Source organism: Pyrinomonas methylaliphatogenes (assembly GCF_000820845.2).
Lineage (GTDB): Bacteria > Acidobacteriota > Blastocatellia > Pyrinomonadales > Pyrinomonadaceae > Pyrinomonas > Pyrinomonas methylaliphatogenes.
On record NZ_CBXV010000009.1, the window covers coordinates 1 to 55,952 of the forward strand.

The 55,952-nt window shown below is 58.7% G+C and carries 39 protein-coding genes; 19 read left to right on the forward strand and 20 right to left on the reverse strand.

The features are described 5' to 3' along the window. Positions 1–240: 240 nt before the first annotated feature. The 3 genes from PYK22_RS15815 to PYK22_RS15825 form a co-directional block, all read right to left on the reverse strand. Positions 241–2,637, reverse strand: coding sequence for a glycoside hydrolase family 3 N-terminal domain-containing protein (locus PYK22_RS15815; protein WP_041979371.1), 2,397 nt, complete (start codon positions 2,635–2,637; stop codon positions 241–243). 129 nt (positions 2,638–2,766) lie between these two features. After that, positions 2,767–5,160: a glycoside hydrolase family 3 N-terminal domain-containing protein gene (locus PYK22_RS15820; protein ID WP_083437940.1), complete on the reverse strand. Its 2,394-nt coding sequence runs from the start codon at positions 5,158–5,160 to the stop codon at positions 2,767–2,769. A 149-nt stretch (positions 5,161–5,309) separates the two neighbouring features. After that, positions 5,310–7,889, reverse strand: coding sequence for a beta-mannosidase (locus PYK22_RS15825; protein WP_083437941.1), 2,580 nt, complete (start codon positions 7,887–7,889; stop codon positions 5,310–5,312). A gap of 62 nt (positions 7,890–7,951) precedes the next feature. Between PYK22_RS15825 and PYK22_RS15830 the strand changes: the two genes are divergently transcribed. After that, a complete protein-coding gene (locus tag PYK22_RS15830) occupies positions 7,952–9,118 on the forward strand; it encodes a glycoside hydrolase family 5 protein (RefSeq protein ID WP_083437942.1) in 1,167 nt (388 codons plus the stop codon). 3 nt (positions 9,119–9,121) lie between these two features. Here the strand turns inward: PYK22_RS15830 and PYK22_RS15835 are convergent, their stop codons facing one another. From PYK22_RS15835 to PYK22_RS17075, 8 genes are all read right to left on the reverse strand, one after another. Next, positions 9,122–11,458 carry a hybrid sensor histidine kinase/response regulator gene (locus PYK22_RS15835; protein ID WP_157770934.1) on the reverse strand — a complete coding sequence of 779 codons (2,337 nt, stop codon included), beginning with the start codon at positions 11,456–11,458 and terminating at the stop codon, positions 9,122–9,124. A 30-nt stretch (positions 11,459–11,488) separates the two neighbouring features. After that, positions 11,489–12,349 carry an FhaA domain-containing protein gene (locus PYK22_RS15840; protein ID WP_041979373.1) on the reverse strand — a complete coding sequence of 287 codons (861 nt, stop codon included), beginning with the start codon at positions 12,347–12,349 and terminating at the stop codon, positions 11,489–11,491. Positions 12,350–12,365: 16 nt separating this feature from the next. Then, positions 12,366–13,835 (reverse strand): serine/threonine protein kinase, encoded by a 1,470-nt coding sequence (locus PYK22_RS15845; protein WP_041979375.1) that lies wholly within the window; start codon positions 13,833–13,835, stop codon positions 12,366–12,368. A 12-nt stretch (positions 13,836–13,847) separates the two neighbouring features. Then, entirely contained in the window at positions 13,848–15,290 is a 1,443-nt protein-coding gene (locus PYK22_RS17065; RefSeq protein ID WP_060635794.1) for a Stp1/IreP family PP2C-type Ser/Thr phosphatase, read from the reverse strand. After that, positions 15,287–16,972 carry an FtsW/RodA/SpoVE family cell cycle protein gene (locus tag PYK22_RS15855; protein WP_157770935.1) on the reverse strand — a complete coding sequence of 562 codons (1,686 nt, stop codon included), beginning with the start codon at positions 16,970–16,972 and terminating at the stop codon, positions 15,287–15,289. Before PYK22_RS15855 ends, PYK22_RS17065 begins: the two co-directional genes overlap by 4 nt. Positions 16,973–17,034: 62 nt before the next feature. Next, positions 17,035–18,903 carry a penicillin-binding transpeptidase domain-containing protein gene (locus tag PYK22_RS15860; protein WP_041979380.1) on the reverse strand — a complete coding sequence of 623 codons (1,869 nt, stop codon included), beginning with the start codon at positions 18,901–18,903 and terminating at the stop codon, positions 17,035–17,037. A 51-nt stretch (positions 18,904–18,954) separates the two neighbouring features. After that, positions 18,955–19,791: an FHA domain-containing protein gene (locus PYK22_RS17070; protein WP_060635796.1), complete on the reverse strand. Its 837-nt coding sequence runs from the start codon at positions 19,789–19,791 to the stop codon at positions 18,955–18,957. Positions 19,792–19,906: 115 nt separating this feature from the next. Next, positions 19,907–20,734 (reverse strand): TrmH family RNA methyltransferase, encoded by an 828-nt coding sequence (locus PYK22_RS17075; protein WP_162199873.1) that lies wholly within the window; start codon positions 20,732–20,734, stop codon positions 19,907–19,909. 225 nt (positions 20,735–20,959) lie between these two features. Between PYK22_RS17075 and PYK22_RS15875 the strand changes: the two genes are divergently transcribed. After that, the gene (locus PYK22_RS15875) at positions 20,960–22,642 is read left to right on the forward strand and encodes a M20/M25/M40 family metallo-hydrolase (RefSeq protein WP_041979382.1); all 1,683 of its coding nucleotides are present in this window, start codon (positions 20,960–20,962) and stop codon (positions 22,640–22,642) included. 236 nt (positions 22,643–22,878) lie between these two features. On the opposite strand, the gene thrB is transcribed toward PYK22_RS15875, so the two are convergent. The 9 genes from thrB to PYK22_RS15930 all read right to left on the reverse strand — a co-directional run bounded on the left by thrB (position 22,879) and on the right by PYK22_RS15930 (position 33,743). Further along, the gene (gene thrB, locus PYK22_RS15880) at positions 22,879–23,871 is read right to left on the reverse strand and encodes a homoserine kinase (protein ID WP_060635799.1); all 993 of its coding nucleotides are present in this window, start codon (positions 23,869–23,871) and stop codon (positions 22,879–22,881) included. A 29-nt stretch (positions 23,872–23,900) separates the two neighbouring features. Further along, positions 23,901–24,839, reverse strand: a complete 939-nt coding sequence (gene proC / locus PYK22_RS15885; RefSeq protein WP_083437943.1) for a pyrroline-5-carboxylate reductase — start codon at positions 24,837–24,839, stop codon at positions 23,901–23,903. Positions 24,840–24,846: 7 nt separating this feature from the next. Further along, positions 24,847–26,190: a threonine synthase gene (thrC, locus tag PYK22_RS15890; RefSeq protein WP_083437944.1), complete on the reverse strand. Its 1,344-nt coding sequence runs from the start codon at positions 26,188–26,190 to the stop codon at positions 24,847–24,849. Positions 26,191–26,374: 184 nt separating this feature from the next. Continuing rightward, entirely contained in the window at positions 26,375–27,835 is a 1,461-nt protein-coding gene (locus PYK22_RS15900) for an aspartate kinase (protein ID WP_041979448.1), read from the reverse strand. Between the two features lie 523 nt (positions 27,836–28,358). Then, a complete protein-coding gene (locus PYK22_RS17080; protein WP_060635801.1) occupies positions 28,359–30,050 on the reverse strand; it encodes a hypothetical protein in 1,692 nt (563 codons plus the stop codon). A 115-nt stretch (positions 30,051–30,165) separates the two neighbouring features. Continuing rightward, positions 30,166–30,921, reverse strand: coding sequence for a class I SAM-dependent methyltransferase (locus PYK22_RS15915; RefSeq protein ID WP_041979391.1), 756 nt, complete (start codon positions 30,919–30,921; stop codon positions 30,166–30,168). Beyond that, positions 30,918–31,769: a glycosyltransferase family 2 protein gene (locus tag PYK22_RS15920; protein WP_060635803.1), complete on the reverse strand. Its 852-nt coding sequence runs from the start codon at positions 31,767–31,769 to the stop codon at positions 30,918–30,920. The genes PYK22_RS15915 and PYK22_RS15920 overlap by 4 nt, the downstream gene beginning before the upstream one ends. Continuing rightward, entirely contained in the window at positions 31,753–32,715 is a 963-nt protein-coding gene (locus tag PYK22_RS15925) for an NAD-dependent epimerase/dehydratase family protein (RefSeq protein WP_041979393.1), read from the reverse strand. Before PYK22_RS15925 ends, PYK22_RS15920 begins: the two co-directional genes overlap by 17 nt. A gap of 173 nt (positions 32,716–32,888) precedes the next feature. Next, a complete protein-coding gene (locus tag PYK22_RS15930) occupies positions 32,889–33,743 on the reverse strand; it encodes an aldolase/citrate lyase family protein (protein ID WP_083437945.1) in 855 nt (284 codons plus the stop codon). Between the two features lie 874 nt (positions 33,744–34,617). Between PYK22_RS15930 and cas6 (PYK22_RS15935) the strand changes: the two genes are divergently transcribed. The 17 genes from cas6 (PYK22_RS15935) to cas2 all read left to right on the forward strand — a co-directional run bounded on the left by cas6 (PYK22_RS15935) (position 34,618) and on the right by cas2 (position 55,541). Further along, complete coding sequence (cas6, locus tag PYK22_RS15935; RefSeq protein WP_041979396.1) at positions 34,618–35,379, forward strand: CRISPR-associated endoribonuclease Cas6; 762 nt, start codon at positions 34,618–34,620, stop codon at positions 35,377–35,379. 727 nt (positions 35,380–36,106) lie between these two features. Further along, positions 36,107–36,346, forward strand: a complete 240-nt coding sequence (locus tag PYK22_RS17820; RefSeq protein WP_162199874.1) for a hypothetical protein — start codon at positions 36,107–36,109, stop codon at positions 36,344–36,346. Further along, positions 36,321–37,550 (forward strand): type III-B CRISPR module RAMP protein Cmr1, encoded by a 1,230-nt coding sequence (gene cmr1, locus PYK22_RS15945; RefSeq protein ID WP_157770936.1) that lies wholly within the window; start codon positions 36,321–36,323, stop codon positions 37,548–37,550. Before PYK22_RS17820 ends, cmr1 begins: the two co-directional genes overlap by 26 nt. Continuing rightward, on the forward strand, positions 37,544–40,444 hold the full coding sequence (gene cas10 / locus PYK22_RS15950) for a type III-B CRISPR-associated protein Cas10/Cmr2 (RefSeq protein ID WP_041979401.1): 2,901 nt from the start codon (positions 37,544–37,546) through the stop codon (positions 40,442–40,444). Before cmr1 ends, cas10 begins: the two co-directional genes overlap by 7 nt. After that, positions 40,441–41,577, forward strand: coding sequence for a type III-B CRISPR module-associated protein Cmr3 (gene cmr3 / locus PYK22_RS15955; RefSeq protein ID WP_041979403.1), 1,137 nt, complete (start codon positions 40,441–40,443; stop codon positions 41,575–41,577). The genes cas10 and cmr3 overlap by 4 nt, the downstream gene beginning before the upstream one ends. 11 nt (positions 41,578–41,588) lie before the next feature. Continuing rightward, positions 41,589–42,590, forward strand: coding sequence for a type III-B CRISPR module RAMP protein Cmr4 (cmr4, locus tag PYK22_RS15960; protein WP_041979404.1), 1,002 nt, complete (start codon positions 41,589–41,591; stop codon positions 42,588–42,590). Further along, positions 42,587–43,021 (forward strand): type III-B CRISPR module-associated protein Cmr5, encoded by a 435-nt coding sequence (gene cmr5 / locus PYK22_RS15965; RefSeq protein ID WP_041979407.1) that lies wholly within the window; start codon positions 42,587–42,589, stop codon positions 43,019–43,021. Before cmr4 ends, cmr5 begins: the two co-directional genes overlap by 4 nt. 67 nt (positions 43,022–43,088) lie before the next feature. Beyond that, positions 43,089–43,859, forward strand: a complete 771-nt coding sequence (gene cmr6, locus PYK22_RS15970) for a type III-B CRISPR module RAMP protein Cmr6 (protein ID WP_060635805.1) — start codon at positions 43,089–43,091, stop codon at positions 43,857–43,859. 306 nt (positions 43,860–44,165) lie between these two features. Continuing rightward, positions 44,166–45,683 (forward strand): TIGR02221 family CRISPR-associated protein, encoded by a 1,518-nt coding sequence (csx2, locus tag PYK22_RS15980; protein WP_041979412.1) that lies wholly within the window; start codon positions 44,166–44,168, stop codon positions 45,681–45,683. Between the two features lie 200 nt (positions 45,684–45,883). Continuing rightward, positions 45,884–46,618: a CRISPR-associated endoribonuclease Cas6 gene (cas6, locus tag PYK22_RS17085; RefSeq protein WP_060635807.1), complete on the forward strand. Its 735-nt coding sequence runs from the start codon at positions 45,884–45,886 to the stop codon at positions 46,616–46,618. 3 nt (positions 46,619–46,621) lie between these two features. Further along, complete coding sequence (locus PYK22_RS15990) at positions 46,622–48,604, forward strand: TM1802 family CRISPR-associated protein (RefSeq protein ID WP_041979414.1); 1,983 nt, start codon at positions 46,622–46,624, stop codon at positions 48,602–48,604. Between the two features lie 16 nt (positions 48,605–48,620). Then, the gene (gene cas7b, locus PYK22_RS15995) at positions 48,621–49,640 is read left to right on the forward strand and encodes a type I-B CRISPR-associated protein Cas7/Csh2 (protein ID WP_041979462.1); all 1,020 of its coding nucleotides are present in this window, start codon (positions 48,621–48,623) and stop codon (positions 49,638–49,640) included. A gap of 16 nt (positions 49,641–49,656) precedes the next feature. Further along, positions 49,657–50,421: a type I-B CRISPR-associated protein Cas5b gene (cas5b, locus tag PYK22_RS16000; RefSeq protein ID WP_041979417.1), complete on the forward strand. Its 765-nt coding sequence runs from the start codon at positions 49,657–49,659 to the stop codon at positions 50,419–50,421. Further along, a complete protein-coding gene (locus PYK22_RS16005; RefSeq protein WP_041979419.1) occupies positions 50,409–52,931 on the forward strand; it encodes a CRISPR-associated helicase/endonuclease Cas3 in 2,523 nt (840 codons plus the stop codon). The genes cas5b and PYK22_RS16005 overlap by 13 nt, the downstream gene beginning before the upstream one ends. 25 nt (positions 52,932–52,956) lie before the next feature. Continuing rightward, a complete protein-coding gene (cas4, locus tag PYK22_RS16010) occupies positions 52,957–53,472 on the forward strand; it encodes a CRISPR-associated protein Cas4 (protein ID WP_041979420.1) in 516 nt (171 codons plus the stop codon). Between the two features lie 181 nt (positions 53,473–53,653). Next, positions 53,654–54,985 carry a type I-B CRISPR-associated endonuclease Cas1b gene (gene cas1b, locus PYK22_RS16015; protein WP_060635814.1) on the forward strand — a complete coding sequence of 444 codons (1,332 nt, stop codon included), beginning with the start codon at positions 53,654–53,656 and terminating at the stop codon, positions 54,983–54,985. 292 nt (positions 54,986–55,277) lie between these two features. Beyond that, a complete protein-coding gene (cas2, locus tag PYK22_RS16020) occupies positions 55,278–55,541 on the forward strand; it encodes a CRISPR-associated endonuclease Cas2 (RefSeq protein WP_041979422.1) in 264 nt (87 codons plus the stop codon). The last annotated feature ends 411 nt before the right edge of the window (positions 55,542–55,952 follow it).

Genomic DNA, 55,952 nt, shown 5'->3' on the forward strand with positions numbered 1-55,952 from the left:
GTCTAGGGGCGGTCGCTGGCTTTTGAAGTCAAAAGCGGCTCCCCGCGCGCGTTCAACGCCCATGCCGACAGCCGCCAGCGCCGCCCCGGTCCGCTTCAACATCTCGCGCCGCGTCATCCTGCCTTCCATCTTCCGCTCGGGTTACGCCGTCCGCCGCGGCTAAACTGAAGTTATGGCCAACACTTCAGCTCGCGAGTGAACTGAAGTTATGGCTAACACTTCAGCTCGCGAGCGCGCCGCTCATTTGGCGACGACTTCCAGCACAGCGCGCAAGAGTTTTTCGTCGCTGGAACTCGGCCCGACCATGATATCGAACTTTCCGGGCTCGACCACGCGGCGCATCTCCTCGTCGAGAAAAGAGAGCTTCTCAGGCGTCAGGGTAAATTGCACGGTGCGCGTTTCGCCCGGTTTCAGGTTGATGCGCGCGAAATCCTTGAGCTCTTTGACGGGGCGCGTCACGGAGCTGACCTGATCGCGTATGTAAAGCTGCACGACTTCATCGCCAGCGCGCGCGCCCGTGTTGGTCACCTCGACCGAGACGGTGACCGGTTCGTCGGGCCTGATCCGATCTTTCGATAGCCGCAGATTGCCGTATTTGAACGTCGTATAGCTCAAACCGTGACCGAACGGAAAGAGCGGTTCTTTGCTCGTGAAAAGATATCCGCGTTTGGCCGAAGGTTTGTGGTAGTAGTAGACGGGAAGCTGGCCCACCGAACGCGGTATCGTGACGGGCAATCTGCCCGCCGGATTGTAATCGCCGAAGAGCACATCGGCGACCGCCGTGCCCGTCTCTTGACCCAAGTACCAGCCTTCGAAGATCGCAGGGACGTGTTCAGCGATGTAATTGATCGTGAGCGGTCGGCCATTGATCAAAAAGACGATGACGGGTTTGCCCGTTTCGACCACCGCTTTGACCAGATCGTTCTGGCGGCCCACAAGATCGAGGCTATCGCGATCGCCGAGATGATTCTCCGACCAACCTTCGCGCGACGTTTCGACGTTGTCGCCAACGACGAGGAGGACGACATCGGCTGCTTTAGCGACTTCAACCGCTTCGGCGATCTTGCGCGCGTCTTCTGCCGGATCGCTCAGACGCACATCGTCGTTCCACCAGTTCGGCTCGCCGCCTCTTTGCGGCACGCCGGCTGTTATCTTGCAGCCTTCGGCATAGAGCACCTTGATCGAGTCGCCGACCTTCCGTTTAATGCCGTCGAGGATGCTGATCCTGTAAGCGGGATAGCTGCTGTAACCGCCGAGTTCGACGCGCGCCGCGTTCGGTCCGATGACGGCGAGCGTTTTGATCTTGTTGCGGTCGAGCGGGACGAGCCCCCCTTCGTTCTTCAGCAGGATGATGGCTTCGTGCGCAGCGCGCAGGGCCAAGGCCCGATGCTCCGGGCTTTCGCTGATGCGTTCCGCCTCGTCAGGGTCAACATACGGGTTCTCGAAGAGTCCGAGGCGGAACTTGGCTTCGAGGATGCGTGCGACGGCGCGATCGATGAGTTCGACCGGGATCGCTCCGCTCTTCACCTGTTGGACCAGCGTGCTGTAAGTTTGAACGAAGGGGAGTTCTATATCTACGCCGGCTGTCAAAGCCTTGCGCGCCGCTTCCGCCGGATCGGCGGCGACGTGGTGGCGCGTGATGAGTTCGTTGATGCCGAAATAGTCCGAGACGACGAACCCCTTAAACCCCCACTCGCCGCGCAGGATCTTGCCGAGCAGCCACCGGTTGGCGTGCGATGGGATGCCGTCGATCTCGTTGTACGAAGCCATGACGCTCATCGCCCCGGCCTCAGTGACGGCTGCTTGAAAAGGATAGAAGAACTGCTCGCGCAGGATGCGCTCAGAGTAATTGGCCGGAGCGATGTTCGTCCCGCCTTCCGGTTGCCCGTGTGCGGCGAAATGCTTGAGCGTCGCGATGACGTGTTGGCGATCTATATTCGGCCCTTCGCCCTGAAAACCGCGCACGGCGGCCACGCCCATGCGCGCGACCAAGTATGGATCTTCGCTGTAAGTCTCCTCGATCCTCCCCCAGCGCGGTTCGCGCCCCAGATCGAGCACCGGCGTGAGCACTTGATGTATGCCGCGCGAGCGCGCTTCGCGGGCGGCGACTGTGAAGACTTCGCGTACCAGATCGACATCCCATGTGCTCGCGAGCGCGATCGCTTGCGGGAAACTGGTCGCGTCGGGCACAGCCAGTCCATGCAGCGCCTCTTCGTGAAAGATGGCCGGGATGCCCAGCCGGTTATGCTCGATGATGTATCGTTGGAGTTGGTTGGTGAAGACGGCTTGTTCGCGCGGGCTCTTCCTCTTGGTTGGCCCGCTCTGATTGGGTAGATCCGGCTCCATCCCGATCGGGCCGCTGATCTCCCCGATGCCGTAGCGGAGAAGCTGCTGCAAGCGCTCGCTCGGAGCGAACTCTCCGCGCGCGTTCATGAAATCTTGTGAACTGGTGGCGACCCAGAGAGATTGCAACTGGGCCACTTTCTCTTCAAGCGTCATGCGCGATAGCAGATCCTTCACCCTGCGTTCGATGGGAAGTTGCGGATTGCGATAATCCATCTGCTCCTGCGCTTCGATCGCGGGCAGATGAAGGGTCGTGATGATCAAACAGAGAAGCATCGCGATTCGTCTTCGCATCTTTCTCGCTCCGGACTCGATTCGTGATTTTGGATGATGATCAACAAGGCCACGCCGCGAGTGGCTCTCCGACGTGGCCCTTTTCCCTTGAACTACACAAAGCGCGATCATTTGGCGAAACTCGAGCGGTCACTCCAGAGTGAATTTGCCGGTCAACCCGCCCACCATGACCTCGAAATCGCCCGGTTCGACTACCGGCTTGCCGTCGAGCCCGATGAACGCTAGATCATCGCGCCGTAGCCTGAAGGTGAGCGTTTTGCTCTGGCCCGGTTCGAGATGGATCTTGGCGAAACGCTTCAGGCGCTTTCCGGGCGGAGTCAAGCTTGCGACGAGATCGCGCACGTAAAGTTGGACCACCTCTTGACCGGCGCGCTTGCCTGAATTGGTGACGGTGACGCTCACTTCGAGCTCTTCATCGCCGCGAAGGCGCGCCCGGCTCAGCCGCAGATCGCTATAAGAGAAGGTCGTGTAGCTCAGCCCGTGACCGAATTCGAACTGCGGTTTGAAGGGCACGTTGCCGAAGCTCGTCGCTTCGGTCTCGAAAGCTTTGCGATCGTAGGTAACGAGCGCGTTGGGCGCGCTCGGATAAGTGAAGGGAAGTTTCCCACATGGATTGAAATCGCCGAAGAGCACATCGGCAATCGCTTGCCCGCCTTCGTTGCTCGGATTATAAGCCATGACGATCGCTTGCATTTTGTCGGCGATGCGACTGATGACGCGCGGGCGACCTTCGACTAGAACGAGCACGATGGGTTTGCCCGTCGCCGCAAGCGCTTCAGCGAGTCTCAATTGCGGCTCGCCGAGCGTTAGATCGGTGATGTTGCCAGGGGTTTCAGCATACGATCCTTCGCCGAGACAGAGGATGACCGCATCGACGTCGCGCGCCGCGCGCGCCGCCGCCGCGATGTCAACCTCGACATCTATGTCGGTCGGCGTCGCGTTCGATGGCCCACCTTGGGCGCGCACGATCTTCGTGCCGGGAACGTAGACGACGTTCGATCTTCCCACTTTGGCCTCGATCGCTTGGCGGATCGTCAATTTGTCCTTCGGATAGAGCGATTCTTCTGATCCTTGCCAAACGTAGGTCCATCCGTTGTTGAGCGGGATGAGCGAATCGGCGGTCGGCCCGGTCACTAGCACCTTCGCGCTCTTCGACAGCGGAAGCAAATCCTTTTCGTTCTTCAGCAACGTGATAGATTCGCGCGCGGCCTGCAGGCTGAGCTGTTGGGCCTCGCGCGATCCGAGCTGATTGCGAAGCGACGGATCGGGGAAAGGATTGTCGAACAGTCCGAGATCGAATTTGACGCGCAGGATTCTGCGTACCGCTTCGTCGATGCGCGATTCCGGCACCGCTCCCTCTTGCACGAGTTGCAACAGCAGATCGCTGAAGCTGTAATCGCTCGGCACCATGCTCATGTCGATGCCGGCCATCACCGCCATGCGCGTCGCTTCCTTCTCGTTGGCCGCCACGCGCCATTGCGAGACGAGCTTCTTGATGTCCTCCCAGTCGGAGACGACGAAGCCTTGAAAACCGAGTTCGCCGCGCAGAACCTCGGTCAGCAGATGCCGATTGATGTGGCCCGGGATGCCGTTGACCTCGGCGGAATTGATCATCACCGTGTGCGCCCCGGCCTGCACAGCGGCGGCGAAACTCGGGAGGAAGTATTCGCGCAGGTAATGCTCGGGGATCCACGCTGGCGTGCGGTCGCGCCCGCTGAGCGGGAAGCTGTAACCGACATAATGCTTCATGCAGGCGGCGACGTGCTGCGGCGACGAGATGTCATCGCCTTCCATCCCGCGAACATAAGCGGCGCCCATGACTTTAGCTAGATACGGATCTTCGCCGAATGTTTCGTAAAAGCGCGGCCAGAGCGGTTGACGCCCAATGTCGAGCACGGGCGAAAAGCTCCACGGGATGCCGGCGGCGCGCGTTTCGCGGGCGGCGACTGCCGCAAGCCGCCTCATCAGCTCGGGATTCCACGTGGCGGCCATGCCGATCTCTTGCGGGAAGAGCGTCGCGCCTTGAACGTAATTTGCCCCGTGAATGGAATCTATGCCATAGATGACCGGAATGCCGAGGCGCGTGCGTTTTGTGGCGACCTCTTGAATCTGGCGTATGATCTCGTGCCACTTTTCGATGGGCAACGCTTGGTCGCGCACGTTGAGGATCGAGCCGACGCCGTATTCTACAATCGCCTTTTCGAGTTTGGCCGGATCGATGCGCAGATCTTGATCCCTGCCCGTCGTCACCATGCCGATCTCGAGCTGCGTCATCTGCCCGATCTTTTCGCGCAGCGTCATGCGTTTGAGCAGCTCTTCGACGCGCTGCGCGTTATCGCGTTTGGGTTGCGGCGCGCGCGCGATCCTTTGGAAGAAAACCTCGCTATCGAGCAGGTCTTCGGCGACCGGGTCGGCGGCTTGTCTCGCTCTAGCCGTCGAGTGGCGCGTGTTAACTGATGGGAAGAGCGTGGATTGGAGACAGAGCAAGAGGATCAGGGCGAAAGATAGTTTTCGTCTGTTCATGATCGAGACAGCGTGCAACGGATTACGATTCGAATTGGAAGAGCGCCGACAAATTTATTACATCCGGCGCGGGAGTTCAAGACTTTTTTCTAGAAACAAACAAAGCCGCGCAACCTCGCGCGGCTTCGATCGTTCGAGAGTACCGCAGCTCAGAAGGCCTCGACCAGCGACCGCACTCGAAGCCGATGCCGAACGTCTTCGAGTTGGACCGCCTGCGACGGGCGAAAGATGACTTCGACGGGCTTGCCCGGAAGCAGATTGAAGTAGTTATCCGAAAACCTGCCTTCGACGCCATCGAGCGAAAGGTAGACGGCGCGCGCCAGTTTATCGGTCGAGAGTTTTATCTTAAACCCATCGCGCGCCATTTCGGTCTCGACCGTTATGTTCGGTCGGGGCAGCGCGAGCTCTTTCGGCTTGCTGAAGAAGAGTTGGTTCTCCGAGAGCGCCTTGCCGTTAGCGATGAGCTCGCATTCGACGAAGACGCGCTTGGGATCATGGCCTTGCAGCAAATCGCTCTTGGCGACGGTCAAGTAAACTTTGCTCGCAAGCGGCGCAATCGTCACGTCTTGGCGCATCTCGCGCAGCGAATTGCCGTCAAAATCGAGCAGTCTGACGAGAAGTTGACCCTGGACGGGCGTCGTCCGATCCGAGACGATGTAGATGGCGATCTGCCCTTGCTCCTCGTGCGGGCTGACGAGGACCGGCGAGTAGAAGCGTCGCGCGTAGTAGTGAAGCGCCTTCCAGCGTCCGAAGTAGTCTATGCTGGACCAGGAAGCGACGGGCCAGCAATCATCTATTTGCCAGTAAAGCGAACCCATGTTGCGCGGGCGTATGCGGCGCAGATGTTCGGCTCCGATCTTGATCCCTTCGGCTTGCAGCACTTGGCTAACGTAGAGGAAGGAGTCGAAATCTTTCGGCGGCGGGTAATCGCGCAGCATGTACTCGCGGATCAACTGGTTCCCGCGCGGGTGCTTCTGGTGGGCCATCATGACGGGCGATTCGATGTTGCGATCTTCGGAGAGCGTGTAGGCGCGGACCGTCTCGATCTGCGGGAAGGATTGAAAGCCGTACTCGCTCATGAAGCGCGGGAACTGTTTTTCGTATTCGGAGAACGGCGCCGCCGCGTGCCACACGGCCCAGTAGTGGACGTCGCCCATGCGTTGCGAATCGGGATCGTCTTCGAGATTGGAACTCGGCGAGCTGGGCCAGTAGGGACGCGATGGGTCGAGCTTGGCGCAAACTTCGGGCAGGATACCGTGAAAGATCTTCAGGTAATCGTCCCAAAGCTTGGCGGGCAACTTCTCTTTCCATCCCCAATGTTGCCACGCCGTTTCGACTTCGTTGTTGCCGCACCACAGGACGATGCTCGGATGGTTCCTCAGCCTTTTGACTTGATCGATGGCTTCTTGACGCACGTTCTCAAGGAAGGCTTGGTCGCCCGGATACATGCTGCAGGCGAACATGAAATCCTGCCAGAGCATGATCCCCATCTCGTCACACAGCTCGTAAAAGTCATCGCTCTCATAGATCCCCCCGCCCCACACGCGCAGCATGTTCATGTTGGCGTCGCGCACGGACTCGATCAGATGCCGGTAGCGTTCGCGCGTGATGCGCGTCGGGAAGCTATCGGCTGGGATCCAGTTGCCGCCTCGGGCGAAGATGGGGACGCCGTTGATGACGAACTCAAAACTTTTGCCCCACTGGTCCGGCTTTTGTCTTAGTTCGAGCGTGCGAATTCCCGTGCGCGTTTGCGCGCGATCGAGGAGGCGATCGCCGGAAAGCAGGCGGACGCGAAACGTGTAGAGGTTTTGCGGCCCCATCCCGTTGGGCCACCACAGGGCCGGTCTGCTGATCGTAAAATCGAGCTTCGCGAGATTGGACCCGGCGTGAAGCGAGATCTTCTGGCGCGCGGCGATTGCCTTGCTCGTCAAATCGTCGAGGATGATCGTCGCTTCCATGTCCGTATCGGCGACGATCTCGATCTCCGCCGCCAATCGAGCGAGATCGCGATCGAGCCCTTTCAACGGCAGATAGAGATTGGCGATGCGCGCGCCATCCCACGCTTCCAAGCGGACGGGACGCCAGATGCCGCTCGTCACAAAGCGCGGGCCCCAATCCCAGCCGTACTGGTACGGTGCCTTGCGCGTGAAGGGGCTGGTCTTCTCGCCCTGATCGTTGACGGCGGGAAGCTGGTAGTTCATCTTCGCCATGATCGGCAAGACTTCGTTGATGGGCGAGCGGAAGAGCACGTGCAACGTGTTCGGCCCGGGCTTGAGCGCTCTTTTCACATCGACGCGCCACGTGCGGAACATGTTGTCCGCTTCGAGTATCTTCTCGCCGTTGAGCGTCACGGTCGCATATGTGTCTAGCCCTTCGAAGACGAGTTCAACGTGCTGACGGGCGAGCGTTTCGGGCGCCACGTCGAAGGTGGTTTGATACTCCCAATCGGTTTTGCCGATCCACTGAAGCTTGCGTTCGTTGTCGCGGTAGAAAGGATCGTCGATCAGTTTATTGGCGAGCAGATCCGTGTGAACGCAACCTGGAACGGTCGCCGGATGCCAGACGCCTTTTCCGGCTTCGCGAAACTGCCAGCCGCTGTGGATGGTGAACGTCAATTTCTCGGCGCCCGGCGCAGTCCGGACGAAAGCGTAGCAGGCTAGGCTCAAGACGATGGCGAGCGTCGTCACGTTGGGGCGAAGCGGGTTAGTTTTAGCGGGTTTTGAACTCATGGTCCTGTTCCTCGGGCGTTGGGTATTGATTTCGGCTTAGTTTGTTGCTAATAGAAACCAGTATGACGGACAAAAGAGCCTTCCCAACCTGTGCCGCAATAACATTGGCGATTTTCGCCTCTCTGTCAACCCTTTTGTTCGGCGCCGAAGCGAACGCGCAAAATGGCGTGAGCGCCGCGCGCTTCGCCCGCCTGCGCCATGGGATCAACTTGAGCCATTGGTTCGCCCAATCGCTCATCGGCAGCTACAAGCGCGAATATCTCGCTTCGCACACGACCGCCGAGGACATCAAGCTCATCAAGGCGATGGGCTTCGATCACGTCAGGCTCTCGATCGAACCCGCGCCGCTTTGGAACGAGAGGGAGCCGGAGAGGCTCAATGCCGAATATTTGAGCTATTTGGACGCGGCCGTGCGGATGATACTCGATCGCGATCTGGACGTCATCTTGGACATCCATCCGGCGGACGAATTCAAGATCAAGCTGCGGACGGACGATCGGCATGTGGCGGCCTTTGCGAAGTTCTGGGGAGCGTTGGCGCGACATTTTGCGCATACTGATCCGGAGCGCGTCTTCTTCGAAGTGCTCAACGAACCGATGGTCGAAGATGGCTACCGTTGGATGGGTATTCAGGCGAAGCTCGTCGCCGCCATCCGCGAGAGCGCGCCGCGCCATACGATCATCGTTTGCGGGCATCGCTGGTCCGGTCCGAACGAACTGCTCTTCTTGGAGCCGCTGGCGGATAGAAACGTCATCTACAATTTCCACTTCTACGAGCCGATGGTCTTCACTCATCAAGGCGCGACGTGGGCCGGGCCTAATCTGCCGCTTCTGCGAAACGTGCCGTATCCTTCGACGCCCGAAGCGGTAGCGCCGCTTCTCGCCTCGCTCACGGATGCGGCGGCGCGCGCAGCGCTGCGCGCTTATGGCGAGGAGCGGTGGAACGCCGCGCGCATCGAAGCGCAGATCGCGAAGATCGCTGACTGGGCCAGAAAGCACGGCGTGCGCGTCACGTGCAACGAGTTCGGCGTTTATCGTCGATTTGCGCCGCCGGAGGCGCGCGCCGCCTGGCTGCGCGACGTGCGAATGTCGCTCGAAAAGTACGACATCGGCTGGACGATGTGGGACTATCAGGGCGGCTTCTCGGTCGTCAATAAAAGCGGCGGGCGCGCCGTGCCCGATGAGTTGACTCTCGCCGCCTTGGGGTTGGCGGGGGCTGGGGCGCGTTGATCTTCACACGCTCGGCGTCCCGGTCCGGCCCGCGAGGCTGGCGACGACGGCGATCAGCTCGGAGGGATCGACCGGCTTCGGGATATGGGCTTGGAATCCGGCGAGCAAAGCGCGTTTGCGATCTTCCGAACCGGCGTAAGCGGTCAATGCTGCGGCTGGGATGTTTCCGCCACGTTCGCGTGGGAGCGCGCGCACCTTGCGTATCAACGCATATCCATCTTCGCGCGGCATGCCGATATCCGAGATGATCACGTCCGGAGTCGCGCTTTCGATCGCCGCCAGAGCTTCCTGCGCCGAAGAGACGGCGATCACCTCGGCGCCGTGCCGTTCGAGCGCGACGGCGAGCAACTGACGCGCGTCCGCCTCATCTTCGACGACGAGCACGCGAAGCCCGTCGAGCGCTGGCGTGACGACCGAAGATGGGCCGCTAGGCGCGTATCTCGTCTCTTTATCGCTCGCCTCGCGGTGCATGATCATGATCGGCAGTTGGACCGTAAAGGTCGCGCCTTGTCCTTCGCCGGGGCTGTCAACGCGCACCGTCCCGCCGTGCAATTCGACCAAGTGGCGGACGATCGCTAAACCCAATCCGAGTCCGCCATGCGCTCTCGCCGTCGTCGCATCGGCTTGACGGAAGCGGTCGAAGACGAAAGGCAAAAAATCAGGTTTGATCCCTTGTCCGGTATCGCTGACGGCGATTTCGACGTGGGAATCGACGCGTTCGAGGCGAACTTGAATGCTTCCGCCTTTGGGCGTGAATTTGATGGCGTTCGAGAGCAGATTCCAGAGAACCTGCTGAAGGCGCGCCGGGTCACCTAAAACCGGGCCAGCGAGCGGATCGAGCACCACTTGGAGTCGAAGCGCTTTGGCTTCAGCGGCTGGACGCACTGAGGCGATCGTCGCTTCGATGACCGAGGCGAGATCGACGGGGCGTGCATCGAGTCGCAGTTTGCCCGTGATGATGCGCGAGATGTCCATCAGATCTTCGATCAGTTGGGATTGGGCGCGGGCGTTGCGTTCGATCGTTTCGAGCGCTTCCCTCGTCGTCGCCTCATCGAGCGCGCCGGTCAAAAGCATGCGCGACCAGCCGAGGATGGCGGTCAACGGCGTCCGCAGTTCGTGCGAAAGGGTCGCCAGAAATTCATCTTTCAATCTGTTGGCGGTGCGCAGCTCTTCTTCGATCCGTTTGATCTCGGTGATATCTTGGCAGATGATGATGGCGGTCGCCGGATGGCCGTGCATGCTGGGCAGTATATCGGCGTAGATCAGGAGCGAGCGTTTGCCATATGGCGTGTGCCAATCCATCTGGAATCCTTCCAATCGCTCGCCGCGCGCGACCCGCGCGCCCGGTAGTTCATCTGCGGGGATGCGTTGCCCTCGCGCATCGGTGCATGGATATCGAAGGTAGTGCGCGTCGGCGTGACCATCTCTAGAGATATTGTTGCCGCTCATCTCGTCGGCGGCGCGATTGGCGAAGAGGACGCGCGCCGAATTCGGTTCGACGAGCAGGATGGGGATGGGAGCGAGGTTGAGCAGGTATTCGAGCCATCTGCGCTGATTGGCCAGCGCCTCTTCTACTCTCTTCCGCTCGGTGATATCGCGGGCGATCTTCGAAATGCCGATGATGCGACCCTTCTCGTCTTTGACCGGCGAGACGGTGAGCGAGACGTTGACGAGCGCGCCGTCTTTGCGCAAGCGCGCGGTCTCGTAATGCTCTATGTGCTCGCCGCGTTTGATGCGGAGCGTGAACTCCGCCGCCTCGTCTTTCCGATCCAGCGGAAGCAGTCGCGTGATGTGCTGGCCGACGATCTCGTTCGCCGCATAGCCGTACAGCCTTTCGGCGCTCGAATTCCAACTGACGATCGTCCCATCGAGATCGATGCTGATGATCGCATCGTCGGAGCTTTCGATGATCGAGGCTAGCTGAAAGAGCTTCGCTTCCGCGCGTTTGCGCTCGGTTATATCTTGAAAGGCGATGATCGCGCCGGCGACCCGTCCCTCTTTGACGATCGGGGTTGAGGAACAGAGGACGGGAAATAGGCTGCCATCCTTACGCGCGAAAGCGTCTTCGTGATTATGCAATGTCTTGCCCGAGCGCATGACTTCGAGGAGCGGGCAATCCTCTTCGGCGATGGGGCTGCCATCAGCGCGTTTGTAGTGTATGAGCTCGTGCGCGCACTTCCCGATGAGTTCATCTCTGGACCAGCCGAGCATCCGCTCAGCCGCCGGGTTGATGAAGACGATCTTCCCCGTAGCGTCCGTCGCGTAAAGCCCTTCCGCCGTGTGGTTGATGATCGCGCTGATGAGATCTAGCTGTTGCAGATTTTCGCAATCGAGATTCATGATCGACCTGCGCCGATGCGCCACTTGAATTTACGGCTCTTGGCGGTGAGCCTCGAAGTCTTTCGGTTTGATGATCAAGGTGAAGCTGCAGATCTCGATCTTCTCATCGGGCGATATGGCCGTCGGCTCTTCGCGCGGGATCTCGCGCCCGTTGACGAGGGTCGGATTACGCCCTTTCGCCGTGAGCCAGAAGCGCCCTTGATCGTCGCGCGACAGGATGGCATGTAAGCGACTCACTTCCGGATCGCCCGTGATCGGCAGATCGACCGCGATGGAGCGCGATCCGCGTCCGATGCTGATCTCCGCCTTGGTGATCGGGACGATCGCTTGACGTATGCCGTTTCGCCAGATCTCGATCGAATAGAGCTCGATCGGGCGTGGGCGCACGATGGTGGTCTCGCTCTCTGAGCTGCCGAGGTCGCTCTGAAAGCTTTCAGTCTGTGCGATTTGTTGACGCGGCAGAACGGTCGTCCTGCCAGCTTCGGTCTCGTCCCAGATCGGTTGCACGCGGAATTCGCCCTTGTTGAGCGTCCCGTCGACGCGCAGTTCCACGACGAACGAGCGAGTCGCGAGCTGCGTTCGTCCGCTCAATTCCCGTGCGCGTTCGGCTAGGATGTGACGCAAGCCCTGTTCGAGTCCGCGCCGTTTATCTCCGCGCCACTCCTTGTCGTCTTCGTTGCTCAGATAGACGATGTACTCGCGCGGCAGATAGGTCGGGCCGCCCGGAGGCGTGAACATCTCGCGCTGCATCACCGCCTCAACTTCGCGCGCGATGCGGATGAGGAACTCTTCCCAAATGCGCTGCGGGCGTTTCCGTTCATCCAACTCCGCCAACGAATCATCCAGATCCGCGCCGTCGATCCAACGTCGAATAGATTCGAGCAAGCCCATGATTTTCCCTCCCAACTCATTTCGGCTGGAGATAATTGCCGTTGACCCATCCGCGATCCGCCGATGTCGGGTCCTCTTTCGGGCGACCGTGCTGGAGGATGATCACTTCGACCCAATTGTTCTTCGCATCGAGCACGCGCACGAGCGATCCGCGTTCGGCAAGTCCGACGCGCGGATAGCTCGCGCCTGGACCAGAACGCAGATTGATGTCGGTCGTCGCGACGAGCTCTTGTCCGATGGACGACCTGCTTTCGGCTCCGGCGGCGAGGCGCGCTTGCCGCCATTGACTCACGTAGCTGTGCGTCGCGAAGAGCAGAGCGACGAACAAAGCGGAGAAGAGCAAGCTAATGGTCCAGTTGAGAACGCGCCGCCGAAGATTCCGTCCGATCGGTTGAAGATCTGTCTCATCGACCTGCGCTCCCGCCAGTGCCTGCACCCTTTGTGGGCGCGAGCTTGTCTGCGCGGCTACGGGGACGACGATGCGCGACGGATGAGCGTATCGTTTGAGCTCCTTTTCTCCTTCATCCAAAGCGGGAGCGGCAATGACCGTCCGCTCATCGGCAAGCAATCTCGTCGGCGCGTTCTCATCGGCCATTCGAACGGCAGCCTGTAGTTCTTGCCAAAATTCGGTGACCGATTGATAGCGCTCCCCGGGATCGGTTTGCGTCGCGCGTTCGAGGACGCGCAACACGTCTGCGGCCCACGCTTCATCGGCGATGTTTTCGGGGAGTTTGGTGATCGGGCGGCGCGAGAATTCGCGCGGGGCGCGGCCTGTTATCAGCATGAAGGTCGTCTTCGCCAGCGAGTAGACATCGGCTGCCGGAGTCAGATGATCGCGGTTCGCGCGCGCGAGCGCATCGAGAAGCGTCGTCTCGCCGTTCGGATTATGTTCCGGCGCCGCGTAGATCTCCGTTCCGACCTTCGTGATGGCGCCCTCTTGCATCTCTATGAGCTTGATCTTCGCGACGCCGAAGTCGGCGATCTTCACCGTTCGTCGGTCTTCGGTCAACAGCAGGTTGTGCGGTTTGATGTCGCGATGGATGACGCCGCGGGAATGCGCGTGGGCTAAGCCGCGGCAGATCTGTTCGAGATAGAAGAGCGCGTCTTCGATCGGGAGCGGGCGCTTGTTGCAAAGCTTGGCGAGATCGCCGCCGGGCAGATATTCCAAGACGAGATAGTGGAAGAGATGGCCTTCGAGATCGAGCGCCACCCCGTGGCCCAGACGGCTGATGATGTTCGGATGGCGGACGCGATCGAGCGCTTCCGCTTCGTTTCGGAAATTCTCGATCAGCGTCCGTTCGAGTTCGGGATCGGGCTCGCCTTGCAGATGGGTGTTCAACGCTTTGATGACGACCTTGGGCGGAAGATCGCCATTCGTGCGGACCACGCGCGCGACGAAGATCTCGGCATAGCTTCCACGCCCTAAGCATTCTAGGATGTCGAAGCGATCATCGAGCCGACAATTTTCCAGCTTCAGTTCGCTCATCTTCCCATCCCCTCATGGCGAGGCGGTCGGCGCTTCAAAGCGGTCTAACTCGTTCGCTCTCTGTAGAGCCTGCTCGATGGCGCGCGAAGCTTCTTCGATCGCTTTCGAATCGCGCGAGCGAAGGGCCGCGGCGGCGGTCAATAGACGCGCTTCTATCTCCAGCGAATGATCGCGCGCGCCCCTCCTTTCTTCAAGAAGCGCGATCGCGCGGCGGAAAGCCTCCATGGCTTGGGCTTGATCGCCGGAGAGCAGCGCCGCGCGTCCGAAAAGATAGAGGAACTCAGGATCGTTAGATGCGAGCGGCTGCCCATCGGTCGCTTGGGTCATGCGCGCGAGCGCCGCGCGCGGCGCGCGATCGACTTCGCGCGTCAGGCGCTCATATTCGACCGCCGCGGCATCCCCGGGCGCTGCATCAGGCGTCGGATTGGCCCACCGATCGTATCTCATTCCGGCATAAAAGGCAGCGGCGGCCATCGAGCCTAGAACGAGCAACAAGATCATCGAGCGCGCCGCCTTGCTCAATGCGCCGATCCTTTTCCTCTCGATACGAAGTTCGCTCGCCTGAAGGTTAGCGCGCGCTCCTTCTGTTTCGCCCCGGTCGTCGGCGAGGGGGACGGCGATGGTGCTGATGCGCGGGCGTTGATCGGGTCGCGCAAGCTCTTCTGTGCGCCCCGGATGATCGATTGTTCGCCCCGGGCGAGCGCGCCTTTCGCCGAAGCGCACGATGACGGCTGTGAGATTATCTTCCGCGCCGCGTTCATAGCAGAGTCGCTTCAGCTCATCGCAGGTCGTTTGAAGATCGCCAGCGCGCGCGAGCAGTTCGTGAAGTTCGTCGTCCGAAATGTGGCGCGTGATGCCATCCGAGCAGAGCAGGAAAGTCGTCCCCTCTTCGACTTCGATGGTTTTGGTATCGACTTCGACGAGCGTCTCGGCGCCGAGCGCGCGGTTGATCACGTTACGAGCAGGATGGGCGGCGGCCTCTTCAGCCGTCATCCGTCCGGCGCGCACTTCGTCTTCGACGATGGTGTGATCTTCGGTCTCGCGCCGAAGCTCACCCTTCGGCGTGAGGCGGTAGAGGCGTGAATCGCCGACATGCCCGATCGTCGCGCGCTGATCGTCGAGATGAAGGGCGACGATGGTCGTCGCCATCATGTCGATCTTCGAGTTCTCCGCCGAGAGGCGGTAGATGCGATCGTTCGCGCGCTGGATGGCGATCTCCATCAGATCTTCCGCGTCTTCATCGGGGCGTTTGTCGCGGAAGGCTTCGACGACCGTTTCGACCGCGATGCGCGAAGCGACTTCGCCCGATTGTGCGCCGCCGACTCCATCGGCGACGGCGAAGATGCGGTGCGCCATGTCGATGAGGAAGCTATCTTCGTTGACCGGACGCTTTTCGCTCAGGCCGCGATCGGTGATCGCGGCTGCCTCTAGGCGCATTGTCGCCTCTCTCTTCATTGGACCGCCTCCAACACGGAAGGCTTTTCGCGCTTGACGAGGCGAGGCAGCGTCGCCGCTTCGCGCGCGTTGCGGTGCGAAAAGGCCATCAACATGCCGAGCATAGCGAAACTCGTGATCAAGCTGAAGCCGCCGTGGCTAACGAAAGGCAGCGTGATCCCGGTCATCGGCAGCGCGCGCGTGATCCCGCCGATGTTGACGATCGCTTGCAGCCCGATGAAGGCGGTCAATCCGGCGGCGCTGAGCTTGGTGAACATGTCGCGCGCTTCAGCCGCCGTCCTGATCCCGGCGCTGACCAACACGAAGAGCAGGAGCAGGACGATGGCCCCGCCGATCAAGCCCAATTCTTCGCCGATCGCGGCGTAAATGTAGTCCGAATCGGCTACTGGGATCACTTCCGGGAAGCCCAAACCGAGGCCGCGTCCCGTCGCGCGCCCCGATGCGATGCCGAATAACGCTTGTGAGGGTTGGAAGGCGAGCCGGTCAAACCAAACGTCAACGTTCACCGCGCGCCGCATCATCGGACTCTGTGCGGCCAGTTCGCGCATGCGCGGATCTTCCGCGAGCGCCTCTTGATAGTCCCGCTGCCACCAAGGTGTCTCTGGCGATGGCGGATCGAACCCATCGAGCCACAGATGAAATCGTTGTTTGATGCGATCCGGCAGCACGGCTTGCACCGGCTGGGCCAGCGTTGGAAGTAACGGCACGCTCTCTTGCACGTCGCGCGGCAGCGCGCCGACGACAAGGATCGCGATCGCCAAGACGACGGAGCCGACCAACGCGAGCGCTTGTGGCCACCGGCGCACGGCGATCAGATAGAGCGTCGCGTAGACTCCGCTGAAGACGAGCATCTGCCCGAAATCTTTAAGGGCGAAGAACGGGATGAATGGGATCAGGGCCATCACGATGAGCGGAATGACATCGCGCGCGCGCGGCAAGCCCCAGTAAGTCTGGGCCAGATTCCGATAGTAGGCTGACAGTATCCCGGCGAAGCCGATGAGGAAGGGGATCTTCGCTGGTTCCCACGGCGTCATTTTGCCCAGCGCTTTGCCCGCTTTCGATGTCGCGATGGCGGCGGCGAGCGGGATGAGTGTCAGCAGCACGATCGAGAAGCTGTTCCGCTGCGCCCACGCGAGAACGCGCTCATCGACGAACAACCGATAGGCGATGGCGAAAGCGAGGAAAGCGAGGAGCGGAACCCAAGTGTAGCTCGAGGTGAGCACGTCAACTGCCGTGATGTCCGACCGGCGCACCGGGCGCGAGATGATCTGCTCTTCGGTGACGTCGGGCGGAAGGCCGAGCATCATCTTCTTCTCGGCATCATAGAAGTGAGCGATGTAGCGTTCGCGCATCGTCTGCATCTTCTGCGCCCGCGCTTCCGCTTTGTTATGCGCGCCGTATTCGGGATCGCTGTAGAGCCTATACTGGACCACCATGCCGATGGCAAACAGAGCGATCGCCGCCGTGTAGAGCGCCCACTGCCCGGCGTAACGCATGGCGCGCGAAAGCCACAGGAGCAGGACGCCGAGCGGCACGAAGAGCAGAAGGTCGCGCACGCCGCTCGCCACCGATGGCGCATATCCGCGCAGCAACGCCGCGCGATAGACGGCGAGGTATCCGAGCGACTCGAGTGCCGCGATCAGCAGGATGATTATCAAGTGTGAAGATGCACGGTTCTTCATCTTCGTGATCCTCAGGCTCAAGCATGGCCCGCGGCGCGCCTCATCCGATCGCTTCGCGCGCTTCAGCGCGCAGCGGCCCTCTTGCCGCTTCTCGCCCTTCTGTTCGCGCCGGATTGAGCGTCGCTTTGCGGCAACGGCCCGAGCAGGCCCAAATCTCGCGCTTTGGCGACGAGCGCGGCGGCCACCGGGGCCGCGGCGCGCGCGCCATAGCCGCCGCCTTCGACGATGACAGCCATCGCGATCTGCGGGCGTTCGAGCGGCGCGATGCACAGGAACCAGCTATCGATCCGCTTCTCGGGCGAGATCAGCACCTGTTCGTATTCGCGGATGATGCGCCCCGTGCGGTCGCGCTCGTACTTTTTGACGGTCACGGGTTCGCCCGTCTTCGGATCGTAAACCGGAACGTCTTTCTGCGCGGTGCCGGTCTTGCCACCCGTGGTGATGCCCGCAGCGGTGAGCGCAGCGAAGACACGGCGCGCCGTTCCTTCTGCGCCCATGGTCACGCGCCCCATGATCGCGCGCATCTCGGCGGCTTGTTGTGGCGCGACGACCTGCGCGAAGGTTTCCGGTGGCCGGTCCAGTTCTATTTTCGGTTTCATCAGCTTGCCTTCCAGATTAGCGATCGCCGAAGCGGCGAGCGCCATCGCAAAAGGCGTCATCTGCCCGGCGTAGCCTTGGCCGAAGCCGATGAGCGCTAGATCATATGGGCGCATCCGATCGGCAGCGACGATGGTCGCTTCGCGCGGCGCTAGCGCGCGCGCGATTGCCGAAGAGCTCGCGTTCCAGATCTCGGGCTGCTTTCGCCCGCGCAACGCATCATCAGGATTGTCGTAAACGCCTATGCCGAGCGCGCGCGCCGCTTCGCGGATCCTTTGCGGGCCGAGTTTTACGGCTAATTGGGCGAAGTACTGATTGCAAGAGACCTCGTAAGCGCGGGCTAAATTCAACCGCCCGTGTACCTCGGCGGGGCCGCCGTCATCGTAGATCGGTCGCGCCCCGGGTTGCGCGTAATAGCCGTTGCTGCTACAGACAAACTCGGCATCTTGCATCCCGGCGCGATATGCCGCGAGCATGATGATCGTTTTGAAGGTCGAGCCGGGGATGTAATAGAAGCTGAGCGCGCGATTGACCAGCGGACTATCGCGCTTGTCGGCGTCCAACCTGATCCACGTCGCTTCGTCTTGCGCGTCCTTGACGCTATATGAAGGGTTGCTGTACATGGCGAGCACTTCGCCGGTTTGCGGATTGAGGATGACGACCGCGCCGTGGCGCCCGCGCAGTTGCTCGACAACCGCTTTTTGCAGTTCGCGGTCGATAGTCAAACGAACGTCGAGCGTCGCCGGTTGGCGCAGGTTGCGCTCGAGCGCCACATCTATCGCTTCCGGAAGCGCTCCGCTTTCGACGCCGAAGAGCGCTCGTTCCAATCCGGGATCGCCTCGGTCGGTGCCGAGCAGGTGGACCGTCGCTTGGTCCAGCGGATACTCGCGCACGATCTGGCCGCGTTCGTCGCGCCGGTAAAGCGCCAGCGCGCGTTCGAGCTGTCCCGTGCGATCCAAGATCCATCCGCGCAGGGTCGATTCAGCCAGTCGCCTGTTGCGCAGGTCTTTGTAACTGAGCGCTTGAAACTTTTCGTCTTTCTCCGCAGCGTAAAGGGCCCAGTAGATGTGGAAACCGAAAACGGTTAACATCAGCGATACGAAAGCCAGCCGAAAGGCATAGACGCTGCGATTAGTCGCCGTCGCGCTCAAACGCTTGCGAACTTCATCGGGCAGATCTTCGGGAGCGATGGCGGTGAGCGGATCGCGCGTTCGCTTCGTGCGCCGTGCGAGCGCCAACAAAAGAAGTAACGCCACGAACGCCAAACCGCCAGCGTAGATCAGGCTCAAAATGGCCGGCCATCTTTCCGGTATGAACAGAAGGAGCGGATTCATCCTCGATGAAAAACGTCGGAAGCGGTCGGCAGCTGCCACCGAACGCTGGTTTCAGCGGTCCTCTTCGGACGATGCTGCGTCCGCTCGATGAGCGAGGCGTCGGAAGCGAACCTCGACCTCGCCGAAATTGATCACGTCGCCTTCTCGAAAGGCGCGCGCCTCACCATAAGCAATACGTCGCCCGTTGATGTAAGTTCCGTTGGTCGAGCCGGCATCGGAGAGAAGCAGGCTGCCTTCGCGCGTCATCGCCATCGTGGCGTGGATTTTGGAGACGCTCGGATGGCGCAAACATAGATCGTTGTCGGCGGCGCGCCCGATGTCGATGCGCTGGCCGCCGGGAACCATGCGCAGCGATGTTTGCTGTTGCCCTTCGGGTGAGCGTATCTCGACCACCAGCACGATCTCCTCTGTCGATTCGGCTGGAGTTTCGACTCCTCCTTCGCGGAGGCGGCGCGCCTCTTCTTCGAACTCGCCGAAGGAAGGATCAACCGTGATGCCGGTCGTAAAGATGTCGGCGACGACTTCGACGCGCACCGGGGCGAAGGTGCGCAACCGCTGGTCGTTGATGTGATCGATGGCGGCGGTCAGGATCTCCTTCTTCAACTCTTCGATGAGGTCATCGGGGGCGCTCGAATGCATGCCCCACTCGATCTTGAGCTTCATGACGTGCGGAGCAAGCCGCCCACGATGCGCATCTTCGACCGCGCGTTCATCGATCAAGCGGCGCATGCGCTCGATCAGACGCGAAGTCGTCAATGCAGTTGACGTGTTAGGTTCGAGGCCGAGGCGACGATCTAAGGCTGCACCTAAACTTTCGAGCGCGCGATGGAGCAGACGTTCCACCAGCGTTTCATCGCGTCTTGCCTCTTTTCTCTCGTTTTCGTCCATTTGAACTCCTCGGAAAAGGGAGCGCCCATTTTGCGCTCGGGAAGATGCAGCTATTCTAGCCGAACCGCGCGAGGCCCCTTGCCTGCACGCGCGCTCTACCAACGGGAAGATGCAGCTATTCTAGCCGAAGCGCGCGAGACGAAGGAAGCTCGCTCCCGAAGCCGCGTTGGCGTACCGCCTCATAGAGCACGATGCCGGCGGCCACGGCGACGTTCAAGCTTTCGACTGGCGGGCGCATAGGGATGCGAACCCGCTCATCCGTCGCTCGCCGCTCGTCCGCGCTCAAGCCTTCAGCTTCGGCTCCGAGCAAGATGGCGCATGGCGCGCGCCAATCGAACTCTGTGTGCGAAACTTCTGCGCGCGGATCCAGAGCGACGGTGCGAATGGCGTGAGTTCGACACCAGGCGAGCGCCTCATCCAAGCGCGCGCCGGTCCAGATGGGCAAGCGCAAGCTCGATCCCATCGCGCCGCGTAAAGCTTTGGGCGAGAGAAGATCGGTCGTCCCTTGCGTAGCGATAAGGCCGATGGCCCCCGCCGCTTCGCTTGTGCGCGCGATCGCGCCCGCGTTCAATGGATTATTGAGTCGATGCAAGATGACGATGAGCGGCACGTCAGAACGAGCCTCGTTACGCGCTGCGAGGCATCTTTCGAACTCGTGGCGATCTGTCTGGGGACGTCGAGCGAGCAGGATAATGCCTTGCGGCGTTGCGGTATCGGCGACTGAGGCGAAGATATCATCACGCACGATCCGCATCTGTGTCGCTTTCGCGCGCAGTTTCGCGATGAGTTTAGCTATCTTCTCATCGGCAAGCGTCGATTCTGCAACCAGCAATTCTTCGATCTTCGTTTCGGAGCGCAACGCCTCTTCGCAAAGGCGAGCGCCTTCGATGAAGATTAGATCGGGCTCTCTCCCATCGCGCACGGCGCGCGCCAGTTTCAGCATCTCGTTGTTCCGGCTCGTGATGACCCTAAAGTGCATGATCCGAAGTTTAATCGCACGCTCGAACGAAAGCCAATCGGCAAAACCTGTTGCCACATGATTTCGTATAAACTAAAACCGCTCATTCGGATGGCTATTTCAAGATGGCGCGTCAAAGGAACGTGTGAGCGTGCGGCGCTCATCTAATTATGCTCGTTCTTCAAAATTCGAACTGGAATTGGAGGATAGATGCGTAAGAAGCTCGTTCTAAGTTTGGCTCTCGTCCTGACTCTCGTAAGCGCGCAATCGCTCGCCCTTACGCAGCGGAGGGCGACGAGAAAGGCGGTCGCGGCGACCAGCGCGCCCGCTCTCGCCGCGGAGGCGTTGCGCGCCGCAGAACAGATCACCGCCGCGCAACTGCGCGATTATCTGACCTTCATCGCTTCGGACGAGATGGAAGGGCGCGACACTCCATCGCGCGGGCTCGATACGACGGCGAAATTCTTGGCCCTGCAACTTGCGCGCGCCGGAGCGAAACCGGCTGGCGACGACGGCACATACTTTCAGCGCATCAAGTTGCGGCGCGTGAAGGTTGATCCGGAGAAGACGCGCGTCGAACTTGACGGACAACGGTTCAATTACGGCGATGACTTCTTGGCCGGTAACGTTTCGGGGACGACCAGCGGCAATCTGGTTTACGTCGGGCACGGTTGGGTCTTTCCGGCGAAGAATATCAATCCATACGCGGGCATAGACGTGCGCGACCGCATCATGGTCGTTGCGAGCGGCCTTCCTCGCGGCGTCACGTTCAACGACTTGCTCAGCGGCAAGCAGGGGCAGGATTGGGAAAGTCCCGATAGTTATGGAAAGAAGAACGGCGCGCGCGGCATAGTCTTCATCCCAAGCTTTCAAGAGCTGGCGACGTGGAATCGGCGACGGCAAAGCGCCATCGAACGCGGCATCACCTACGTCGAGCGGTTCCAAACTGGAAACCCTGATCAGCTTCCATCGATCACCGCTTCATTCTCGCTCCTGAACGCGCTGTTTCGCGGCGAGAAGGTGAGCGCCTCCGACCTGTTCGCGCGCCTGGCCGCTGGCGAAGATGGCGAGCCTTTCGCTCTTTCGCCCGACAAGACGTTGACGATGAGCGTCGATGTCGCTTCCGAGACAGTTTACACGCAGAACGTCGTCGCCACAGTCGAAGGGAGCGATCCCGTCTTGAAGAACGAGTATGTCGCATTGGGCGCGCACTACGATCACGTCGGCATCGGGCTGCCTGACAAGAACGGCGATCGCATCTACAACGGCGCCGACGATGACGGCTCCGGCACGACCGCGCTGCTCGCCATCGCCGAAGCTTTCGCGCGCAGCAACCCGCGCCCCAAACGTTCGATCCTCTTCGTCTGGCACGCGGGCGAAGAGAAGGGCCTTTGGGGATCGCGTTATTTTACGCAGTTTCCGACCGTGCCGCTCGATCGGATCATCGCGCAGCTTAACATCGACATGATCGGAAGGAGTAAGCGCGATGGGGACGCGAAACCGGAGAACCGCGACCTTTCCGGGCCGAACGAAATTTACGTCATCGGATCGCGCATGATGAGCACAGAGTTGGGAGAGTTGAGCGAGCGCGTGAACAAGTCCTATCTTAATCTCGCGTTCAACTACAAGTACGACGATCCCAAAGATCCGAATCGGTTCTTCTTCCGCAGCGACCATTACAACTACGCGCAGAAGGGCATCCCGATCATCTTCTACTTCGACGGCGTGCACGAGGATTATCATCGTCCGTCGGACTCTCCCGACAAGATCGACTACCAAAAGATGGAGCGCGTCGCGCGCACCATCTTCATGACGGCATGGGAGTTGGCGAATTTGCCGCAGCGTCCGCGCGTGGATAGGGAGCTGCCAGCAGAATTGCGCGGCGCAAGATAGAGAACGCGCTGCGAGCCGAACAGATGGGGCGAGCGATTGCGATCGCTCGCTCCTGTTTGTAAGAAGCTTTAACGTGCGGCGATAGCCCCGAGGGCGCAACAAGCGCAATTGGCGGTTTAGTGTGGCGCATTCATTGCGCAAAATGCGCGCGAGGGCGCGACACGCGCCACTAGCGGTTTAGTGTGGCTCCGCCAGCCCTCTGTTCCGCGCTTTCGCGCGACTCCCTCAAATGTCGTTTAGCAGCCCGTTCGGATCTCGAGTCCTCGTTCGTCAACTTCGAGGAAGCGCACGGTCGTCTTCGTGCCATGCCGGTGGAAAGGTTGCGCGATCAGCTCCGCGATGCGTCGATCGTGATGGCGGGCGAGCGCTACGACGCTCGGTCCAGCGCCGCTCAACGCCACGCCGAGTAATCCTTCGACGCGCTGTATGGCTAAAGCTTCGGCGAGACCCGGGACAAGGTCTTGGCGATAGGGTTGGTGCAGACGGTCGCGCATCGCTTCCCAGAGGAGATCGTAATCGCCGTTCTCGATCGCCGCATGGAAGAGGGCGATGCGCTGCATGTTGAAAACGGCATCGGCGCGCTGGACCAGTTCGGGCAGCGCCGCGCGCGCCTGCGCCGTCTCCAGTTGAACGTGCGGCGTGACGACGATGATCTTCAAATCCTTCGGCCACGGTCGGCGGACGGCCAGGACGCTGCCGTCAGGGTTGATGGCATGAACCACCCAGCCGCCGAGGAGCGCTGCCGCTACGTTGTCGGCGTGGCCTTCGAGCTGCGTCGCGTAGCGCAGCATGGTCTCGACGGAGAGGGGACGGCCTGACAGTTCGTTGGCCAGCGCGACGCCAGCGAGGATAGCCGCGCCGCTGCTCCCGAGGCCGCTGGCGAGCGGTATCTCGCTTCGGACGGCGAGTCGCACGGGCGGGAGTCTCAGCCCTTCGCGCTCGGTGACGAACCTCATCGCGCGGTAGAGCAAGTTCTTCTCAGCGCAGAGCGACGCCCCTTCGCCGCTCGTTCGAATGGCGACGGGCGTTCCATCAGGTCTGATGCTGGCACGGGCGCGCAGGTAAAGCTTCAAGGCGAGGCCGCAGCAATCGAAGCCCGCTCCGAGGTTCGATGTCGAGGCCGGTACGCGCACTTCGACTGTGGAAAGGGTCTTGATCGTTCGCGCCTCATCTTCGAATGTCGTTCTGGCTCCGATGCGCTTATCGTCGATGGCAATATCCGCTTCCACTGTTAATTTTCACGCTCCGTAGGATGCTTTTATGAATTGTGCTCTTCGCTCTTGGGCGAGTTTTTTTCCGCGCGTCCGAGCGCGACGGCGCGCTGATAGGCGGCCCAGACCGCTTTTGAGAGCACAGTTCGCAAGCTCCCTTTTTCCATCTGGTAGATGGCTTCGGCGGAAGTGCCGCCCGGCGAGGTCACCATGTTGCGCAACTCCGCCGGATGCTTGTGCGATTCTTGCGCGAAGAGGACGCTGCCGAGCATGGTTTGCAGGACCAACTCTTGCGCCATGCGGCGCGAAAAGCCCAGATGCACGCCCGCATCGATCAGCGCTTCCATGACGAGAAAGATGTAGGTCGGCCCAGTCGCGCTCAACGCCGTCGCCATATCGATCATCCGCTCTTCTTCGACGTACATCTCTTTGCCGAGCGCGCCGAGCAACGCGCGCACCTGATCGCGCTGCGCGTCGGTGACCTGCGGCGTTGCGGTCCAGACGGTCATCCCTTGGCCGATCTGCGCTGGCGTGTTCGGCATCGTCCGCACGACCGCCGGATGGAGCAGTTCGCGCGCAATCGTCTCCATCCGCGCTCCGGCGATGATCGAAAGCACGAGTTGCTCTTCTTGCAAGCGCCCGCGCAGCTCTTCGAAGATCAGATTGAGTCGTTGCGGTTTGACGGCGAGCACGACGATCGAGCTGAAGCGCCCTTGATCCGTGGAGCGCCCGAACGAGACCGCATCGCGGTTGCTTTCGACCACTCGAATGGCGTACTTCGCCGCAAGCTCGTCGCGCCGCGCTTGGCGCGGATGGCTGCCGATGATCTGGTCCGGCGTGACGAGCCGCCGCCGCAACAGGCCGGCGATGATCGCTTCGGCCATGACGCCGCAGCCGATGAAAGATAGGCGCGCGTTGCGAAGCGGATTGTCGCTTCGCTCAAGCTCGCTCGCAGTCTCTAGTTCAAAACCCGAAGTGATGCTCATGGTCGTCTCAATTCGTCTGATGATCTAAGCGCGCAAGGATCTCCGCCTTGTTTGCCGGAACTGGGATCGGAAGATTGCGATGCGCGCCTTCAAGCTCTTTATCGCCGGGCGCGCGCAGCGTCCCGCGATGATAATTGATAGCATAGTCGGAATCTTTCAGGAAGTGGCCGGTCAAAACGGCGATCACAGAGCTTGCGCGCGCGATGAAGCCCGTTTCGACTAGGCGCTTGATGCCGGCGACGGCGGCAGCCGAAGCCGGTTCGCATCCGATGCCATCGCGCCCGATGATCGCTTTCGCTTCTGCGATCTCGCGTTCGCTGACGGAGATGACTTGCCCGCCCGTCCGCCGAACGACCTCGAGCGCTTTCTTCCAGGAGACCGGTGCGCCGATTTTGATCGCCGTCGCTAGCGTCTGCGGCGCGGCGATTGGGACGAGTTCAACGCGCTCATCCGTCTGACTTCGGGCGAAAAGGCGCGCAAACGGGGCAGCGCCTTCCGCCTGCACGACGCTGATGCGCGGCACGCGCGCGATGAGCCCAAGGGCGAGCAACTCGAAGAAGCCTTTGCCGAGCGCCGAACTGTTCCCTAAGTTCCCTCCGGGAAGGACTACGTGATCCGGCACTTGCCAGTCCAACTGCTCGAGCAGTTCGATGGCGACCGTCTTCTGCCCTTCGAGGCGGAAAGGATTGATGGAGTTGACGACATAGACGGTCTCTTCAGCGGCCAGTTCTTGAATCAGACGCATGCAGTCGTCGAAATTGCCTTCCACTTCGAAGACGAGCGCGCCGTAATCAAGCGTCTGGGCCAGCTTGGCGAGGCTGATCTGCCCGCGGGGAACGAGGATCGCGCAACCGAGGCCCGCTCGCGCGGCGTAGGCCGCCAAACTCGCCGCCGTGTTGCCCGTGCTCGCGCAGATCGCCGTGCGCGCTCCGAGCCTGACCGCTTGCGTGATGGCGACGGTCATCCCCGTATCTTTGAACGATCCGGTCGGATTGCAACCTTGATGTTTGAGCTCGAGCCGTTCGAGACCGCAGAAGCGCGCCGCGCGCGGCGCGTCATAGAGCGGCGTGTTGCCTTCGGTCAAAGTGATGATTGGGGCGTCTTCATCGAACGGCAGAAGTTCACGAAAGCGCCAGACGCCGCTGCGATCGCGTGGCGCGTTCGACGCGCGGCGCGCGCGCCACATCTCTTTCAGCTCCTGCGCAGCGTGGTTTACGCGCTTGACGATCTCCAATAAGCCGCCGCAGTGCGGGCAAACCAGCAACTTATCGCGCAGACCGTAAAGGCGTGCGCAATCCGGCTCGATGCACCTCTGCGCGGCTTGAATTGTCTCTGCGTCGCTTATCTCCATTCGATCGAAGAGTTCTCGCTTTTGAATGCTCCAGTTTGCGATCTATCGCTCGCGCTTCGGCGATCTAGCTGGCGAGAGGCGAGCCTCATTGCGCGATCGCGCTTGGGAGCGGAATCGCGCATGCCAGCATCACGCCCTTTCGATTCGAAGTTAATGGGCTTCACCATCGCGCATGATGAATACATCACGCCCTTTCAGCTTGAAGCTCATGCGTTTCGCTTCGCGGCGCAGACGCGCTCTCTAGACCGAACTCCTTGTGGATCGTCGCCACGGCCTTCTTCATCGCGCTCGCTTCGACGACGAACGAGATGTTGTATTCGGAAGAGCCTTGCGCGATGGCGATGATGTTGATCCCTTCGCGTCCGAGCGCGCTGAAGATGCGTCCCGCGATTCCCAACGTGCCGCGCATCCCTTCGCCGACGGCGGCGACGATGGCGACCTCGTGATCGACCGTGATGTGTTCGACCTGGTGATGTTGTATGTCGGGCGCGAAAGCGCGCCGCAGCGCTTCAAGCGTCTTGCCGGCCTCTTTGGAGGGGACGACGAAGCAGATGTCGTTTTGCGAAGAGGCTTGCGAGATCAGCAGGACGTTGGCCCGCGCGCTGGCCGTCGCCGCGAAAGTCTTAGCGACCGCTTCCGGCGCGCCGACGATGCCGCGTCCGCCGACGGTGATCAAGCTGACGTCGCCGATCGCCGTGATCGCCTTCACGCCGTTGCGCGCGCGATGTCCGGCAGACGTGATCTTCGTGCCACGACGGTCCGGCGCGAAACTGTTGCGTATCCAGACGGGGATGCCAGCTTCGGTGATCGGGCGCAGCGTCTTCGGGTGAAGGACTTTGGCGCCGAAGTAAGCTAGCTCCGCGGCTTCGGCATAAGAGATCTCATCGAGCGTGCGCGCTTCGGGCACAAGGCGCGGATCAGCCGTCATCACCCCGTCAACATCGGTCCAGATGATGATCTCGGCGGCGTCGAGCGCCGCGCCGAGAATCGTCGCCGAATAGTCCGATCCGCCGCGCCCCAAAGTTGTCAACACGCCCGTTGCCGTCGCGCCGATGAATCCTGTGACGACCGGCGTCGTACCGTCATCGAGCAGAGCGAAAAGCCTTCGGCGCGAAGCTTCGCGCGTCTCCTCCATCAATGGCTCGGCCTGCTCATATTGATCGTCCGTGATGATCAATTCCGTCGCATCGACCGCCTGCGCCTTTAGGCCCAATCGGCGCAACGTCGCGGCCATCAAGCGGGCCGACAGAAGTTCGCCCGTGCTGGAGATGGCTGCCAGCGTGCGCGGCGTCAACTCGCGCAAAAGCGCCGTCCCGCGACAGAGGTTCATGGCGTGAGCGCAAATCCGCTCGATCTCCGCGCCCGTTGCGCTGCGCTCTGCCGGATCCGCGACCAGTGCCTGAAGCGCCGTCTCGTGTTGTGTGCGAAGGGAGGCGATCATCTCGCAAGCCATCGCCTCTTCCCCTGAAGCGGCCCTCTGCGCCGCTTCGATCAACCGATTGGTCACGCCGCCCATGGCCGAGACGACGGCGACGACTGGGGAGCTTTGCGCGGCGCGGGCGATGATCTCCGCCGAGCGCTCGATACACTGCGCATCGCCGACGGATGTGCCGCCGAACTTCATGACGCGAACGTTTCGTTTCATGGTCCAACAGTTAAGCTGAAGATGAAAATGGAATGTGTCGGTGGATGGTCTTCTCGTCGCGGCGCGAAGCGCTTTGAAGAGCCGCTTTTTTGCTGACCTGGTCTTTTCGACGGCTGTAGCGCGGGATCGATCGTCAAGGAGATCCGGAAAAATCGGTACTGCATCATTGGAATCTCTCGCTACGAACAGAGGAAGAAAGGCGTTATATCGCATAGGATGGCGTTTGTGTCAAGGATCAATACGGAGAGCGAAACTGCTGTGAGGAGCGGCGCTAATGAGTTGATAAACTCCAGTTATCGTGGCGGGCAGGTTGGTCTTCCGAACGACTCATACCACGTCACCTCATCGTTCGCGGGCGGCGCGCTTCAGTAAAGAGCACGTTCCCGATCACTCGCCTACGACACGAACGAGGGCTCATTATCACCAGCGATCTTTCGCGCGCCGTACTGGCCCACCGCTTCCTACGACACGAACGAGGGCTCATTATGACGGCGTGCTTTTCAAGACCGCTTCCGATACCGCATCACCTCATCGCTCGGGGGCGGCGGTAGATAGTGAACTCCTCGAATCTCGCCACCGGTTCCAGATTGCGGACCACGTAATCCTCGATCTTAGCGGCGCGCATTTCGTCGATCTGTAGTTGCGCGCAGACGACCTCGATGTCGCCTCGCTCGATAGCTTCGATGATCATCTCTTCGCCGTGTAGTCCGAAGGCTGTCACTAAGGGATAGTCATATGGCGTCAAATTCCGAAGTCCGGTCGTGAGATAGAAGAAGCCGGCATGCGGCGTCAGAAGGAGAAGACGTTCACCCGTGCCCAACCGGCGTAGGAAGGCCGTCTCCCATTGGAGATGCGCTTGCAATGCCGGTTCGATCAGCGGACCGCGGAAATGAGGCAGTTGAGAGAGCACGCGATAGCCTTTGACGAGCTGGAAGAGCGGCAGCGCGATGGCGAGCGAGAGAGACGCCGCCACAGCGGAGGCGATGAGGTTATCGAATTTGTGTCGCCACGCGCTTCGCGGTCCGGTCCAACCTTCCCAAGCCCACACTGCTCCGACGAGCAGGGCCGGAACCGCGTTGAGCATGTGTCGATAGTCGGCTCGCGGATAGAGGCCAGCGAGGGCTGCCGCCATGAAGCAACCGAAAACCACCCAGTAGCGTCGGTCCGATCTTCGCCATCCGAGAGGCCAGATCGGAACGATCAGAAGTGGGAGCAGGAAGGATGAAAGTTGAACGGCGCGGAAGATCATCTCCAATGCTAAACGCGGCGACTGAAAAGACGGGCCGGGTGGGCGCGGCGATCGAACAGCGCCGATGGCTTGAAGCAGTTCGGAAGCGTATGGGACGCCGGTTCGCAGATAGGTGGTCTTGTTGATGAATCCGTACTCTAGGAACTTCGACCAGCCGCCCGAAAGAAGGGTTGGCACAAGAGCGAGAGCAGTGGTTAGCGCGAGAAGGATGAGAGATAGACCGAAGGCGCGGAGAAATGTCGGGCGGCTAATATCTCGCCGCGCGGATCGGCAGTCTAGGGCGCGGGAGCGACCTGCTCGTATATGCGCGCCGTCTTCGCGCTCTATACTCAGCGCTGTGGGATTGCCGCTTGGGCGAACATCAGCGATCAAAAAGCAGCCGAGAGCGAGGCTGGTCCAGGCGGCAGCGAAACCGTAGACGCCGATATTCTGCTTCGTCACGAAACAGAGCCCCGACCAGATACCGATTAGCGCCGCGACCTTATAGAATCGGCCTGGCTTTTCGGGGATCGGATAGGCCTCTACGGTCGTGGCGAAAGTGGCCATCAGGAATGCGTTAGCCAGCGTCTGGTAGGGCGTAACTGCGGAAGGCGGAGCGAGCAGGAGATTTAGCCCGATGAACGAGAGCCGAGCGCGCCTTCTCGCCTTCAAATATCGAAGGATGCGCAATCCGAAGAGGAGCGAGAGGGTGTAGGAGATGGCCACGACGAGTTTGACGGCCACCACTTCCACGCCAATTACACGGATGAAAGGCAAGGTTGCGTAGACCGCTAGCGGCCCGGCGCCGTAGAAGATGTCGCGATAGAGGACCTCTCCGCGCGCTACGCGGCTTGCCACCTGAAGGAACCATGCTTCATCGCCGCGATTGATCCCGGCGGCGATCGTGAAGTAGAAGCTGAGCGACAGGATCGCTCCAGCCTTAAGGAGGCGTTTCGAACCGATTTCAGGTGTCTCGCCGCGCGACATACTTGAAGTTGAAGGGCGCTTCGATTCGCTTCTGCTCTTCAACTTTAGTGACAAGCTCGCCATGACACCGCTTTGCTTTAGGTTACAGAGCGACGAAAGGCCGCTGGGGATTGCGTCAGGCTAAATCGCCGCGGAAGATCTGAAATGGGAGTAGTCCTCGCCAGAGCGAAACCCTCTCCAGTCTGGTTTCGAGCTTTGCCCCACATGATCGGTTAGCGAGAAAAGGCGGAAGGAAACCGTAACGGGAGATCGCCGTCAGTTTCAATCTCGCCTTGCGCATCGCCGAAGAGATCACTTCCGCTCTCATCTTCAACAGCCCTTTCTCCGCTTGCCAAGACATCCCCGGCGTGATGAGGATTTGCAGATAGTAGAGCGGATTGTATGGATTAGGTTCGATGAATATTACGCGCCCGCCGGGGCGGAGGAGCTTCGCCATCTCCATAAACGCTCGTTCGAGATCGGCCAAGTGGTGAAGGACAAAGAACCCGACGAGCGCGTCGTAGCGGCCATATAGCTCTTTCGGGCAGCGATGGATATCGCCACAGTGTACTGTGATCTGGTAGCGCCCGCCGTCATAATGGCGCAAGCGTTCGATGAGGAATGGCGAAAGCTCCAACCCTTCTACGCGAAATCCGCGTTCGGCAAGCAGGAAAGCGTGGCGGCCCATGCCGCACCCCACATCGAGGATGAGCTCTCCTGGCCGCAGATCGCCGAAAGAGATCGCGGCTTCGATCTGCCGTTGGAGATGGCGGCTCGGCCCGGGCCGCATCGTGCGTTTTATTCGTCGCCCAAAGTAGTCTCTTTGATATTGATTATGTCGTTCGATGTGCTCATCTCTTTCGACATCCGAAGCGGCTGTCCTGTCAATCATCGAAGACCTCCAGCGATGGCTCCAGGATCTGCAGGCGGAGCGTTCGATGGCGCTTTCTCTCGCCTGATGAGGCGCGCTTCTCGTAACCACTCGTCAGTCTCCGGTGTGCGGCGAAAGCGCTCCGCGTCTCTCTTGAGTTGCCAGGCCAGAGCGAGAGCCCGAATCGCCAGTTGTTTGCGCGCGCCGAAAGTGTAAGCTGAAGCGCCTACTTCGCGCGGTCGGCGGATGATGGGGATCGAGCGGGAAGAGAAGCCGAGGCAACCGATCAGGGTTGGCAAGTGGATGGTGGGCGTGTCCAAATCGAGGATCGCTGCGACCACTTCGCGGCGCATGATAAGGAAACTGCCTGCATCGGGAGGGGTGCCGCAGAGAAGGCTTAGAAGCGACTTGAAGATCTTCGATGTGGCCAATCTGCTCAGCGATTCGTAGCGCCCTCGCCGTCCGGCGAAGACCACTGAGACACGTTCTCTCTCCAATGCCTCCAATAAACGCGGAATCGCTTCTGGCGGATCTTGCAGATCGGCATCCATCACGACGATATAACGCCCGCGCGCCGCATGAAGCCCGATCCAAATAGCGCGACCCTGTCCGACGTTCCGCGATAATTCGATCGCTGTGATCCGCTGGTCCATCTCCGCTAGCGATTGCAGGATCTCTTTCGATCCCTCTGGACAGGCGTCATCGACGAAGATGATCTCCCAAGTTCGACCGATCCCATTCAGCACTCCGTGCAGATGCTCATACAGCGAGAGGAGCGTCGATGCGTTGCGAAAGACCGGGATCACGACGCTCAGATCTCGCGCCGCCGCATCGTTCTTATCGATGAGGAGTTCACGCTCGTTGATCATCGACGATACGCTCAGCTTGCATCCAGCGCCAAGTGAGTTTCAGACCTGAGGACAGGTCGTGGAACGGTTCCCATCCCAAAAGGCGCCGAGCTTTTTCGATGTCGGCAACCCAACATGAGGTGTCGGGCGGATTGGGCGGGCGCGCTCCGATCTGCAAGCGAAGCGCGCGCCCCGTCACCTGTTCGACGAGCGCGGCGACCTCTTCATTGGTCCACTGCGTTCCCGTGCCTAAATTGAAAGCCTCCCCTGATTGGACCTGCAACTCCGCCGCGCGCAAACTCGCTTCCACGACATCTTCGACGAAGATGAAATCATGTCTGTAGCTAGGCGCGGTCAGGCGAACTTCTTCGCCGGTCATGGCCGCGCGGAGCAACGTCGGAATGAAGCGATTTGGGTTTTCGAACGGCCCGTAAACCGAAAAAGGGCGCAAGATGACGACCGGTATGCCGTGCCGGCGCGCGTAGAATTCAGCGAGCATGCTGGCGGTCGCCTTCGCCATCCCGCGATCCGTCACTGGCGATAGGTGGTCCACCTCTTTAATCGGGCGATCGTAGCGGCCGTATTCCAATGAACTTCCGAAATGGATGAAGCGTTGGGCGCCGATTTCCATCGCGGCTTCGAGGAGGTGGGCTGTGGCTAGAATCCCAACTTGCAGCGATTCCAATCGCTCCGCCGCGGTGCGTGGATGGCCGCTTGGCATTGCGAGGTGAAAGATGATGGTTGGCCGAATCGTGCGAACCATTCGCCGCAAGCCTTCGCCGTCTAACAGATCGACCTTATGCACGGTCACTCGATCGCGCACATCCGAAAGGCGCCAAAGGTCGGTTTGTGGGCGGACTATAAGGTGCAATCGTGCGCCGGAAAGCGCAAGTCTGCGCACGATGTTGGCCCCGATGAAACCGGCACCGCCGGTGATCAAGGTCGAAACCTCAGCCCAGTTGATCATCCGTCAACCTCGATCCGAAAATCCATCCGCAACGTTGCTCACGCCCATCATATGGCTTAACCGGTTTGCTCCTCGTCGTCTCCCAGTCGCGCTCTCTTCCCGACGAAAGAATTTCGGGTTTTCGACTCGGTTTGCTCCTCGTAATCTCGCCCCCGCGTCATCAGCAACCCTGTTTACTGGCTTGCCGCTTGAACGGCATCGGTTCGATTCATCTCGCATCGCGCGCGAAAATATCCGTCAGCCGTAGCGATCGCTTCCAGCAATCTTCGATGCTCAACTTCGAGTTCTGCGGTCGATCGCGCGAAGGCCTCTCGCATCGCTCGCCGTATGCGCGCTATTGCATATCGGAGATCGAGATTAAACGTATCGCGATGAAAAGAACGGCGCAAGAACGTAAAATCGCAGCGTAACCGCGCCATCTCCGCCATCAGCAACCGACATGGGATGGGAAAACCGCGATCGGGCAGAGTCAGTCCAGCGAATCCGAAAGGGACCTCAAATGCGGCCCGCAACCTCTCTACCGTCCCATCGGCGATGGCCTGGAAAGGATTAGCTGTTTTACGTTCGATGGCTAGGTCGTGCAGCCCGACGTACACGCGACTGATCGGAAGACGCGCCAGCTCTCCGCTTCGCTCAACCGCAGCTTCTGTTTCGATCAAGATCCCGAGATCGCACCGTCCGTTGACCCAGGCCAGGACCGTTTCGACCTCGTTGGCTGATCTGACCATCGGGAGCAGCAGTTCATCGGCCCCGTTGTCGATCGCCGCTTCGATCTCCGCTTGCGTCGTCGGTCCGAAGGCATTGAGTCGGCAGAGCACGCGCGCTCGCGTCGCCGCGCGCACGCGCGCTAGATCCTCAACCGTGTCGTGATTGATCTGAGTGTCAAATCCAACTTGTCTCTCGGCTTTTCCGATACTCTCCCAATCAACCACGACGCCGCCGACGCCGCTTTGGGTCGCGGTCTGGATCAAGCGCGGATCGGTCGAAAATAGAAATAGAGCGAAGCTCTCAGAGTCCCGACAGAACATGATTTAACTCGTGGTGGCGAGGAAAGGAGGTATGATTTCCGGTTTGAAAAAGAATAGACCATCACCTTCTATCTTGCCAACCTCTCCGAAGATTGCGGCCTCGCGGGATAGAGGGAGCAGGCTCGCTAGCCCCGAAAAAAACTCTACCGGGCCGGCGGGTTTTGTGCTATGCTAACTCAGCCGCAAACGGAGATGATTGGACGCGATTCTGGGATCGGTCCACCTTATCAGCCGTTGGCGCATTCATCGCGCAGGATAAGCGCTTGGTCGTATCCTCAGTTCGCCTTGTCATCTCGGTTTGACGACGAGCTTCGCGGGGAAAGGTCCGGCGCTGGATCAGAGCTTCACCGAACGGTCGTCGGATCATCGAAGCAGAACTCGTCCCGCCGTGTAAAGCGATTGTAGGTCAGGCGCTTTCAGCGGGATAACTTCCGTGCTGGTCCTAAGTTAAGACAGCCTCACGGCTCTTTGCAGGCTGAATTGGGGGGATTTGAGGTGAGGTTACTGGAAGGTTCACGAGTTTAGATCTAGCTGGTCCAAGCCGGAGACTCATAGATCTGCTATTTTGCGCGATCGGGCGCAGTCGTAGCAGATGATTTGAGTCTTCATCGCCTTACATTTGCGGCGCGCGGCTCTTGCTCAGATCATGAGAGGCGATGAGCAGCGTAGACGTGGACTCGGTGGATCCGGAAGAGATGGGCTTTGCTCAGATCATGAGAGGCGATGAGAGCGTCTATGATGCGGTCCAAAGTGTGGAATTCGCCTTGCTGAAGAGAGATGATCAAGGGGCGAAGGCTAGCATGTGACCACGAATTCGAGTCGTTCTCGCTCGCCTTGCGGAGGAGAGTCGATCAAGGGAGGAAGGGGCCTAGCGATGCGGATCAAGGTAGATCTGATCCCGGTAGACAAAGAGCTATTCCTTCCCTGGTCCTACGCTGATTGGTTGCGAGGGCTGCTCTATCACGCTCTGAGATTGGGAATCCCCCAGGTTGCGCAGTTCGTGCATGACGTCGGTTTTTCTGCCGAGAACAAGAAGTACAAGCTGATCACCTTCTCGCTGCTTCAGCCGACAGCGTATGAGCCATCGCGCGATGGATTGCGCATCAAGGGGGCTTTGAGTTGGAGCGTTTCTTCGCCCGTGAGCAAACTGATCGAAGCCGTTGCGCTCGGCCTGCTAGTGGGGCCGGACGTCAGATTGGGCCAGAACCCTCTTCGCGTCGAGAACGTTTGCGTCGTGCCCGAACCGGCGTTTGGCGAACGCATGATCTTTACGACGCTCTCTCCAATTTGCGCTTCGACTGGCGAGCGTGACGAAGCGGGCAGATTCGGTAAGAGGTTCCTTTCGCCTGAAGAGCCCGATTTCGGAAGAGTGCTCAACGAAAACTTGCGGCGGAAATTCGCCTCACTTCATGGCACATCCAGCGCGGGCGAGGTGAAATTCTCTTTGCTCGACGAGCCGAGGTCGAAGTTGCTTTCAGTCAACGGCACACAGGTGCGTGGCTGGTTGATGCGTTTCATCGCCGAAGGGCCTCAGGATCTATTACGCATCGGCTACGAAGCTGGCTTTGGCGAACGTAATGCACAAGGCTTCGGGATGGTAGGTGTGTTAGAGCGTGCGACGATTTGGAGAGAGTGATTCGATTGCGCGAGGATAGCGATGCGGTTGAGAATGCTCTTCGAAGTCGATCGAGAGAGTCTGAAGCTCGCGGCACTTCCTCGACCGTCTGAAAAACTCTCGGCGCTTCGAGGCCGATCGAGAGAGGCTGAAGTGGGACTACCGCTCAGCGTTGACGGCGAAGATTTACGAGATTCTGGCCGCATCGGACTATCCCTGAGGCGCTCCTGCGCATCGAGCGTAGTGGGCGCATTTAGTGCTCCGTGGATGCGGGTAAAACGCTGCTTTAGATCTACGCCATGAATACGTATTTGTGCGGAGGAGGATATGCCCTAGGAACAAGTTCGCCGTGGTTGAGTTCATGGCCCGTCAACCGGCCGAGTACGCGGGACTTACGGTCAGTAGCAGTGATCAGCAGGCAGAGATCCGGCACTTCTAAGGAAGCCTTGAGTGCTAGTGGGATAGTCCTGGCGGGTCTCGGGCCAGTTGGTGAATAGATCGGAGGATAAACTGGGAGCATCGGTGGTGTCATCCGTCTCGAAATGACGAATTGCTGTTTTGGCTGGGGACGAGGAACTTCCCTGAGCTCCTAGAGCGGCTGGCCCTGCGGGAGCTGGGGCGGGACTCTGGAGCCTGATAAGTTCCACGTCCTGACCAGACGGCTGGGGAAGTCAAGTCATCGAAGACGGCCTGCCCCTGTTGGCTCTCTGCATCTTGGCCGAAATCATTTCTATCTGAGAGGGCTATGATGACCTTCAAGAATCTCGTTGAAGCATTCAAAAACGATTTTGGCGAGCAGCTCTGCCTGAAGGACTACCTCTTGGCCGATACGCGCATTCCCTGGGTATCCCTCTACGACCACTTGGCGCTGACGGATGGGTTGGCTCTTTTGCCGAGGGGTTCCTCCGGCACGGGAGGACGGTGGTGGATGTGTGCAGGGTGGCATGTTCAGGAGGTTATACATGCAAGAAATGGTGTTGAACCTTGAGACTGTGACCCCTCTATTTCTGGGCGGTGCCGATCCCCGTGGTATGCCGGAACTGCGGGCCGCTTCCGTCCGGGGCGCCCTGCGTTTCTGGCTCCGGGCCCTCTTGGGCGGCGTGATCGGGGATGGGAGCCTCGATGCCCTGCGCGAAGCAGAATCTGCCGTCTTTGGAAGCACCGACAGCGCCTCCCCGGTGGTGGTGCAGGTTCACCACCATTATGCGCTTAGAACCGTGCCGTTCTCGCAATTGGCCGAATGGGACAACCAAACGCGCAATTATGGCAAACCAGGTATTGCTTACTTGTTCTTTGCGGCAAGAGGGACTCGTACCGAACCCGAGCGATATGCGATTCAGGCGGGGACGTCTTTTGAACTTAAACTCCTGTTAAGGCCGGGGGCAAAGACTGATCATGCTTTTGAGAAAGCCTATGCGGCTCTATGGCTGTTGACACATCTGGGCGGCATCGGAGCTCGATCTCGGAGGGGTGCTGGAGGTCTCCAAGTGACAAAGATTATCGAGGCTACTAACTCGCTCTCTGGATTTCCTCCTCTGGAAGTGCAATCTGACACGCCTAAGGGACTTCAAAAAGAGTTGCAACAGGGCCTGAAACAGTTAAGGGAAATCCTAATGAGGATAACGGGGACGAGCGCAAACATTACCCCACCATCTGCTTTTGATGTGCTCCACCCAGGTGCGTGCAAGATATGGGTGGTGGAAAAGGCCTTTGGATCTTGGAAAGATACGCTGGATTCGATTGGGCAACAGATGCAACGATTTCGCAATCGGCATCCACCGGATTACCAAAATGTAAAGAATGCTGTTCAAGGAAAACCTTTAATCCAACCAGTTCAACGGGCGGCATTCGGACTCCCGATCGTGTTCTTCTTCCGGTCCCTTTACAACCAATACCAGCAGCAAGGAATGAATGAACAACGAGCTCGTGCGGCAGCCACCGGGATTTTAGAAGCACGCGAGCATGATCGTCGAGCTTCGCCTCTTTTTATCCGGGTAACTCGTTTGATGAATGGTAAATATGCTTTAGTGCTAACCCTTTTCGAAGCAAAACTGTTGGAAGATGGGGAGAGACTAAAGTTGAAACGGCAAGGCCCTGAAGCTTTTGTGGATGCTCCCGATCTCTCCCTAATCAATGCCTTCATCCAGGATATCCAGAATATTGCTCCTTGCTTGGAGGTCAAACTATGTTAACCCGCTGGACCCTCAAAATCATTGCCTTTCTCCACGACCCGCCGGGGAAGGCTCTGGTCTTACGGTCGGCACCCCACACGCCCCACGATAAGCTGGCGGAGGAGCTACAATGTATCGCTTTGGGACACCCTGCGACAGAAGATGAAAAAAGAGAGCGAGCGACTGAAAAAAAGCGAGCGACGAAAGCCGACCACATTGCTTCGGCGGCGGACCGGGTGAACTTTCCTGGAGGGACTACTGCATACTGGGATCAGGGGGATCAGGTCGGGCCCAAACTGACCCATCCTCTTGCGGCAGAGGCGCAGTCTCAGCCCGTGCGCTTACCCTCTCGCAACCTTCAGAACCTGGACAATGAGGTACAGACAGCCGCCGGTCAGCACATCCTCCAGCCCTGGGTCCAGCAACTAACCACGCAAGGTGATAAGGATAAGTACCTCTACTTCCGCATCTGGCGGCTTTTGTATGAGGAGCTTGCCCGGCGAACGAGCCTTAAAAGCTGGGTACGCCTTCTTCCGGCCGATACCCGCCAGCCCGATCATCCGTTAGAACAGCATCTCTCGATTTCGGCGGCGATTGCAGACGCCCTGCCGAATCCGGCGTTCCTGGTTTTCTCCATCGGCCCGGTTCAGGAGTTCATTGCGGCGGCCCGGCGCACTCAGGACCTCTGGATGGGGAGCTGGATTTTGTCCTACCTCTCCTGGAAGGCCATGGAAAGCCTGGCCAACGAATTCGGACCGGATGTAATCGTCTTCCCTTCGCTTCGAGGACAGCCCCTGTGCGATCGTTGGCTGCATAAAGACTATGGGCTGCCCTGTCAGCCCATGCCGGAAGACCTCAGCCGTCCCACCTTCCCGAATCGTTTCCTGGCTCTCCTGCCCGCCAGTGAAGCAGAAAGTTGGGCCCGAAAGGCTGAACGGGCCGTCCGGAGCGAATGGGAACGCCTGGTGCAAAAAGTCTACGACGCGCTCAAAAAGTCCAGCATTCTTCCGGCTGACCAGGAGACTGACCGGCTATGGCAGAGCCAGATCGAGAGCCTCTTGGAAGTGTACTGGGTAGTCTTCTCCTGGCCGGGGGCTAACCAGTCTGATAGCCTACGACAGGCTGACGAAGGAAAGGCGATTTATGAAAAGCTTTGCGCGCCTCCGCAGGATTGGGAATTCCAGCGGATCTACGAGACGGTGAAACAGAGCGGTCAATATGACCCCAACTGGGGCACCGTGTATAGCCTTTTTTACGACCTGGCCGACCGAGCCTTCAACGCCCGAAAAAACCTGCGGAATTTCGGGCAGGCAGAGGAAACGGGTGACAAGTGCACCCAGTGCGGTCAACGGGCCGCTTTGCACTCCAGTAACCTGGATAGTCGTGACTTCTGGGCACGAGTAGCCGAAAATCTGCGGAATCAGAATCGCTATGAGATAAAGCCTCACGGCAAAGAGCGACTCTGTGCCGTCTGCACGGTCAAACGCTTCATTCAGCGAGAGGTGCTGGAGCAGGAGTTCGGACTTCGAGGCGGCTTCCCCTCGATTAGCGAAATCGCCGCCGTTTCTTTTAAAAAGCGGGTGCTCGATGCTTTGAAAGAAGGGAAGCTGGAGGTTCGTCAAGCTCTGAAGCGTTTCCTCGACATCGCCCATCCTCGCCTGAAGACCGTAGCCCGGGGAGCTGTACCGTATCTGGAAAAGCTAATACCAAGTCCGGCTACCGGGGAAAAAGAACTGGCAGAAAAACTACCGGAAAAGGAACTAGCAGAAAAACTACTGGAAATAGATGGGGAATGGCTCCATCTTGAATCTTGGACCCGGGAGCACCTCGAAGAGATCTGGCCGGGGGTTCGTGAGGACGACATTAGAGAGGCTCGTGAAGCCCTTCGCAACCTTTATCAGGTGGTGGATGCCAGGCCGTCCAAGTATTATGCCGTTTTGTACATGGACGGCGACCACATGGGGCGCTGGCTCAGCGGCACCCATGAAGGATTGGCCACGTTCGGCGATACCTGGCATCCGTCGGTTCGTAATCAGCTTGCAAACGCGCCGAACTGGCAAGGTCTCGCAGCGAGCAAGCGTGTGATTACGCCCGCTGTGCATGCTTCTATCTCGCAGGCGCTGGGGCGCTTCGCCCTCCAGCTTGTGCCCCATATCGTAGAAGAACGCCATCCGGGCCGCCTCATCTACGCCGGCGGGGACGACGTGCTGGCCCTGGTACCGCTGGAAGAGGCGCTGGCTGTAGCCCGGGAACTGCGGGCCGCCTTCAGCGGGCATATCCGTTTTGAGAATGGTGATCTTCAGGTGTGCCTGGGGAACCCCGTCACTGGTTATGTAGAGTGGGGAGATGATGTCTTTCTCACCATGGGACCGGAGGCGACAGCGTCCATCGGGCTGGTCTTTGCCCATCATCTCCAGCCGTTGGACATGGTGTTGCAGGCTGTGCGCCGTGCCGAGCATACCGCTAAGCACCGATACGGCCGCAACGCCCTGGCCGTGGAAGTCCTCAAGCGCTCCGGCGAGACCATAACGGTGGGCACGAAATGGAGCTATGACGGCACGTCAGACGTTGTGGTGCTTCTGATAGATGTGACAGAGCGCCTACAGAAAGACAAAATCAGCGGTAAGTGGGCCTATACGGTCCATGCGGAGGTAGCAGCGTTGGAGGAGCTCCCTGCCCAAGCCCAGCGCGCCGAGCTCAAACGCCTGCTCAAGCGACAGGCAGGCCAGAAACTCTCACGGGAGGAGAAAGAGGCTCAGGCAGAAGATCTCTCGAAGAAGCTCGTAGATTGGGCCCAGGCGATGGGAAAGCCTCGGCCTGATCCATGCGAACCCGAAAGGTCTCTTGTAGGTTTCAGCGAAATGAGCCGCTGGCTTCTGGCATGTAGCTTCATTGCCCGGGGAGGAGAAGTATGAGCTTCGCTTTGGTCATACAGCCCCATGATGTCCTTCTTTTCCGGGATGGGAAGCCCTTCTCGGCGGGCACGGATATACGAGCCCGGAGCCTCTTCCCTCCGACGCCCTTCACGATCCAGGGGGCCATCCGGGCTCGGGTGCTCTTTTCCAGCGGCGTCAGCCCGGCAGACTATGCCCAAGGGACGATCCCAGCGGCCCAGCAACTGCATAACCTGATCGGCACTCCTCAGGGAGGCTACGGGCAACTTCGCTTGCGAGGACTTTTCCTGGCACGGCGGAAAAACGACCAGTGGGTGCGCTACTTTCCGGTACCGGCAGATGTGAAGCGCCTAAAGGGTTCCTACATACTTCTCAAACCCTTGCAACAGCCTCAACACTCGTTCTGGCAGTCGAATCTCCCTGATAACCTGTTCACGCCGTGGCTTCGCACGACCGAGCATATAGAAGACGCACAGGGTTGGATCAGCGAGGAAGATCTGCGCCGTTACCTTGCGGGAAATGCTCCTCAGGAGGTGTTAGAAGAATCCTGCTTCGTCGAGCGGGAGCATCGGTTCGGGATCGCGCTGGAGCGAGCGCAACGCACGGTGCGGGAATCGTTCTTGTATCTGGCCGAATTCCTCCGACTCAAAGAAGGGGTGGCCTTCTGGGTAGAGGTAGAGGGCATTTCCCCGAGCCACCTGGGAGGGGACACGGGCTTCCTCCAGCTGGGCGGAGAGGCCCGTGCGGCCTATTACACGATACAACCTTCGGCAGTGAGCTCGCTCCCGAGTCCACCAAACCCCTTGCCGGAACGCTTCAAGGTGGTGCTCTTGACCCCTGCGTGGTTTTCCGATGGTTGGCAGCCGCAGGGCGGAAACTGGGGACAGTTCTTTAACGGCTCCGTGCGGCTGGTTTCGGCCATCATCCCCCGCTACCAGCCGATCGGCGGAGCGTATGTGGACGACCAACGGCGGAAAGGGGCTTTCCAAAAGCCCATGCGCCGGTTTGTGCCCGCCGGAAGCGTGTATTTCTTTGAGCACGACGGCACGGCTTCCTGGGCTGGGCAGCCCTTCACAGAAACCCCTTCCGGGGAGGGGGACTACGGCCAGATCGGCTTTGGTACCTGTGTTATCGGCGAGTGGAACTATGCATAAAGGAGGTTGCTATGTTTGACTGCGCAGGGATGCTTTTCCTGTATACCGAAACCCTGCTCCACGCAGGGAGCGGCACGAGCCTGGGTGTCGTGGACCTGCCCATCCAGCGAGAGCGCACCACGGGCTATCCCATGATCCAGGCTTCCGGGCTCAAAGGCTGCCTGCGGGATGTCATGATCCAGGCTTCCGGGCTCAAAGGCTGCCTGCGGGATGTGGCGGATAGTAACTGTCAGAAGGTGGAGATCGTTTTCGGCCCCGACACGCAGCGCGCATCCGATCACGCCGGGGCCCTTTCGGTGGGTGACGCCCGCATCCTGCTCTTTCCGGTGCGATCGCTAATGGGTGTCTTTGCCTGGGTCACGAGCCAGAACGTCCTGGCCCGCTTCAAGCGGGAGGCTATGATGGCAGGACTCTCAGTGGACTGGGATCCGCCTGGCCCGCCCAACGATAGCACAGCTTTGATTCAGGGCAACTTGCTGGTAGCGAATGGAAAGATCGTGCTGGAGGAGTTTGCCTTTACGGCGCAAACGGATAGTAGGGTGGAGGACATCGCAAAATGGCTCAAGGAAAACGCATTGCCCAGCGATAGCGAATACGCCTACTGGCGAGACACGCTGGAAAAACGGCTCGTCATCCTGCCCGACAATGACTTTCAGTACTTCGTTCAGTTCTCTACGGAGGTCATCGCCCGGGTGCGGATTGACGACACCAAAAAGACCGTGGAGCGAGGCGGTCTTTGGACCGAGGAACATCTGCCCTCCGAAACGCTCCTGTATGCCACACTCTTTGCGAGCAAGCCTCGAGTGAAAGACGAGGAGTTGCCCGACGATTGGAAACAGGCAAATGACCGAGCTGGGAAGATTCTGGAATTCGTAAAGCAAGCTGTAGATGGCAAGCGCCTTCAGTTGGGCGGCGATGCCACCGTCGGGCGAGGCATCGTAAAAGTGCGCTTCGTAGAAGGACAAGCCCGAGCTCAGACAGCCAGTGCGGCTCAAAGGGGAGGTCAGCCATGAGCGCGAAGTCCCTGCAAAAAACCCTGGAACAGGAGCGAGCCCAGCGGGCGTGGGTTTGTGTTCAGGAGGTCACGAACCAACCCCAGGACTTCAAGAAAAAATACGGCTCCCTGGCTCGCAAAGTCCCGATGCTGGTCCTCACGAACGGCCTGGGGCAGACGTTGGCGTTCCTCTTGTCCAAAGCGAAACGACATGAGCCAGAGAACAAACGCAGTGTGGAGGCAAAAGCCCACGACCTTCTTTTTACCCACCTCTCGAACTGGGTTCTTGAGCAGGTAGCGCCCGGTACAGGCACCGGCAATCAGGACCTGCTTCAGTGGGTGCTTGCGAACGACAGCGTCGCCTACCGGCGGGCAACGAAGGAGGCATTGGCCTTTCTGAATTGGCTCAAACGCTTCGCCGAAGCTGAACTGCCAACGGAGGAGGAGTAACATGCCAGGACCTCGTCATCCTCGCAGGGAACCACGAAGCCCAGAACACCCGGGTTCGTCTGAGAAGATGGCCCGGCATTTTCCCCTACCGCTGGAGGAAGTGGCACATCAGGCCGTCGGCCTTCAAACCTGCCTCAATCCGGGTTTGTGGCTGGATCATTTCACCGAATGGGAGGAACGACGTGGAGAGCTCAAGCGCGCAGAAGCCTCGGACAAGCGCCAGCGGATTCCCAGGTCTTTCAATTTTCCAGAGCTTTGTCAGTTGCTTTCAGCTTATAGAAACCGGTGGGACCGCATGCTAGACGCCTTGAGGACGCAGAACTACATCGTGCAAAAGTTCACCCTCCGTGCCGCCAGCCGCGTCATCGTGGGCCTGGGAGCTGAAAGCGTCTTAGAGACCAGCATTCGCCTGCACCGGATCTACGGCTTCCCCATCATTCCGGGCAGCGCGCTCAAGGGCGTGACCAAAGAGGGCAAAAACGAAAGCGATCCCGTTTTTGTTGACATCTTTGGCAAGAGTCCTCCCGAGTCTCAAGCCGGCAAAGTCATCTTCTTTGACGCCATTCCGGCCAATCCGGCGAATCTGACCCTGGAGCTCGACGTGATGAACCCGCACTATGCTCCCTACTACCAAGGTGTAGCACCGCCAGCAGACTACCACAACCCTGTGCCTGTCTTTTTCCTTACCATTGGCCCGGGGAGCGAGTTTCTCTTTGCGGTGGCTTCGCGGGAGAAGCACCTGGCGGAAAGGGCCCGCGAGTGGCTTATAGAGGCCCTGACGGAGATAGGCATCGGAGCAAAAACTGTGGCCGGTTATGGCCTGTGGGAGAGGTGGTGACCAGACGCAGGAGGCCCTTGAGACCCACGAGCCGGATGTCCAGGAGCCGAAACCGGCCGCGCCTGAACCACTCGATGAGGCATCGCCCGGCACGCCTCGGATCCCGGCGCAGGTTGTCGACAATTCTCGAAAACCCATCCGGGTCAGGCTACTCGTCAAGGGTTATGAAGGAGACATTTTGGAATGCGGCGGCGTGGCGAACCCGGAGGCCTTTCCCGTTGGATCATACATATGGGTCCAGGCATCGGAGTTCGATAAGAAAACTCGGCGCATCAAGACAGTTCGCGTAGTTGGGATGTGGGAGCCATGAAAGCCTTGACGTTTCTTGGAGCAAGCCCTTACAAGACCGTCACCTACGTGTGGCGAGACGAGCAGGGAGAGCACGCGGTCCAGACCCATCTCTTTCCCGAGGCAATTGCTCACATCTTCAAGCCCGAAAAGCTCCTAGTCTTCCTGACAGAGACGGCCCAGCGTTACCAACCGCCTTGCTCCCAACAATCTCACCTAGACACGCTTCGAGATCGCCTGCACGGCCTGGGCATTCCGATCGAATCCATTGACATTCCAGAAGGCCGTTCTCCGCAAGAATTGTGGGATATCTTCGATCGAGTGGTTTCCTCGGTCTCGCAAAGCGATACTGTCCTCCTGGACGTCACCCATGCCTTCCGGTCTATCCTGATGGTCGTACTCGCCGTAGCCGCTTACCTGCGGCGTGCCAAAAACGTGACCATCGAACGCATCGTCTACGGCGCCTTCGAAGCCCGAGAGCCTTTCCGCACGCCACCCCAGCCTGAAGATCGCGCGCCCGTCTTCGACCTCACGCCGCTCCTCGAACTTCTGGACTGGATCGGCGGAGCCGAAGCCTTGCTCAAGCGCGGGGATGCCGGGCTCATTGCCGAAAAGATGGTCGCCGCCCACCAGACCCTGCGGCGCACCGGCACGGGCACGCCGGAAAAACTCAAAACCCTGGGGCAGAAACTCCGCACGTTCTCCCAAGCCCTGCATCTGAGCCACCCCCGGGATGTTCTGCGCGTGGCCCATGAACTCTTGCCGCTTCTGGAAGGAACTCGGGGCGAGTTCGAACAGTGGGCTAAGCCCTTTGCCCTCTTGGTGGATCAGGTTCGGCGTGAGCTCGAACCCCTCGCCTTTGCCGAACCCGACACCCTCAGCCAGGAAAACTTGGAGAGACAGCTCCGACTGGTGGAGTACTACTTGGCGAAAGGGCTCATCGTGCAGGCCGTCACCCTGGCCCGGGAGTGGGTGGTCTCGTATGTGCTCCTTTGCCGGGGGAGTGGCGATTGGCTACGGCGAAGCGACCGGAAAGAAGCCGAAGATGCGCTCGGTGCCGCCGCTGCCCGCTTACAAGGAGGAACCGCCGAGCCGCCCCCGGAATGGTTCGACCAGCTCCCCACCGGTCTGTCAGATCTCTGGAACAAGCTGGGACAGTTGCGCAACGACCTCGCCCACTGCGGCATGAGTACTGATGCCCGGAGTGCTGATGCCATCGAGAAGGATGCACGAGCAATCCCGGTAAGGCTCCGCGCACTTCTCGCATCGGCGCCCGACAGCGTACTCTACGGCGCCCGCGTGATCGTGGATTTGAGTAACTTCTACGAGGGCACGGCGCGGCTGGAAGACCTTCCGCAGTACCTGGACCGCGCCTGGGAACTTGCCGGCGAGGGGAACGAAGTGGTCCTAACGGGGCAGGCCCCGATCTGGCTGTATCTGGCCGTCGCCCACGCCCTCCACGGCAAGGCTCGGCGACTGTGGTACCAATCGCCCGCAACGGGCGAAGTGCTAGTCTTTGACCACTCGGCGAGGTAAGTGGCTTGAAGCTCAGAGGACTGGATGCCGCTGAAGTACGGTCGTTGCTGGAAGGCCAAAGGGAGGCCGTCCCGGCTAACCGTCAAGAAAACGAGCCTGATGGTGCCGCTCACCTCGAGCGGTCTCTGGCTCTTCGGAAAACGGAACCCCAGGGTATGAAGAAGTCTAACCCCAATTAACGTGCTTTAAGGGGAGCAAAGATGCGGCTGAAATTATTACTGGAAACTCGCGAGCCGATCACCCTGCCATGGGATTATCGTACCGACCTGACGAAGGCAATATACGCGATCCTAGAAGCGGCAGACCCCGATTACAGCCGTTGGCTCCATGAGCACGGTTTCCGCTGGCAGAATCGGATTTATCGCCTCTTCGTCTATTCGGATCTGATGCTCACTCACTGGAATTGTTCGCCTCAGGGGCTAACCGATGTTCGCTGGATGGCGTGGCAGATCAGCAGCCCTGATCCGCGATTTGTGAAAGCATTCCAGGCGGGCCTGGAACGTAAGGGAGGGCAGCTCGAGCTTTTCGATACGCTCGTAGAGGTCCTCGACATCGTGCGTGTAGAGGTGCCCGAACCCGGAAGCGGTCTGGTCTTCCGTACAATCTCACCAATCGCTGTCTCCATAGGCGATCCTAATCGCTCGCGGCATCCGATTTACCTTCGCCCCGACGAGCCCCGGTTCGTCGAGGCTCTCGAACGCAATCTCATCACGAAGTGGCAGGCTTTCCAACAGCGAGAATGGGACGGCGGAGAGTTCGGTCTCCGCGTCTGGAACCCAAAGCAAAAGCTCGTTCGCGTGTTCGATACGGATGTGCGCGCTTGGCACCTGTATCTTCAGATGTGGGGCGATGAACAGCTCATCCGCTTCGCTTATACGGCAGGGCTGGGAATTAAAAACAGCCAGGGATTCGGCATGATCGAACCAGGAGGGTAAGCTATGATCGCGACGCTCGTTCAAGTCGCTAAAGAGTTGGCCCGCTATGAAGGCGGAAAGCGCGGCTGGACTCCGGAACAGGTTGTCCTTCATCGTTTGTGCGAAAGCGCCATCAAGGATAAAAGCGCCATCAAGGGCAAAGAAGCTCCCAAGGTGAAAGTGGCGGCGATTGATTTGGCGACTGGGGTCGTCCGCCTGGAAGATTACAAGGACGAAGAAAGGTATAAGTATCTCCATGCCTTATCAACCGGCAATACGGCTATTGGACCTTCGTGGTTATTGGATTTCCGAAAGACAAAAGGGGGAAACCCTAAGAAGACCCGCGAGGAAATCATCAGGACCGGACTTAGGAAGATCCGTGAGGCGCTGACGAGTTTCCAAGAATCGGGAAATCTTTCTCCTGATGATTGGGAGAAGAAGCTCGATGAAGCGACGCAAAATGAATCACTCATTTTGGCGGTGGCCGTGCAAAGTGGAAAGATGCCGGGCGAGCGCGAAGAATTTCGCAATGGGTTCATTCGCAAAAAAATCTTAGGCGAACGGCGTGCGAAGAAGGGCGCGAGCCGTTGCGCTGTCTGCGGCAGTGAGGGCCAGGTCAGCTCGGCTATTCCTTTTCGGTTCTTCACCGTCGAAAAACTCGGCTTCAGCCCGATGGGGCGCGAAGTGGACCTTTGGAAATATGCTCCCGTTTGCGAAGAATGTGCAAAGTGGCTCTATGTCGCCGAGAGCTATTTTGAGGAGAACTTGAGCACGAAAGTCGCCGGCAAAAACACCTACCTCCTGCCCGATTTGGAACCGGGCGCGTCGGAAGTGGAAGGCTCGTTCGTGCGTTTCCTCTGGGAGTGGCGCGAGAGCACGAAGGGCAAAGCTGTTCCCGAAGATCACTTCCCCATCGCCGAGAAACCCAAGAAAGCAAGGTCGAAAAGGGCGGGCGATGTTGAGGTTGACTCTCTGCCGAATCTCTTTGAAGGACTCGTGGAAGAGATTGACGAAAGATTCAAAGATAAGCCTCCGTTCCGCTCGGCATCTCTGGTCTTTTATCAGCCTGGCCAGAAGTTCATATTCCTCTATACGATCTCAGACATCCTGCCCATCAACCTGCGCAGAACGAAAGAGCGGCTTCGGGCGCTGCGCGAGATGTTGCGAAACGAGGTTCTCGGCGTAGAAGGAAGTTCCCTTGCGCAGTGGCTGAAGGCTGACTTTGAATTCGTTGGGCGAGCGTGGAAGTGGCCGCGCAGAGGTCGAGACGAAACGCAAGGCGCTCTCAAGTTCAGTCCGATGCATCTTGTGGAAGCGATCCTGACGGATCGGCCTCTGCCCGAGTGCGAATTCTGGCAGGACGCCGACGGCCTCTTGCGCGCCACCTACCAGGAGACCATCAGCAGTAAAGATCAAAAACGCACCGTGCAGATGGCCCTCGCTGAGCGTGCGAGATACATCTGGACAATCTGGGCGCTCATTTATTGCTCTGAATTACTCGAAGGAGGCACGAATGGGACAATGCAACCGACACCAACCGGTCAGGGCGTGAATGAACAGTTCTGGGAAGACTTCTTTCGACCGAGGCTGTTTCTGGATTCGCCCGCAAAACGAGCGGCGTTTTTGGTGGGAGTCCTTTTCGGTCGCGTTGAAGGAAAGCAACGAAGCGAGCGGCAGAGTAAAGCCGGCGAGATGCCCATCATCAGCCGCCTGCGAGGACTAACCGTTTCGCGGGGAGAGATCATGGCGAAGATCTTTCCCGAGCTGATGCTCAAGCTTCGCCAGTTGGACGCCAACACCCAGGCGATTCAAGTGATTCAACAGGCGGCGGCTGATTTCGCTTCGCAAAGCGGCGAGCTCTCGGACGAAGAAGCGCGGTTTTGCTTCTGTCTGGGCTGGGCGCTCTCGTGGACGACGGTGGATGCCGTCGGTAAGACGCTCGGAGCGCCGGCAGGCGAAGAGGCCGAGGAAGCTTCTCCCGAAGAGGAAATAGAAGGTGAATCTTAAACTCAAGGAGGTGCGCATGGAAAAAACCTATCCCTATCGGTCTGAGATCCTTTTTCTCTACGACGTGTTTCGCTGCAATCCGAACGGCGATCCGTTCGAAAACCGCCCAAGACAGGACCCCGAAACGGGTCGTATTGATGTCACCGATGTGCGCCTCAAACGAACGATTCGAGATTACATCCTTCGCTACAAGCACCGCGATCCGAACGATGGCCTAGAAATCTTCGTTCGCGTCGCCGACGAGAAGGCCTTGACTGCGGAGCGACGCTACGAAGAGATTTTCGGAAGCTTGCCGAAAGCTGGCGAAGTGGAAAGGGTTAAAGAGCAGCTCATAAAAACGTGCGTGGATGTTCGCCTGTTCGGCGCGCTCGTGCCCATTACGGAAAAGAGAGCCGCGAAGGGCAAGAAGGGGAAGGCCGAAACACCGGCTAAAGGCGACGAGGGAGGCGAAAGCGGCGGGGTGCAACTGACGGGCGCCGTGCAGTTTAATCCCGGACAAAGCCTGCATGCTGCCGAGATCTTGGAAATCGCCGGCACCGGTGGGTTCGCTTCCAAAGAGACCGCTCGACAAAAGACCTTCCGCCGCGAATTCATCGTCCCCTACGCGCTCATCGGCTTTTACGGCGTGATCAACGAGAACCTGGCAAAGGAGACGGGCCTTACCGAAGAAGATGTAGCTCTGCTGATGGAAGCGATGTGGCGTGGGACGCTATCGCTCCATTCTCGCTCGAAGGCTTTCCACCATCCGCGCCTTCTCCTGCGCTTTGACTTCACGAATGAAGTCCAGTGCGGTTACTTCCTCGATCGCATTGAGCTGGAGCGCAATTTGGGCGACGAGCGCCGTATCCGCTCGCCGAAAGACTACATGGTGAAGATAGACGGCGTGCTCGAAACAGTTCAACGGCGTGCTGGGAATCTGGCCCGAATCGAATGCTGGATTGATTCGGGGCTGAGGCTATCGCCGGAAGAGTTGAGCGAGAAGCTTGCGGAGCTTCTTGCTGATAAGCGAGACGCATTGACTTTCCAGGCAGCGTGAGCGCGAAGGAGGCGCTATGGGTAAAGTGCCGATCTGTCTTTTCACGATACGGGGCCAGTTCGCTCACTGGCGTAAGTGGTTCACGACGACTTCGGCGTTAACCTACAGCTTCCCTCCACGCACGGCGGTCATCGGGATGGTCGGCGCTATTCTTGGCGTGCCGCGAGAGAAAGTAGCCGAAGTTTTCAAGGCGAGCGACACCCGCACCGCCGTTTGTCCGTTGCGACCGATCGTGAAGGATCGTCTTGCTGAAAAGTGGCGCCAGACTCCTCCGCGCCTCGTTAAAGGGAGGTTCGATCCGGCCAAGATGGACGAATCCTTCCAGGAGAATCTAGAGGTCGTCCGCCGCCCGTGCTACAGGATCGTGTTCTGGCATCGGAATGAGGCATTGATGGAGAATCTCAAAGGGCGTCTTCAGCAGAAACGATGGGTTTATCCGCCCTGCTTGGGGATCATGGGTTTTCTGGCCGATGTCGAATGGGAAGACGAAGATGTCGCCGAAGAGATTGAGGTAGATAAAGCCGATATTCTTTCGGTTCTTCCACTTGACGAAGCAATGGCGAAAGCGATTGATCTTTCCGAATCTGAAGTGCTCTTGCGCGAAGAGCGCGTTCCGAATGAAGTCTTTTCGGATCGAACCTTTCGCCATCTCTATCTGGCCTATGTATCGCGCGAGGCGAAACCGCTGAAGGTGCGGACGAATGAGCAGGATAAACTGAAGGCTTTTCGCCTCCGCCGGCTTTGCCAGCAGATAGTATGCTTCGAACTATGCGCGAACTGAAGTCACACCCAGACATCCTGTTGGTAGATCATTTGCAGGATGTGGCCCAAAGGGCCTCTAAACTCATTATTGAGTTGAGACCGTACCTGCAACTTTGTATTCGACCTGAGGACATTGCCCGAGCGGCTTTCATCGCCGGATGCACGCACGATTTCGGAAAGGCGAAGCGCCAATTCCAGGATTACATCCATGGCGGCAAAGGCAAGGATAAAGATCACGCGGCGATCTCCTCGGTCTTCACCTTCATCGTCGCCTCGCAGGTTTTCGGCCAAAAGCCGCGGCCGACGCGGCTGCTCCCCTTCGCCTGCGCCTACGCCGTCAACCGCCACCACGGGCTGCTCTGTAACCTCGAAGAGGCTTTTGAAGAAGCGAGCATCGAGCATCAGATCAAAGTCGCTCGGGGCAACATAGACGAGCGCATCTGGGATTTCGTGATGCGATGCGAGCCGCTCGACCTGACTCTACGCTTTGCGGATTACCGCAAGCAGTTCGAGGGAATAACGGCCCAACAGATCACCGAATGCTTTCAAAAATTCGGCCAACTGCTCAGACAGAAAGCCGACGAAGCGAATCCTTCCGAGAGTTGGCTCGTCGACCTTTATTTCGCCCTCCTGCTCGTCGTCTCGACCCTGACCGAAGCCGATGTCGCCTGCGTCATCCAAGCGCCAGAACCAAAACAGGCCGTGTCGCTTGATCCCGAACGGATTTGTCAGTACGCGTCCGAACAGCCGCAGGCCAGCATATCATTTCAGGAACTTCGCAAGCGCGCCTGGGAAGAGATTCAAAGGGCCGTTAAGGAACCAGACACGTCGGCCTTCAGATTGACTCTGCCGACGGGACTTGGCAAGACCCTGATGGGCCTTTACTTCTCCGCCGCCGTGCAACGCAAGCACGAGGATGTGCAAAGATCGCAGCCCGTCATTTACGCGCTGCCCTATCTTTCCATCATCGAGCAGGCGACGGATGTTGCGCGTCGAGTTTTCCCAAGAGACGAAACCGGCGTTTCCGTGATCCAGCATCACGGCCTGAGCTTTCCCGAAAGCAAAAGTGATGAAGAAGCGAACTTCGAGAAGGCGCGATTCGCCTTGGAAGATTGGGATGCGGATCTTGTCGTTACGACCTTTGATCAGCTCTTCTATTCTTTCCTCGCGAACGATCGCGGCTTTATCCGGCGATTCTTCCGCTTGCCTGGAGCGGTGCTCCTGCTCGATGAAGTGCAGACGATCCCCGCACGACTCATTCCAGCGGTCGATACTCTTCTTCAAAGAATGCGTGAAAAGCTCGGCGTCGAAATTGTATATATGACCGCAACCCATCCGCCCTTTCTTAAAGCCGCCAAAAGCCTCGTGCAAAACGCTGAAAGCTACTTCCAACAGCTTGAACGGACACGGCTGCGACTTCAGTTGGAGCCGATTAAGTTCAGCGACTATGCTTCCCAGCTTGGTGATTGGCTTCGCGAGAGGAAAGGAAAGAAGTTGTTGATCGTCGCTAACACGATACGCAGCGCGCGGGATCTCTTCGTTCATCTCGCGAAACTCAAAGAAGATGAGGCTGAGTTTCAAAACCTAAAGCTATTCCATTTATCAGGAAGCGTTGTGCCTATCGAGCGACTACGCCGAATCAAAGAGATCCGCAAGCTGATCCGAAGCGAGCCGGAAGCGTGGATTGGCGTCGTATCTACGCAATGCGTGGAAGCTGGCGTCGATTTGGACATGGACGAAGCGGTTCGAGACTTCGCACCGTGGGACTCGTTGTTGCAGATTTGCGGGCGCGCTAATCGCTTTGGCAAGCGACAGTGCGCCGATGTGTGGGTGTATAGGTGGATAGATGATGCGGACGAGAATCAGAGGGAATTCCACAGCTACATTTACGATTCGATCTTCACCGACGCCGCTTTGAAGGTGCTGAAGAATCGTGCCGAAGTTACAGAGGGAGAGTACTTGACGGTGCAGCAGGAATATGTGCGTGAACTTGAAGAACGGTTGTCACCTGAAGCCTCGAAGGAGATTCTTCGCGCGGCGCTCGCTTGGAGGTTCGATGATTTGGATTTCAAGAAGCTCTTCCGCGGACAAGAAGAGGCTTGGAAGGTACCGTTGTTCTGCGTAGCAGACCAGACCGCCGATTACCTCAAGAATGTGGCGAGTGAACTCTGGTCGAGCAAGAATTTGGATGCAGCTCTAGATTTGCTCGACAGGCTTTGCGCTTCGGAAAAGCTTTTTGGTCCTTTGGAGGGCTTCTTGCAAGTCAAATCAGAAAGCGTTTGCCAGCAGCTTAAAAGCCTCGAAAATCTCCCCGCGCGTCGCAAGAGGTTCGCATTTATAAAATTGCTTCAACCGATGCTCCAAGCTTATACGATCTCGGTGCCGGTCAGACAGCTCGAAGACCTCTCATACGGTCGAATTACAGAGTGGTTCTTGTATTTGTCGCAGTCTGGTTATAGAAAGCTCAACGCGATCTGCGACATAAATAGTGATGACGAGGACCAAAGGGTTTCGGATCAGATCGTTTGACTAGATCCTGTGAGGTATATCGCCCATGACCGATGAAGAGTTCGCTGAGTTGAAGACGAATGGAATCAAAGTCAACTATTATCTCGTCTGTCAGCGAAAGCTTTGGCTCTATAGCCGCGATCTTCGCATGGAGCGGACGAATGAGCGCGTCGCGCTGGGAAGACTGCTTCACGAAAGATCGTATCGCGAGCAACCGCGCCATGAAATGCTCATCGATAACTTGATCAAGATAGATCTGCTGGGAAGTCAAGGCAAAGTGCTCGAAGTTAAATACTCGCGCCGCATGAAAGAAGCGGCGCAGATGCAGATCCTATACTATCTCTACTACCTAAAACGGCTCGGCGTCACGGGCCTCACAGGCGAATTGCGCTTCCCGCGGGAGAGGCGGCGCGAAAACGTCGAATTGACGGAAGAGGCTGAGAAACGGATCGAACACACTTTGCGCGAGATCCGTCGAGTGGAGAATCTTGCTGCACCGCCTCAGGTGGACTTCATGCCAATTTGCCGCTCTTGCTCCTATTGCGAGCTGTGTTGGGGATAGGGTTGAAAAGAAGCTTCGACTGGACCACACTTGCTCTCGTTGCATGAGCTCGCGCGGCTCGCATAGGATTGAAAAAACTCCGATTGGGCCGATGATGAACGCACAATGGCGAAGCGTTTAGGAAACAAGCGGCAGGCCTTGCCGTTATAGATTGCAGCGACTTTCGCTGAAGGAGAACCCGATGCCTCGGACCTACTATATCTTCACGAGCGGACGTTTGCGCCGCAAAGGGAATACGCTCTACCTCGAGCGTCGGCCCGGAAGCGAGCCCGTCGAGGCGTCTGCAAAAGCGACAGATGAAGGTCCTTTGCCCCCGAAACGCTCCGATGATGAGCGCGCCGATCATCAATCGCCAGCGGAGAACGAAGCCGTGGCTGACGGCTTAGCGACAGAGACTGGCCCGGAGATGGATCTTGTAAACGAAGATCTGCCAAACAGCGGTTCGGAGTGTGTGGATAAAGGTTCGGCAACCGATACGTTGAGCGCAAAAGGCGGGATAGAAGCTGCTACTGGCGATGATGTCGATGGTGGACAGGTTGGCGAACACCCTTCTGCGCGCACATCAGCGGCGCAAGAGAGCGAGCCCCGACTCAGTCTAAAAGGGCAGTCGCAAGCGATTCCGATCGAGGACATTGCCGATCTTTTCCTTTTCGGCGAGCTCGATCTTAATACGAAGCTGCTCAATTTCCTCGCGCAAAAGGGCATACCCTTTCACGTGTTCAATTACTACGGCTTCTACAGCGGTTCCTATTACCCACGAGAGACTAACGTTTCAGGTTATCTGCTCGTTCGACAAGTTGAGCACTACATCGATGCGACCAAACGCCTCATAATCGCGCGCGAGATCGTGCGCGGGGCCTATCACAACCTTCATCGCAATCTGCTCTACTACCGCAATCGCGGGCGGGCGATCCAGGATTCGATCGAGATGATGGAACAAGAGTCAGAGAAGATCGAAACGGCATCCTCAATTGCGGCGCTCATGGGTGTAGAGGGACGCATAAGAGAAATCTACTACGGCGCTTTCACTGAAATCTTAAGGCTCGAGGAGCCGTTCAAGCGAGTCAAACGGCCACCTGATAACATGATCAACGCGTTGATCAGCTTCTCCAATTCGCTCCTCTATGCGGCGGCGCTTTCGCAAATCTATCGAACGCCGCTCAATCCCACAATCAGCTTCCTGCACGAGCCGGGCGCGCGTAGGTTCTCATTGGCGCTCGATATCGCCGAGATCTTCAAACCGATCATCGTCGATAAGATGATCTTTAAGCTCCTCAACCGATCGATGGTGACGGAAGATGATTTGATGGAGGAAGTTGCCTTTGCCTATTTGAAAGAGAAAGGGCGTAAGGTGGTTGTCCGCGAATTCGAAGAGCGCTTGCAAACGACGGTTCGACATCGAAGGATGAAACGAAACGTCTCTTATCGTGGTTTTATTAGACTCGAATGCTATAAGCTGGTGCGGCATCTGCTCGGAATCGAACCCTACCAGGCGCTGCGCGCATGGTGGTAAAACTACGAGCGGAAGATGTAATGAGCGCGAATCCCTTCGGGAGCGGACGTTGTACATGCACTCTTCAAAGATCGGATGAGTTGCGCGGTAGGTGTGGGGATTGCATGTTAGGTTGTATGCTTGCTCTTCATAGGAATTGGCCCGAGACACCGGGCCATTTCCTCCACCGGTTGTACACGTTCTCTTAAGGATCCAACGAGAGATTCATCTAGCGATGCGTGTGGCTTTGTGGCGAATATCAGCGCTGTACACGTTCTCTTAAGGACCTAGCGAGAGATTCATCGAGAGCGTTATGTATATCGTAGTTGTCTACGACGTCGAGCAGGGACGTGTCAATAGGGTGTGCCAACTGCTGCGGCGGTATTTGCATTGGGTGCAGAATTCCGCGTTCGAAGGGGAACTGAGTGAGGCGCAATTGGAAAGGCTCAAAAGCGAGCTGAGTGAGATCATCGATCGAGAGAAAGATTCAGCCTATTTCTACGTACTCGAAGATGTCCGATGGCTGAGGAAAGAGGTTTTGGGGAGAAACAGAGGATCGATAGATAATCTGCTTTAACTGAGCAAGGATCTCTGTCTTAGGAAAGAGGATCGGACTTCAGCTCCATCGATCTGGCGAAGTCCAAAAGGGGCTCAGTCCTTGGAAGGGTAATCATGCCGTTCTATCAAACCTGCTTGGCAAAATATAATTCATTTAGTATTGCATGATGTGACGCCAGTAAGTGTGTTTCTCATTATGAGCCGCTAGAAGCTAGTTCATATTAAAACTAGACCGTTAGACAACAATATCCTCATCCACACTGGTCCGATTAAAACAAGAGGACTGGACGCGAATGCACCTTCCTCACGAAGGTTTCAATCCCACACTGGTCCGATTAAAACAATGAGGCCATCATTTTGGGTCTTCCCGTCTCCTACGTTTCAATCCCACACTGGTCCGATTAAAACCCGACTGACTGGTCCAGAAAAT

Bases quoted from the DNA above. Each gene is read 5' to 3' on its own strand.
- cas2 (WP_041979422.1), top strand. From the start codon at position 55,278: ATGTATATCGTAGTTGTCTACGACGTCGAGCAGGGACGTGTCAATAGG.
- PYK22_RS15875 (WP_041979382.1), top strand. From the start codon at position 20,960: ATGCGTAAGAAGCTCGTTCTAAGTTTGGCTCTCGTCCTGACTCTCGTA.
- PYK22_RS17075 (WP_162199873.1), bottom strand. From the start codon at position 20,734: ATGCTGAAACTGGCGCGCGCCGTGCGCGATGGGAGAGAGCCCGATCTA.
- PYK22_RS16005 (WP_041979419.1), top strand. From the start codon at position 50,409: ATGCGCGAACTGAAGTCACACCCAGACATCCTGTTGGTAGATCATTTG.
- PYK22_RS15915 (WP_041979391.1), bottom strand. From the start codon at position 30,921: ATGATTGACAGGACAGCCGCTTCGGATGTCGAAAGAGATGAGCACATC.
- cas6 (WP_060635807.1), top strand. From the start codon at position 45,884: ATGCGGCTGAAATTATTACTGGAAACTCGCGAGCCGATCACCCTGCCA.
- cmr6 (WP_060635805.1), top strand. From the start codon at position 43,089: ATGGCCCGGCATTTTCCCCTACCGCTGGAGGAAGTGGCACATCAGGCC.
- cas6 (WP_041979396.1), top strand. From the start codon at position 34,618: ATGCGGATCAAGGTAGATCTGATCCCGGTAGACAAAGAGCTATTCCTT.
- PYK22_RS15925 (WP_041979393.1), bottom strand. From the start codon at position 32,715: ATGATCAACTGGGCTGAGGTTTCGACCTTGATCACCGGCGGTGCCGGT.
- cas4 (WP_041979420.1), top strand. From the start codon at position 52,957: ATGACCGATGAAGAGTTCGCTGAGTTGAAGACGAATGGAATCAAAGTC.
- PYK22_RS15855 (WP_157770935.1), bottom strand. From the start codon at position 16,972: ATGAAGAACCGTGCATCTTCACACTTGATAATCATCCTGCTGATCGCG.
- PYK22_RS15820 (WP_083437940.1), bottom strand. From the start codon at position 5,160: ATGAACAGACGAAAACTATCTTTCGCCCTGATCCTCTTGCTCTGTCTC.
- PYK22_RS15830 (WP_083437942.1), top strand. From the start codon at position 7,952: ATGACGGACAAAAGAGCCTTCCCAACCTGTGCCGCAATAACATTGGCG.
- PYK22_RS15835 (WP_157770934.1), bottom strand. From the start codon at position 11,458: ATGAATCTCGATTGCGAAAATCTGCAACAGCTAGATCTCATCAGCGCG.
- PYK22_RS17820 (WP_162199874.1), top strand. From the start codon at position 36,107: ATGACCTTCAAGAATCTCGTTGAAGCATTCAAAAACGATTTTGGCGAG.
- PYK22_RS17080 (WP_060635801.1), bottom strand. From the start codon at position 30,050: ATGTCGCGCGGCGAGACACCTGAAATCGGTTCGAAACGCCTCCTTAAG.
- PYK22_RS15920 (WP_060635803.1), bottom strand. From the start codon at position 31,769: ATGATCAACGAGCGTGAACTCCTCATCGATAAGAACGATGCGGCGGCG.
- PYK22_RS17065 (WP_060635794.1), bottom strand. From the start codon at position 15,290: ATGAAGAGAGAGGCGACAATGCGCCTAGAGGCAGCCGCGATCACCGAT.
- cmr5 (WP_041979407.1), top strand. From the start codon at position 42,587: ATGAGCGCGAAGTCCCTGCAAAAAACCCTGGAACAGGAGCGAGCCCAG.
- PYK22_RS17070 (WP_060635796.1), bottom strand. From the start codon at position 19,791: ATGGACGAAAACGAGAGAAAAGAGGCAAGACGCGATGAAACGCTGGTG.
- PYK22_RS15900 (WP_041979448.1), bottom strand. From the start codon at position 27,835: ATGAAACGAAACGTTCGCGTCATGAAGTTCGGCGGCACATCCGTCGGC.
- cas1b (WP_060635814.1), top strand. From the start codon at position 53,654: ATGCCTCGGACCTACTATATCTTCACGAGCGGACGTTTGCGCCGCAAA.
- PYK22_RS15845 (WP_041979375.1), bottom strand. From the start codon at position 13,835: ATGAGCGAACTGAAGCTGGAAAATTGTCGGCTCGATGATCGCTTCGAC.
- PYK22_RS15825 (WP_083437941.1), bottom strand. From the start codon at position 7,889: ATGAGTTCAAAACCCGCTAAAACTAACCCGCTTCGCCCCAACGTGACG.
- cmr1 (WP_157770936.1), top strand. From the start codon at position 36,321: ATGCAAGAAATGGTGTTGAACCTTGAGACTGTGACCCCTCTATTTCTG.
- PYK22_RS15860 (WP_041979380.1), bottom strand. From the start codon at position 18,903: ATGAATCCGCTCCTTCTGTTCATACCGGAAAGATGGCCGGCCATTTTG.
- cas5b (WP_041979417.1), top strand. From the start codon at position 49,657: ATGGGTAAAGTGCCGATCTGTCTTTTCACGATACGGGGCCAGTTCGCT.
- cas7b (WP_041979462.1), top strand. From the start codon at position 48,621: ATGGAAAAAACCTATCCCTATCGGTCTGAGATCCTTTTTCTCTACGAC.
- PYK22_RS15990 (WP_041979414.1), top strand. From the start codon at position 46,622: ATGATCGCGACGCTCGTTCAAGTCGCTAAAGAGTTGGCCCGCTATGAA.
- cmr3 (WP_041979403.1), top strand. From the start codon at position 40,441: ATGAGCTTCGCTTTGGTCATACAGCCCCATGATGTCCTTCTTTTCCGG.
- PYK22_RS15930 (WP_083437945.1), bottom strand. From the start codon at position 33,743: ATGTTCTGTCGGGACTCTGAGAGCTTCGCTCTATTTCTATTTTCGACC.
- cmr4 (WP_041979404.1), top strand. From the start codon at position 41,589: ATGTTTGACTGCGCAGGGATGCTTTTCCTGTATACCGAAACCCTGCTC.
- csx2 (WP_041979412.1), top strand. From the start codon at position 44,166: ATGAAAGCCTTGACGTTTCTTGGAGCAAGCCCTTACAAGACCGTCACC.
- proC (WP_083437943.1), bottom strand. From the start codon at position 24,839: ATGAGCATCACTTCGGGTTTTGAACTAGAGACTGCGAGCGAGCTTGAG.
- PYK22_RS15840 (WP_041979373.1), bottom strand. From the start codon at position 12,349: ATGGGCTTGCTCGAATCTATTCGACGTTGGATCGACGGCGCGGATCTG.
- PYK22_RS15815 (WP_041979371.1), bottom strand. From the start codon at position 2,637: ATGCGAAGACGAATCGCGATGCTTCTCTGTTTGATCATCACGACCCTT.
- thrC (WP_083437944.1), bottom strand. From the start codon at position 26,190: ATGGAGATAAGCGACGCAGAGACAATTCAAGCCGCGCAGAGGTGCATC.
- cas10 (WP_041979401.1), top strand. From the start codon at position 37,544: ATGTTAACCCGCTGGACCCTCAAAATCATTGCCTTTCTCCACGACCCG.